Origin of the sequence: Burkholderia sp. TSV86, assembly GCF_001522865.1 — a bacterium.
In the GTDB taxonomy this organism is placed as follows: Bacteria; Pseudomonadota; Gammaproteobacteria; order Burkholderiales; family Burkholderiaceae; genus Burkholderia.
Map to the genome: position 1 here is coordinate 57672 of NZ_LOWB01000132.1, position 45880 is coordinate 103551.

27 protein-coding genes, 1 tRNA gene and 1 pseudogene (1 of these 29 running past the window's edge) are annotated in these 45880 nt (G+C 62.1%); 8 read left to right on the forward strand and 21 right to left on the reverse strand.

What is annotated here, in order from left to right:
• The 5 genes and pseudogenes from WS68_RS24560 to WS68_RS24580 form a co-directional block, all read right to left on the reverse strand.
• Positions 1 to 8365: pseudogene (locus tag WS68_RS24560) on the reverse strand (amino acid adenylation domain-containing protein) (it extends 4134 nt beyond the left edge of the window).
• Positions 8366 to 8414: 49 nt separating this feature from the next.
• Positions 8415 to 9218, reverse strand: a complete 804-nt coding sequence (locus tag WS68_RS24565; RefSeq protein ID WP_059573320.1) for a 2OG-Fe dioxygenase family protein — start codon at positions 9216 to 9218, stop codon at positions 8415 to 8417.
• A gap of 255 nt (positions 9219 to 9473) precedes the next feature.
• A complete protein-coding gene (locus tag WS68_RS24570; protein WP_059573321.1) occupies positions 9474 to 9764 on the reverse strand; it encodes an acyl carrier protein in 291 nt (96 codons plus the stop codon).
• A 7-nt stretch (positions 9765 to 9771) separates the two neighbouring features.
• On the reverse strand, positions 9772 to 12291 hold the full coding sequence (locus tag WS68_RS29440) for an acyl-CoA dehydrogenase family protein (RefSeq protein WP_082710291.1): 2520 nt from the start codon (positions 12289 to 12291) through the stop codon (positions 9772 to 9774).
• Complete coding sequence (locus WS68_RS24580; protein WP_197419677.1) at positions 12288 to 14042, reverse strand: fatty acyl-AMP ligase; 1755 nt, start codon at positions 14040 to 14042, stop codon at positions 12288 to 12290. Before WS68_RS24580 ends, WS68_RS29440 begins: the two co-directional genes overlap by 4 nt.
• Before the next feature lie 685 nt (positions 14043 to 14727).
• Between WS68_RS24580 and WS68_RS24585 the strand changes: the two genes are divergently transcribed.
• Positions 14728 to 15234, forward strand: coding sequence for a sigma-70 family RNA polymerase sigma factor (locus WS68_RS24585; RefSeq protein ID WP_059573351.1), 507 nt, complete (start codon positions 14728 to 14730; stop codon positions 15232 to 15234).
• A 915-nt stretch (positions 15235 to 16149) separates the two neighbouring features.
• Here the strand turns inward: WS68_RS24585 and WS68_RS24595 are convergent.
• The 5 genes from WS68_RS24595 to tig form a co-directional block, all read right to left on the reverse strand.
• A tRNA-Val gene (locus tag WS68_RS24595) sits at positions 16150 to 16225 on the reverse strand.
• 167 nt (positions 16226 to 16392) lie between these two features.
• Positions 16393 to 18816 carry an endopeptidase La gene (gene lon, locus WS68_RS24600; RefSeq protein ID WP_059573324.1) on the reverse strand — a complete coding sequence of 808 codons (2424 nt, stop codon included), beginning with the start codon at positions 18814 to 18816 and terminating at the stop codon, positions 16393 to 16395.
• Between the two features lie 201 nt (positions 18817 to 19017).
• Positions 19018 to 20289 carry an ATP-dependent Clp protease ATP-binding subunit ClpX gene (gene clpX, locus WS68_RS24605; RefSeq protein WP_059573325.1) on the reverse strand — a complete coding sequence of 424 codons (1272 nt, stop codon included), beginning with the start codon at positions 20287 to 20289 and terminating at the stop codon, positions 19018 to 19020.
• Positions 20290 to 20448: 159 nt separating this feature from the next.
• On the reverse strand, positions 20449 to 21102 hold the full coding sequence (gene clpP / locus WS68_RS24610) for an ATP-dependent Clp endopeptidase proteolytic subunit ClpP (RefSeq protein ID WP_059573326.1): 654 nt from the start codon (positions 21100 to 21102) through the stop codon (positions 20449 to 20451).
• Between the two features lie 133 nt (positions 21103 to 21235).
• Positions 21236 to 22582 (reverse strand): trigger factor, encoded by a 1347-nt coding sequence (tig, locus tag WS68_RS24615; RefSeq protein WP_059573327.1) that lies wholly within the window; start codon positions 22580 to 22582, stop codon positions 21236 to 21238.
• A 390-nt stretch (positions 22583 to 22972) separates the two neighbouring features.
• Between tig and WS68_RS24620 the strand changes: the two genes are divergently transcribed.
• A complete protein-coding gene (locus WS68_RS24620; protein WP_059573328.1) occupies positions 22973 to 24142 on the forward strand; it encodes a glycerate kinase in 1170 nt (389 codons plus the stop codon).
• A 118-nt stretch (positions 24143 to 24260) separates the two neighbouring features.
• Positions 24261 to 24710 carry a MarR family winged helix-turn-helix transcriptional regulator gene (locus WS68_RS24625; RefSeq protein ID WP_059573329.1) on the forward strand — a complete coding sequence of 150 codons (450 nt, stop codon included), beginning with the start codon at positions 24261 to 24263 and terminating at the stop codon, positions 24708 to 24710.
• A 257-nt stretch (positions 24711 to 24967) separates the two neighbouring features.
• Here the strand turns inward: WS68_RS24625 and WS68_RS24630 are convergent, their stop codons facing one another.
• On the reverse strand, positions 24968 to 26059 hold the full coding sequence (locus WS68_RS24630) for a response regulator transcription factor (RefSeq protein WP_442857187.1): 1092 nt from the start codon (positions 26057 to 26059) through the stop codon (positions 24968 to 24970).
• A 419-nt stretch (positions 26060 to 26478) separates the two neighbouring features.
• On the opposite strand from WS68_RS24630, the gene WS68_RS24635 reads away from it, so the two are divergent.
• From WS68_RS24635 to WS68_RS24650, 3 genes are all read left to right on the forward strand, one after another.
• Complete coding sequence (locus tag WS68_RS24635; RefSeq protein WP_059573330.1) at positions 26479 to 27666, forward strand: MFS transporter; 1188 nt, start codon at positions 26479 to 26481, stop codon at positions 27664 to 27666.
• Positions 27667 to 27714: 48 nt separating this feature from the next.
• Positions 27715 to 28824: a class II histone deacetylase gene (locus tag WS68_RS24640; protein ID WP_059573331.1), complete on the forward strand. Its 1110-nt coding sequence runs from the start codon at positions 27715 to 27717 to the stop codon at positions 28822 to 28824.
• 257 nt (positions 28825 to 29081) lie between these two features.
• Positions 29082 to 29723 (forward strand): phospholipase D family nuclease, encoded by a 642-nt coding sequence (locus WS68_RS24650; protein ID WP_059573333.1) that lies wholly within the window; start codon positions 29082 to 29084, stop codon positions 29721 to 29723.
• A gap of 372 nt (positions 29724 to 30095) precedes the next feature.
• Here the strand turns inward: WS68_RS24650 and WS68_RS24655 are convergent, their stop codons facing one another.
• From WS68_RS24655 to WS68_RS24680, 5 genes are all read right to left on the reverse strand, one after another.
• Complete coding sequence (locus WS68_RS24655; RefSeq protein WP_156429665.1) at positions 30096 to 30992, reverse strand: hypothetical protein; 897 nt, start codon at positions 30990 to 30992, stop codon at positions 30096 to 30098.
• Positions 30993 to 31912: 920 nt separating this feature from the next.
• Positions 31913 to 32404, reverse strand: a complete 492-nt coding sequence (locus tag WS68_RS24660; protein WP_059573335.1) for a DUF2514 family protein — start codon at positions 32402 to 32404, stop codon at positions 31913 to 31915.
• Entirely contained in the window at positions 32401 to 32820 is a 420-nt protein-coding gene (locus WS68_RS24665; RefSeq protein ID WP_059570527.1) for a glycoside hydrolase family protein, read from the reverse strand. Before WS68_RS24665 ends, WS68_RS24660 begins: the two co-directional genes overlap by 4 nt.
• A gap of 483 nt (positions 32821 to 33303) precedes the next feature.
• Positions 33304 to 33804, reverse strand: a complete 501-nt coding sequence (locus WS68_RS24675) for a lysozyme (protein ID WP_059573337.1) — start codon at positions 33802 to 33804, stop codon at positions 33304 to 33306.
• Positions 33797 to 33979 (reverse strand): hypothetical protein, encoded by a 183-nt coding sequence (locus tag WS68_RS24680; RefSeq protein ID WP_059573338.1) that lies wholly within the window; start codon positions 33977 to 33979, stop codon positions 33797 to 33799. Before WS68_RS24680 ends, WS68_RS24675 begins: the two co-directional genes overlap by 8 nt.
• A gap of 174 nt (positions 33980 to 34153) precedes the next feature.
• Here WS68_RS24680 and WS68_RS24685 point away from each other — a divergent pair, with 174 nt between their 5' ends.
• On the forward strand, positions 34154 to 34435 hold the full coding sequence (locus WS68_RS24685) for a hypothetical protein (protein WP_059573339.1): 282 nt from the start codon (positions 34154 to 34156) through the stop codon (positions 34433 to 34435).
• The gene (locus tag WS68_RS28140; RefSeq protein WP_156429666.1) at positions 34432 to 35553 is read left to right on the forward strand and encodes a hypothetical protein; all 1122 of its coding nucleotides are present in this window, start codon (positions 34432 to 34434) and stop codon (positions 35551 to 35553) included. Before WS68_RS24685 ends, WS68_RS28140 begins: the two co-directional genes overlap by 4 nt.
• 135 nt (positions 35554 to 35688) lie before the next feature.
• Here the strand turns inward: WS68_RS28140 and WS68_RS24690 are convergent, their stop codons facing one another.
• The 5 genes from WS68_RS24690 to WS68_RS24710 form a co-directional block, all read right to left on the reverse strand.
• Entirely contained in the window at positions 35689 to 39405 is a 3717-nt protein-coding gene (locus tag WS68_RS24690) for an LPD38 domain-containing protein (RefSeq protein ID WP_059573340.1), read from the reverse strand.
• Complete coding sequence (locus WS68_RS24695) at positions 39402 to 42542, reverse strand: hypothetical protein (RefSeq protein ID WP_059573341.1); 3141 nt, start codon at positions 42540 to 42542, stop codon at positions 39402 to 39404. Before WS68_RS24695 ends, WS68_RS24690 begins: the two co-directional genes overlap by 4 nt.
• Positions 42535 to 43239: a glycoside hydrolase family 73 protein gene (locus tag WS68_RS24700; protein ID WP_059573342.1), complete on the reverse strand. Its 705-nt coding sequence runs from the start codon at positions 43237 to 43239 to the stop codon at positions 42535 to 42537. Before WS68_RS24700 ends, WS68_RS24695 begins: the two co-directional genes overlap by 8 nt.
• The gene (locus WS68_RS24705; RefSeq protein WP_156429667.1) at positions 43239 to 44669 is read right to left on the reverse strand and encodes a hypothetical protein; all 1431 of its coding nucleotides are present in this window, start codon (positions 44667 to 44669) and stop codon (positions 43239 to 43241) included. The genes WS68_RS24700 and WS68_RS24705 overlap by 1 nt, the downstream gene beginning before the upstream one ends.
• A 117-nt stretch (positions 44670 to 44786) precedes the next feature.
• Complete coding sequence (locus WS68_RS24710) at positions 44787 to 45761, reverse strand: hypothetical protein (protein ID WP_059573344.1); 975 nt, start codon at positions 45759 to 45761, stop codon at positions 44787 to 44789.
• Positions 45762 to 45880 lie beyond the last annotated feature (119 nt).

Below are 45880 nucleotides of genomic sequence, written 5' to 3' on the forward strand. Positions count from 1 at the left end.
CGCATCCGGCAACGCGATCATGCCGCTCACCGCCGCCGCGACAAGCTCGCCGACGCTGTGGCCGATCATCGCCTGCGGCACGATTGCCCATTCATGCAATTGCAGCGCGAGTGCATATTCGATTGTGAAAAGCGCCGGTTGCGTGTAGCGCGTTTCCTTCAGCAACGACGCATCGCCGTCGAACATCAGCGACCGGATGTCCTGCCCGATAGATTCGCGCAGCATCGACGCACAGCGGTCCACTTCGGTCCGGAACACGCCGCCTTCTCGATACAGCGCCGCCCCCATGCCCGGATACTGACTGCCCTGGCCGGGAAACATGAAGACGACGGGCGGCGCATGCCGGCGCTCGAACGCTGCCAGCGCGTCGATACGATTCAACTGCTCGCTCACGTCGCCTGCTTCGTCGAGCACCGCGAAGCCGCGATGTTCGAAGGCGGTGCGGCCGAGCTGAAGCGTATAGGCCGCATCCCGGATGCGCGTACCGGGCAGCGCGCGGTGCAGCCGCCGCCATTGCTCGCGCAGTGCGTTTTGCGAGCGCGCCGAAACCGGCAGCAATTGCCAGCGCGGCGGCTCATGCGCCGGCACGCGACGCGCGCGCGGCGCTTCTTCGAGCACCACATGAACATTAGTGCCGCCGACGCCGAACGAGCTGACGCCGGCGCGCCGCGGCGCGCCGGCTCTCGGCCATGCGCGCGCATGCTGAACGACGCTGAACGGCGTCTTGTCGAAACCGATCTGCGCGTTCGGCGTGTGGCAGTTGATGCTGGGCGGAATGACTTCGTGGTGCAGCGCGAGGACCGTCTTGATCAATCCGGCAATGCCCGCCGCGGCGTCCAGATGCCCGATGTTGCCTTTGACCGAGCCGATTCCGCATTGCCCGTGCGGCAACGCGCCGGAGGCGGTTTCGTCGGCGAACGCCTGAGCGAGCGCGCGCACCTCGATCGGATCGCCAAGCGGCGTGCCCGTGCCGTGCGCCTCCACATAGCCGATGCTTTCGGCCGGGGCCTTGGCCGCCCGCAGCGCCTCGCGAATGACCGCCGCCTGACCGGCGACGCTCGGCGCGGTATAGCTCACTTTCGCCCCGCCGTCGTTGTTTGCCGCCGATCCCTTGATCACCGCATACACCGTGTCGCCGTCCCGCCATGCGGCGCTCAGCTTCTTCAACAGCACCACGCCGCCACCGCTGCCGGCCGCCGTGCCTGCCGCGGCGGCGTCGAACGGACGGCAGCGGCCGTCTGGCGACATGATGCCGCCTTCGGAATAGAGATAGCCGACTTGGTCCGGGTCCAGCGCGAGCGCGCCGGCCAACGCCATCTCGGCTTCGCCGTTGCGTAAGCTTGCGCAGGCGAGATGAACCGCCATCAGCCCCGACGAGCACGCGGTGCCGACGCTGAGCGCGGGCCCTTGCAGATTGAGCTTGTATGCGGTGCGGGTGGCAATGAAGTCCTTGTCGTTGCCGATCAGCCATTGGCCCGGTTCGAGCCGCAGCCGCTCGGCATTCGGCATCACGTTTTGCACCAGGTAGTAACTGAATGCCGCGCCCGCGAACACGCCCACCGAACGCACCCGGCCGGAATCGCCGTAGCCGGCCTCCTCCAATACCTGCCACGCGAGTTCGAGAAAGATCCGCTGCTGCGGGTCCATCACCTGCGCCTCGCGCGGCGAATAGCCGAAGAAACCGGCGTCGAAATCGGCCTTGCCTTCGAGTTCCTTGAAGCGGCGCACGAAATGCGCATGGCGATACAGTTCGGGCGGCACACCATGCGCGTCGAGTTCGGCATCGCTCAATGTGCGGCCTGCCTCATAGCCGGCGAGCAGGCGCTGCCAGAAGCTCGCGAGGTCCGGCGCTTCGGGAAAGCGGCCGGCGATGCCGATGATCGCGATCGCCTCGGCATCGTCGGCGGGCTCGATGCCCGCATGCGCGTGGTCCGGCTCGGCATCGCTGCGCTGTCTGCTCAATGCATCGAGACGCGACGCGAGCGCGGCGATCGTCGGATACTCGAAAACGTCGGTCAACGCCAAGCCGTCGCCGAACGCTTCCGTGACGCGTTGATGCAAAGCGACCGCGCGCAGCGAATGTCCGCCCGCATCGAAGAAATTTTCGTCATCGCCAATATCGTCGCGTTCGAGCAAGGTCCGCCAGATCTCGCGCACGCGTTGCAGCGTCCGCACGGGCGCAACGTCGGGCGGTGCGCTGGGCACCGTCGCAACCGCAAGCGGCACGCCATTGGCCGCCAGCGCTTTCAGCGCTTTCAAATCGGTCTTGCCGGTGCTGCCGGTCGGCAACGCATCCAAGAACACCAGGTTCGACGGCACCATCGCGTCAGGCACCTTGCGCCGGAGCGCATCGAGCAGCGCCGTCTTCGTGCAGCGCGCGACCACGTATCCGACCAGCAACAGCTGCCCTTGCCCGTCCGGCTGCGCGAGCGCCTCGGCCGCCTGCACACCGGGCACTTCCATCAGCGCCGCGCGCACCGCGTCAAGCTCGATGCGAAAGCCGCGGATCTTCACCTGACGGTCCACCCGGCCGATGAACTGGATCGCGCCGCCGTCGAGCCGGCGCACCACGTCGCCCGTGCGATACATGCGTCCGCCCGGTCCGGCATCGAACGGATTCGCGACAAACGAACCCGCGGTGCGCGCCGTCTGCCCCAGGTAGCCCTGCGCGACGCATTCTCCGCCGATGAAAAGCTCGCCCGCCACGCCGACGTCGACCGGCTGCAACTCATCGTCGAGCACATGGAGTTGCGCGACACCCATCGGGCGCAAGATCAGCCGTTCCTGCTCGGCATGATAGTCGGTCAACGACACGACGATCGCGGCCTCCGTCGGCCCGTAGCCATTGAGCAGGCGGCGGCCCCTCGCCCAGCGTTGCGCGACTTCCGGCGGGCACGCTTCCCCCGCCACGATGATCATGCCGAGCGCCGGCAGCTCGGCCTCGGGCACCATCGCCAATGCAGACGGCACGATCCACCAATGCGAAATGCGCTGCTGCGCCAGCCAATCGATCAACGCCGGTCCGGGCAGAAGCCTGCGGCGCTCGCCGAATACGATCGCGGCTCCGGCGGCGAGCGCCGGAAAGATCTCGCCCAGCACCACATCGAAGACAGGCGACACATACTGCGCGATTCGCGAGCGCGGCGTGACGCCCATGATTTCCGTCATCGCCAGCACGTTGCGGCACACACTTCGGTGCGAAACCGCCACGCCTTTCGGTAAGCCGGTCGAGCCGGACGTGTAGATGACGTATGCGCAATCGTCCGGATCCGCATCACGAGACGGCGGCGCCCATTGCGCGCTCTGGCCGGGATCGGACAACGCATTGAGATCGACCACCGGCAGACCGAATTCGCGCGCCGCGTCGGCCGTGCCGGCATGGCTCACGAGTGCCGCGAGCGCGGCATCGTTCGCGATGTGGCGATTCCACTGCGGCTTGTGCTCGGGGTCCATCGGCACGAATGCCGCGCCCACGCACGCGATCGCCAGCATCGCCGTCACGTTGTGCGGATGATGACCGGCGAAAATGCCGACGCGATCGCCGCGGCGCACGCCCTGCGCCGTCAGCGCCTCGGCGGCGGCCGCCACCCGCGCCGCCAATTGCCGATAGCTCACGCTCAGCGCCGGAGCGTCGAGCGCGACGTGGTCCGCGAATGGCCCGACGCTGCGTGCGAAGAGCGTGTAGAGATCGTGCGCCGGCCCCGATGGAATCGCCGCGTTGCCGGCTGGCAGCGGCGGCGCATCGAGCGGCGAAGAAAAGGCGTTCGGCCGCAACGCCGCGCGCGCCGCATTCAAAAAATGGCGCTGCATCGAATTCAATGCATCCGCGTCGAACGATCCGGGGCGCGCCATTAAATGACACAGCACGCGGCCGCCATTTGCATGAACCGCCATTTCCAGATCCAGCTTCGCCGAATAAATGTCGATCGGCAGCGGGCTCGCATCGATATTCGCCAGTTGCAGACCGGCATCGTCGAATTCGCAGGAGAAGAGGGTCTGAAACACCGCGTTGCGCCCCGGCGCGCGCGGCGGGTTCAGCTCCTGCACCAGCCACTCGAACGGAATGCCGCTATTTTCGTAGAGATCCAGACAGTGTTCGCGCACATACCGCAGCACCTGATCGAACGTGGTAAGCCCGTCGAAACGCATGCGCAGCGGCATGGTATTCGCGAAAAAACCAAGCACGTCGTCGAAGCCGTGTTGCGGACGCAACGACACCGGCGTGCCGATCGCAAAATCGGCATCGCCCGTCTGCTCACGCAATGCCGCCGCGAAAAGTGCGAAGTACACGATGAACGGCGAGCAGCTCGTGCGCTGGGCAAGCGCCGCGATGCCGGCCGCGAGAGCCGCGGGCACTTCGAATGTGAGCGACTGCGGGCTGCCAGCGTGCGCCGCCTGCACATCGACGGAATGCGCAAGCGTAATGGCGGCGGGCAAATCGCGCAGCCGCTCACGCCAATAACGCAATTGCCGCTGCGCCGCTTCGCCGTGCAGCTGTCGCCGCTGCAAATTCACAAACTCCGCATAGCGCCGCACGGGCCGCCCCCACGCGGGCGCGTGACCGGCGGCTCTCGCGTTGTAAGCGGTTTGCAGATCACGCCAGAATAAACCGAACGACGGGCCGTCGATAACGATATGGTGAATCGTTACACTGAACACATGCTGGTTAGGTCCGGTCTCGAACAGCGCCGCGCGCACCAGCGGTCCTGCATGCAGATCGAATGCGCGAGCATGCTCGTCTTGCAGCAAGCCCGGCAAATTCGCCGCCTCGGGTGCCGCGACGGCGATTCGCCGCAATCGAATCGGCAATGTCTCGCATAGCGTTTGAGTCGGCTCCTGCAGCGATTTTCCGTCGGAGCCGACCAGGCTTTCAACATGCGTCGAGAACACCGTGCGCAACGCATCGTGCCGAGCGGCGACATCATTGACGGCCTGTTCCAATGCGGGTGAATCCAATGGCCCGTCGAAGCGCCACACCATTGGAATGTTGTAGCTGAAATCGTCGGGCTGTCTTTTCGCCGCCAGCCACAGGCTCTGCTGCGAATACGACAGCAGGCGGACATCTTCCGTGACTTCCTCCGACGGCATCGCCAACGGCACATGCCGCGCGTCGCCCGGCGTAATCGAAGACGCTCGCTGCTCGACTAGCCGCGCCTGCTCGGCTACCGTGGGATGATTGAAAATGCTTGAAATGCTCAGATCGAGACCAAACGCTTGGTTGATCCTCGACGCCAAACGCGCCGCCGCCAGCGAATGTCCGCCGCAAAGAAAGAAGTTCTCGTGTACGCCACGCACGCGTACTGCCAGCAGTTCCTGCCACAGCGCCAGCAAGCGGCGCTCGACGTCGGTCGCCGCTTGCTGCTCGGGCGCGTCCGGCGCGCTCAGCGCCCACGTCTTGAGCCGGTTGCGGTCGATCTTGCCGCTCGGCGTGAGCGGCATGACATCGAGCGGCTCGATCACGGCGGGCAACATGTGCGCAGGCAGATGGCCCCGCAAATATCCGCGCAACTCGTCGACGCTAAGGCTGCTCACCACGAATGCCGCCAGCCTCGGATCGCCCGACGCTTCGTCGCGCACGACGACCGCACACTGGCGCACCTGCGGATGCGCGGCAAGCACGCCTTCGATCTCGCCCAGCTCCACGCGAAAACCGCGTATTTTGATCTGGTTGTCTCGACGGCCGAGAAAATCGATCGTGCCGTCGTCGAGAAACCGGCATATATCGCCGGTGCGCTAGAACCGCGTATCGCCTTCGCCGACGATCACGCGTCCGTCCTCACCGATACGGCCGCGCAAGAATTTTTGCGCCGTCAGCGCTTCGTTGCCGAGATAGCCCGTCGCTACCGCCGGGCCCGCCACCAGCAGCTCACCCGGCACGCCGATCGGCGTCAATTGCAGCAGCGGATCGACGATCAGCAGATCGCAGCTAGGCAGCGGCCGCCCCAGCGGCACGACGCTGCCTGGCGCCAACTCGTGTAAATCAGGATCGAAGTACGAACTGTCGATGGCCGCCTCGGTCACGCCATACGAGCCGAGCACTCGCGCATGCGGGCCGCACAATGCGCGGGCCGCGTGCAGTTCGTGGCCGAACCAGACGTCGGCGCCGCAGACGAGCGTATCGAGCATGTCGAGACGCACACCGTTTTCCTGGCAATGACGAATCAGCTCGCGCAATATCACCGGAGGAAAATCGCCGAACGACACGCGTTCGGCAAGCATCAGCGCGTGCAGCCGCGCAGCGTCGAGCAGCCATTCGCGCGGCGGCATGACGAGCTTGCCGCCGCATGCAAGTGTCCGGCTCACATCGCCGATGAACAAATCGAACGTCATGCCGGCGAGCTGCAGCGTGACAGGATGCCCTGGCTTGCCGAAGCGATACGCGCGATGCCAGCCGTGATACGACGCATTCAGGCTGCCGTGCGAAACCTCCACGCCCTTGGGTTTGCCGGTCGATCCCGACGTATAGATCACATAGGCGGGATCGTTCTCGGTAAGCGCGGGAATATCCATGCGCGGAGCATCGGCGGACGTCGCGCCTTCGAGCACGTCGTCGAGCAGCACGGTAATGGCGGCGGCCTGCGCGCCGAGGCTCGCATGATCCCGTTTCGTCGAGACGAGCGCGACGGGTGCGGCATCCTCGATTTTTTCCAAGCGCCGCGGATCGGCGGGATCGAGCGGCAGATATACCGCGCCGGCCTTCAAGATGCCTAAGTACGAAACGATGAGCTTGTCGGAATAGGTCAGCAGCGACGCGACACGGCTGCCTTTCGTCACACCACACAAGCGCAGCGCATTCGCAAGTGCATCGGAGCGGCGGTCGAGCATATCGTAGGTCAGACGGACTTCGTCATGCACCACGGCTTGTGCGTGTGGCGTGCGCTCGACCGCGTCGCGAAATCGTTGAGGAATGGGCAAGAACGGAATGCGCTCGAACGGCTCGTCCGGCCGGGTAAACCGGCGCACTCGCGCCAATTCCGCCGCCGGAAGCAACGCACCCTCGGCGATCGCGGCGCTCGGTGAAGCAAGCAGGCTCTCGAGCAGCTTTTCGAAATGCGTCATCATGCGCGTGATGGTGGACGCATCGAAAAGATCGGTGTCATATTCGACGATCGCCGCCAGTTCGCCGGGCATTTCCTCCATCGATACCGTGAGATCGTATTTCGACGTTCCGGTATGAACGAGCGTGCCTTGCACCTCGACATCATCAAGCGCGAGCGTCCCGCCACTGCCCTTCAGGTAGTCGAACATGATCTGAAACACGGGAGCGTGACTTGCCGAGCGCACCGGCCGCACCACTTCGACGATCTGATCGAACGGCAACGCCGCGTTCTCGAATGCATCCAGCAACGACTCCCGCACCTGAGCCAGCAAGTCGATAAAGTTGACGCGATCGTCGAATCGCACGCGCAGCGGAAGCAGGTTGATGAAGAAGCCGATCAGATTTTGCTGCGCTTCGGTCGAGCGATTGGCGAACGGGCTGCCGATCACGATTTGATCTTCGCCGCAATAGCGATGCAGCAACGCGGAAAAAGCCGCCACGCCGAGCATGTATGGCGTCACGCCGGCGCTGCGGCAAAGCTTGCGCATGCCGTCGGCAAGCACGGGGCTGAACACGTGCTTGGATACCGCCCCGCGCATGCGCTGCTCGGACGGACGCGGCCGATCGGTCAGCAGCTTGTGGAGCGTCGGCGCATCCGACATCGCCGCTTTCCAGTATTGCCGCGCGCGCGCACCGGGCATCGTCGGACACTGTTGCCGCCACGGCCGCCGCATAATCGACAGTCGGCAATTCAGGATCGTCGCCCGACAACAGCGCGTTGTACACGGCGCCGAGTTCGCGGAAGAAAATCCTGATCGACCAATCGTCGAACACGATGTGATGCACGTTGACGAACAAAACGTGCTCGTTTTCGCCGAGCTTGATCAGAAGGCTGCGAAGCGGGGCCTCATGCGCCAAATCGAAGACGTGGCTTACCTCGTTCGCGCACAACCGATCGGCCGCCGCTTGCCGAGCATCGGGATCGAGTGCGCTGATATCCTGCCGAGCGAACGCGGCAAGCGTCGACGCAAGCGTGATCCGCAATTCGCCGTCGTGCGTATGGAATCGCGAACGCAAGGCCGGATGCCGTTGCTGCATGAATTCCAGTGCCTGTTCGAGCACTGCGTCGTCGAGGCGGCCGGTCAGCTTGAATGCCGCGGGCACGTTATAGGTCGCGGCACGCACATCGCCGTTTTCGACGAACCAGAGCCTGCGTTGAGCGGCGGTCGCGGGCAACACTGGCGACTTAAAGGAGCCGTCGGCGTTCGCGTCGAACAGCGGCGTCGGCGCATCGCCGGCCTGAAAATGGGGTAAGCGGTGATTCATGATGTGATTTCCCGATTCGATCAGCAATGAGAATGACGCTTGGAACTGCTCACGACGCAAGAGGAATCGGCGAAAAATCGATCAGCATGACCGTGCGCGCACCTGACCTTGCACCGGGCGCGCAGGCGACCGCGCTGACGTGATGGCACACGGCGGCGTCATCGATGATGTAGCTGTCTAGCGGCTCGGTCAGCATGAAAGTGGTGAGCGCATCGGCGGGCACCTCGGTAATGCGCTCGCCGGCATACCGAGGCGCGGCGATATAGTTGAGCCCGCCCGACACGCCGCTGCGATTGACCAGATGAACGGCGGTATACGGCTGGCCATCGCGGTGCAGGCAGTCTGGCGTGCTGCGCGACGGCTTGCCAGGAACCGCATTGAGCCGAACCAGATGAAAGCCACATTGCAGCGGCTCATCGCGGCCCGTCCAGCCCGTTAGATCGAAGTCGAACCAGATCAGCCTGTGAATCAACGACAACTGCAACACGTGATCATTCGCGCGCAGGAATCGGCGGCGCACGCCGCCATATTCCGGTTGAAATTCGGTCGCCTGCTGATATTCGATTTCGACCTTGCCGCCCTCGCCAACGATTCCGGGCTTCCAGCACAAGGTTCGAGTCGACGGCGTCAATACAGCTTCGGCATAACAGCGATGCCGGCCGTCGCCACCGAAGCCGTCGAGCGGCAAGGTCTGCGCATAACGCGCCAACTGATCCAGTTCCCGCTGCTCAACCTCGCCGAGCATCAGATCTGCCCGGTCAAACGTCGCCCAACCCATCGTGCGCAAAGCATTGCCAATCTCCGAATCCATACGCGGGTCGGCTGGAAAACTTCCCTCTTCGATCCTTTGCATGCTTTCATCCCGAACTTGGAATTGGAGAAAAACGACTCACGCACTGAATCGCCCACTCCAATTACTATGCATTTCTAACTAAATAGGCGAGATTCCGCAGTCAAAATTGAACCAACTGATTTTGGATTTCCGACTAGGCCCACCCGGATTCCATTCGCATCCGGCATCCGATAATCGTCTAGACCGATAGCGTTCGGCCGCAAAGCTCGCCAAGACAGGCAGGACCTTTACCCATCCTGCGTTTCGCCGGACTCGTCATTTCTCGCTCGCCATGACGTCTGCGCCGTCCGCCATCAGCCGGTTGCAGAGTTCCTGCGCGATTTCGGCAACTGTCGGAAAATCCCACGCGATCGTGGGCTCCACGACACAATGCAGCGTTTCCTCGATCTCACCGCATAGCGCGAGCGCATAGACCGAGTCCAGTCCGATTGTGTCCAGCGGAGTGCTAGCTCCGATGTCCTCCGGAGAAATTTGCAGATAACGCGCAATCCGCTCCGTCAGCCATTGCTGGATCGACGAGCTGTCGATATTCGCGAGATCGGGCATTTGAGGTTCAATCGTTTTCAGGGACATCGGCACCTCCGTTAAGTACGGCATGATGTAGGCATAACGAACGATTTGCATCGACGCGCGCGACGATTTCCGACATGACCGCGTCGTAAATATCCGGTGACAAAAGCGACTTCGGCCGGCCAAGCCGCGTCTGCAGACGAGACAACGCCGCGACAATCCAAGCAGATCCACCGACAAACGATTGCTCTGCCCTCGCCCTCTGCGCCTGCCACACACCAACGCAAGCAGCCGCGGCCGCGAGCCACGCATAGCGCTGCGCGAGCGCGAAGCTATCGGGGTGAGCACCCGGGCCTGTTTCACTGGGTGCCAATGACGCCGACGCAATACGAAGCTCGTCGCGAGCCGTCGCGAGATCGCGAACAAGGCGTTCGATAGACGTATTCCATTCACCGGTTGACGAAAATGTATCGCATGCATTGGCAAGCGTATCGAGCAACCGGTCCTCACCATGAGCCGCGATAGTCAGCGCATCGAAATCGAACAGCGGCAACGGCACATGCTCGTCGAACAATTCAAGCGCTGCTCCCGCGCGACGCGCGGCACGACGTCCAAGCGCCGGCAATTGTGAAAGCAGCGTGAGCAAGCACGCCGTGCCGCCAGCATGCGCGACGCTCACGATCGGCAAATCGCGCATCATCTTGCCGAAAATGGCATACGGCCCGTCACGCAAATACGCGCGCGCGCCGAGTATGATTGACAGCGTGTTCATGCTTTCGCGCAACAACAGCGGCACGAGATATTTGACGGTGGCGGCATAAACAGATGCATGCGCGGGGGCGAGATGCAAACTGCGAGCGGCAGCTCGCACCAAACAATCGGCGCTCAGGAGATCCACCATGACGTCGCTCAGCGCGCTGCGCACATAGGGCAGCTCGATGACCCGCGCACCATACAGCCTGCGCTCGCGTGCAAAGCCGACCACTGCCCGCAGCGCCGTATCCAGCATGCCGATCGCCATGCCCGGCAACACAATTCGCGTGACCTGGAACGAACGCAACGAGATCTCGGCTCCCGAACCGCGTGATGCGACGATTCTCCCGACCGGCACACGCACGCGCATCGGCGCGCTGTCGAGCATCTGCTGATGCACGTCATCTGCGGCTGCCACGAGCCATCGAGTCAAGGCAGTCAGAGAATTCAGTTCCGGCTCGCGCTTGGCGCGCTCATCCATGCTTTCGAGCAATGCGGGCAAAGCGTTGACGACGCCGCATCCATCACGCGCAATCAGACTCAGCGCATTGCGATCAAAGTCAGGCAGCGCCGCAGTCAAATCGAACACGATGGCCGTGCGTGCCGCCTCTGCGCCCCGCCGATACCGTTTCGCGATTGTCTGGAATTCGTTGACGATCGCATTGAGATTGACGAGCGTGTTTCCGTCGAACAACGAAACGATTCGATTATCGCGATAAACCTTTTGAAACATCCCGTCGGCATAGACGCCCACGAGAAATGCACGCGCGCCCATCAAGTCAGCGAGCGTATCGAGCATCGCTTCGGTGCGCGTCGGCACTAGGTATTTGACAACGGCCGAAGTCACGCTCATATCGCCAGGTAACGCCTGAATGCTGCGCGTGCCGACGAGCGCGACTGCTTCGGCGAGCAATTGATCGGCATAAGCGTCGATCAGCGTGCGTCGCGCAAGCGGCAATTCGGCGAGTGTGCGGCCGTACAGGCTGCGCTCACGCGCAAAGCGCACTGCGAGCCGCAGTGCATGATCGGCGGCGCCGAGCGAGAGCGACGCGCACAACGTTCGCGTGAGCTGCAAACCCTTTAGCACGATTTCGAGGCCGGCGCCGCGCGATCCGATTCGCGCGTCGTTCGAAACCCGCGCATGATCGAATGCGATGCCGCTAATGTCCGCGCCGCGGATTCCGTGCGTGTGTTCTTTAGGTAAATAGCGCAAGCTGCCATCTTCCAGTTCAGCCTTGTCGATCAGCAGCATGTCGAAACCGCGTGGGCCGCCCTCCGGCAACGTGCGCGCGAGCACACTGATCAACTCGCCTCGCGTGGCGTTGTTGATGAGCCATTTCTCACCCGAGATCCGATAGCCACTGCCGGCTTCGGCATGGGCTTCGGCACATGTGTCGTTATGCAGCAGATCGCTGCCATGGTCGCGCTCGGTCAACCCCCATGACACGATTGCGCCGCCGCACACGCGTTCGGCGACTTGCAATGCCTGCTCAGCCGTCGCCCCCACCCAGACGCATACCGCACCGAGAAACGTTTTGCCGTGGCCGATTGCGACGGTCAGATCGCGGCGTGCCAACATCCGGATCAACTGCAGCGGCTGCTCGAAATCGCGCAGCATGCCGCCAAACGCCTCAGGCACGTAATAGCGGGGCAGCCCCCATTGGTCCAGGCTTGCGCAGATGGCGTCGGGAAAGCGTTCCTGTGCGTCCAATGTTGCGCACCGCGCGTAGGAAAAAGCGTTCTGCGGATTGAACGGATCGCCGAGATATTGATCGAATGCGCTTGCCAGCGCGAACGGAGCATAATTCATGCGAGCGCCGTGGATTGAGGCGATGCATGTGCGACCTCGCCGCCTTCGCTCGAAAGCCGTTGCCGAACCTGCACCTGAATATCCTCCTGCAACGCAGGCAGCCGTCTCGTCAGAAAACGCTCACGCATCAAGCCCCGCTGCACCTTGCCGCTCGTCGTCCGCGTCACAGCACCACGCGGCACGAGCACGACGCTCGGAGCCGCAATGTCGAACTCGCGGGCAACAGCCGCCTTGATATGAACAGACAGATCCGCCGTCGATAAGCCCTCCGCTACAAGTGTCTCTTTGATCTCGTGCACAATGACAACGCGCTCGCCGTCCGCCTCGACAGCAAACACGGCGCCCATCCCCGCCCCCAACGCGGGATGCAGCTCGCGGATGAAATGTTCGATATCCTGCGGATACAGATTTCGGCCGTTGACGATCAACAGATCCTTGAGGCGGCCGGTTACGAAAAGTTCGCCATCGAGCACGAAGCCAAGATCGCCGGTGCGCAGGTACGGCCCTTCTCCAGTAGCAGTCTCGGCCCGGAACGTCGCGTCGTTGATATCAGTGTGTCCCCAGTAGCCGTGCGCAACGCTGTCGCCGCGCAACCAAATTTCACCGATTCGGCCGCCCATCAGCACTTCACGCGTTTGCGGATCGACGATACGCAGATCGAGATCGACGACGCGGCCGCTGCTGACCACGCGCCGCGCCGGATCGTCGGCCCTTGCGGGTGTGGCCTCGTTACGTTCGAGCGAGCCGGCGTCGATATCGAGCAGCACTGGCGGTGTCGCGACATGATTGACGGTGGCAAGCAACGTGATTTCAGCCATCCCGTAGCAAGGCGCAAACGCGCTCGATGCAAAGCCGACCGCTGCGAAGCGCGCGGAGAATGCTTCGATCGTTCGCGCACGAACAGGCTCGGCACCATTCAGCGCCACTTTCAGCGTCGACAGATCGAGTCCGGCGAGTTGCTCGTCCCGGATGGCTCGCGTGCATAGGTCGTATGCAAAGTTGGGCGCAACCGTGATCGTGGCGGCGTAATGCGTCACGGCCTCCAGCCATCGAACAGGCCGCCTGAGAAACGTGGACGGCGCCATGAACGCGCAATCGCAACCCACATACAAGGGATGCAGCAGCATGCCGATCAGCCCCATGTCATGAAAATGGGGCAGCCATCCGGTCACGACGCTGTCGGTACTACTCGCGACGGCGCGCTGAATCTGTGCTTCGTTATGCAGCAAGTTGCGATGCGTGACGGCGACGCCCTTCGGTTCTCCAGTCGAGCCGGACGTGTACTGCAAAAACGCGATCGACGACAGGCCGATATCCGGCATTTGCCACGCACTTGCACCGGCGTCCTCGACGGTGTCGGTCGCTGCGCAGTGAAACGAAACCTCGATATTCGGATCGTCGAGGCAGCGCGCCAGCCTATTCGCCTGCTCAGCCGATGCGCTCAGCACAAGCCGAATGCCGGCATCACGCATGATGCGTTTCGTTCGTTCGACGCTGCGCGCATCGCCCGGAAACGGAACCGGCACGGCGATCACGCCGGCGTAAAGACACGCGACGAACGCTTGCAGGAACGCCAGCCCTTCCGGATAAGCCAACAATACGGGGCGCGAATTTGCACCGCACGCCGACAGCCATGCCGCGATCGACCGAGCGCGGCGATCCAACTCGTGATAACCGAGCCTTTCCTCTCCAACGGGATCGCCGGGCTTGCCATGCATGAAGACATAGTGCTTTCCGCTTCCACACCTAATCACTTGATTACTAATGTGTTCGGCAAAATTAGACGGCACGCTTTACTCCATCGGTCATTTATACAAACACGGACAAGCAATATCAATATTTGCTGTGACCCTGAATACAAATCAAGCAATTAACCAGCGAACCGGATTGATATATAAGGCAGTGGTAAATGAAGCATTCTGTTTGCAAAAAACACAGAGGTCTCGCGATAAAATTCCAATGCTTGGTTAACGCTCGGCTCACTAGGTTTATTCGCCGAAATCAAAAAAAATTTTTCTGATTTTGTTGCAGCAAAGTTCACGAATAGAGCATATGATCGACTTCGTGTCACTGGTAACACACGCATTGGTTTACATGTAAACAAAACTTGACGAATGCATAAACAAGGTCAATTCGCTCGAATCCAACGCTGTAAATAATCGCTGCGTCAGCTTTCCGAATTCTGCATTCGGGCAGCCGGTGTATCACCTCATTAATGTGAATCGATCAGTTTTATTGGTCGCCATTAAGCCGCAATTTTCATTCGCCTTTCGATATTTGGGTGACCGATAACACGTCGAAAATAGATGCGTCCGTTGTCATACCACCACTCAGATTGCGTGAAAACGGAAAGCTCGATCGACTTGCAAAAGTGAAATGAATCGCATGCTGGGAGATATGTGCGCAGCACCTTCGCCGATGGAGAAAGCCGTATTTATGACCCGTGCAGATCTCGCCTCTACGCTTCCGCGGTTGCTGCCGCGCTTGTTGGCATTTGCGCGCCGCCTTTGCGGCGACACGCACGATGCCGACGATCTGGTGCAGCGCGCCTGTTTGAGAGCCCTCGAACGCTCTCATCAATTACAGCGAGACACCTCGCCGCTGAACTGGATGATGTCGATCGTACATTCGAGTTGGATGAGCGAACTACGCGCGCGGCGCGTGCGCACCCGATCGCAGATCGATTGGAACGACGATTTCATGGACACATTGGAAAGTCCCGCCGCCGTCGATCCTCAAGTACAGGCGATGAATGCTCAAGTCCTCAGGGCAGTCGAATTGCTGCCCGAAACCCTGCGCGGAACCATGATGCTGATTGCAATCGAGGGGTTGAGCTATCAGGAAGCGGCCGGTGAGCTCGACGTTCCGATAGGCACGGTGATGAGCCGGTTATGGCGCGCACGTCGCTCAATCGGCGCGCAATTCGAGATGAGCGACTGCTGATCCAACCGACTCGGCATTCGGTTCGATTTAGCTCGGTTTAGCATGGAAATTCCGACGCCGTACCTTTCGGTCGATTTACGTTGACCATTTTCATTTCTTGCATACGTCGCTGCGGGACAAGAGCGAGTGAATTTCCCTGCCCCATGCTTCGGGACTTCGCCGACCTGAAACATCTACGGTGTCGCGTAAATTTTAGCTTTGGTATTCCACAAATTGATCGATGCTTATGAGCTAGATGAAGCAGGATCATTGCCGGTCTGCATAAGCCCTTGATTTCGCCTAGCATGGTTCGGTCATATGTCCCTTCCGTTCTTCATCTCCACTCATCGACGAAACAGCTGCGATCTGCCTGAACGCAAACGGCGCGATCAATTCGCGTCGAGTGCGGCCATTCGTCACGATACTTCGGATTACTGATTCGTGCGGCCGTATCAGCATGCACGCGGACCGAATCGATTCGTTGCCGGTATGTCAGCATGCCGTCGATTTGCGCATCGCCGAAGTAATAGCGATCGGTCGAACCAATTTCAACGAACGTGTTGTTGCGGCGCCACCGCAAAATTTCGGTGTCCTCGATGAAGTGCCAGCCGAAGCGGCGTGTACGCCTGACGCATCATCGGACGGCAATCACGCTGGAAGCGATACATGTCGTGGAGGCGCGCGCAAAAGCGTTCGTTTATGCGCATAACCGGCCTTCGTGAATATCACCAAGGCAGCTATTTCACGGCGAACATGTTCGTTGAGCGTGTCTATGGTGGCAGCATCGAATACAAGGAGGCCGACCAAAGGTCCATCGCGCGGTCAGCCGTGCTCGAGCCCCATCGGCAAAAACAAAAAACCCGCAAAGCCAGTGACTATGCGGGTTTCAGCATGCTGCAGCAAACATCTTCTTCGGAACGGATCACCAGAAACTGGTGGTGGGTGCTGAGAGGCTCGAACTCCCGACCTACGCCTTGTAAGGGCGCCGCTCTACCAACTGAGCTAAGCACCCGCTCCAAACCGCCACTTTTTTCGATCAGCGCATAGCGCCCTCAAGCAGCGAGCCTGAAATTCTAACCGATCTTTTTATAGATTACCAGCACGAAACAAGAAAAAACCCACGGCCTCGCAACCGTGGGCTGATTACAACTCACAACGGACATCGAGTCCATCGAACGCTCAATGCTTGACGAACTCCGCCGATGCTGCATCCTGCGCTGCGGGTTCCGCAGCGACGGGCGCCGTCTTCGGCTCTTCATCCTGCAACGGATCAGGCAAACGCTCGAGCGCCAGTTCGAGCACCTTGTCGATCCAACGGACCGGCACGATCTCGATCGCGTTTTTCACGTTGTCCGGAATCTCCGCGAGATCCTTGACGTTCTCTTCCGGAATCAGCACGAGCTTGATGCCGCCGCGATGCGCGGCAAGCAATTTCTCCTTCAACCCGCCGATCGGCAGCACCTCGCCGCGCAACGTGATCTCGCCCGTCATCGCGACATCGGCGCGCACCGGGATGCCCGTCAGCACGGACACGAGCGCGGTCGTCATCGCACCACCGGCGGACGGACCGTCCTTCGGCGTCGCACCTTCCGGCACGTGGATATGGATATCCTGCTTTTCGAACGCCTCGTCCTTGATGCCGAGCCGGCGCGAGCGCGAGCGCACGACCGAACGAGCCGCTTCGACCGATTCCTTCATCACGTCGCCGAGCGAACCGGTACGAATCACGTTGCCCTTGCCGGGCATCACGGCCGCTTCGATCGTCAGCAGATCGCCACCGACCTCGGTCCACGCGAGCCCCGTCACCTGGCCTACCTGATTCTCCTTCGCGGCCAGGCCGAAGTCGTACTTGCGCACGCCGAGGAAGGTGTCGAGGTTCTCGCCATCGACCTTGATCGCGCCCTGCGCCTTCTTCAGCAGCAGCATCTTCACGACCTTGCGGCAGATCTTCGACACCTCGCGCTCGAGCGAACGCACCCCCGCCTCCCGCGTGTAATAGCGGATGATGTCGCGAATCGCCTGCTCGGTGACCTCGATCTCGCCGTCCTTCAGGCCGTTGTTCTTCTTCTGCTTCGGCAGCAAATAACGTTGCGCGATGCTGACCTTCTCGTCCTCCGTATAGCCGGACAGCCGAATCACTTCCATCCGGTCAAGAAGCGGAGGCGGGATGTTCAGCGAGTTCGACGTCGCGACGAACATCACGTCCGACAGATCGAAGTCGACTTCGACGTAGTGATCGGCAAACGTGTGGTTCTGTTCCGGGTCGAGCACTTCGAGCAGCGCCGACGACGGATCGCCGCGGAAATCCATCCCCATCTTGTCGACTTCGTCGAGCAGGAAGAGCGGATTGCGCACGCCGACCTTTGACAGACTCTGCAGGATCTTGCCCGGCATCGAGCCGATATAAGTCCGGCGGTGGCCGCGGATCTCGGCCTCGTCACGCACGCCGCCGAGCGCCATTCGGACGAACTTGCGGTTCGTCGCGCGCGCGATCGACTGGCCGAGCGAGGTCTTGCCGACGCCCGGGGGGCCGACGAGGCACAGGATCGGCGCCTTCACCTTATCGACGCGCTGCTGCACCGCGAGATATTCGAGAATGCGCTCCTTGACCTTCTCAAGGCCGTAATGATCTTCATCGAGCACCTTCTCGGCATTCGCGAGATCGTTGTTGACCTTGCTCTTCTTGCGCCACGGCAGCCCGATCAGCGTGTCGATGTAGTTGCGCACGACGGTCGCCTCGGCCGACATTGGCGACATCAGCTTGAGCTTCTTGAGTTCGGCGTCAGCCTTCTTCTTCGCTTCCTTCGGCATCCGCGCGGCGTTGATGCGCTTCTCGAGCTCCTCGAGATCCGCGCCTTCCTCGCCTTCGCCGAGTTCCTTCTGAATCGCCTTGACCTGCTCGTTCAGGTAGTACTCGCGCTGGCTCTTTTCCATCTGACGCTTCACGCGCCCGCGAATGCGCTTTTCGACCTGCAGGATGTCGATCTCAGCCTCGAGTTGCGCGAGCAGATGTTCGAGCCGCTCGACGACTGGGAACATCTCGAGAATGTGCTGCTTCTGGTCGAGCTTGAGCGGCAGATGCGCGGCGATCGTGTCCGCGAGCCGGCCCGCCTCGTCGATGCCCGACAGGGAGGTCAGGATTTCCGGCGGAATCTTCTTGTTCAGTTTGACGTACTGATCGAACTGCGACACGATCGCGCGGCGCAATGCTTCCGTCTCGGCGCTATCGGCGTGATCGGGCTCGAGCGGCAGGACTTCGCACGAGAATTGCGTTTCCTGCTCCTCGATCGACAGCGCCTGCGCGCGCTGCAGCCCCTCGACCAGCACCTTCACGGTGCCGTCGGGCAGCTTCAGCATCTGCAAGATATTCGCGATACAGCCGACGTCGTACATGTCCTTTTCGGTCGGCTCATCTTTCGCGGCGGTCTTCTGGGCGACGAGCATGATATGCTTGCCGCCCTCCATGGCCACCTCGAGCGCCTTGATCGACTTCGGCCGGCCGACGAAAAGCGGGATCACCATATGCGGAAAAACGACGACGTCCCGCAGCGGCAGCAGCGGGAGCGTGGTGCGTTCCGACGGGAGAAGTTGGGTGCCTGACATTTCATTCCCCATGAATGGAATCGATTGTTCGGTAAGTAAGGCCGGCATTACGGAATGCAAGCCTTCGGCGCGTGGGAAATTTCAGTTAAAAAAAGTCACCGTCCGGTGCTGCGTCAGAGTTGCCCACAAGATAAACGAAAAAAAGCCGTTCACTACACGATGAACGGCTTTTTTGCTCATATTTAAAAGAATTACAGCCGATCAGTTCGAACCCGCCACTTTCGGCGTGTCCTCATAGATCAATAACGGTTTGCCATCGCCGTCGATGACATTGTCGTCGATGATCACCTTGCTGACCCCTTTGAGAGTCGGCAACTCGTACATCACGTCGAGCAGCGCCTGTTCGATGATTGAGCGCAACCCGCGCGCGCCCGTCTTGCGGCGAATCGCCTTGCGGGCGACCGCTTGCAACGCGTCCGGGCGAATTTCGAGTTCGACCCGCTCCATCGCGAACAGCTTTTGATACTGCTTGACGAGCGCATTCTTCGGCTCGACCAGAATCTTCATCAGCGCGACTTCATCGAGCTTGCCGAGCGTCGCGACGACGGGCAGACGGCCGATCAACTCGGGGATCAACCCGAATTTGATCAAGTCTTCCGGCTCGACCTCGCGCAGCACCTCGCCCGCGTCCCGCTCCTGCTTGCTCTTCACGGTCGCGCCGAAACCAATGCCGGTTTTCTCGGTGCGATCGGTGATCACCTTCTCGAGGCCGTCGAACGCGCCGCCGCAAATGAACAGAATGTTCGTCGTGTCAACCTGGATGAAATCCTGATTCGGGTGCTTGCGGCCGCCTTGCGGGGGCACCGACGCCATCGTACCCTCGACGAGCTTGAGCAGCGCCTGCTGGACGCCCTCGCCCGACACGTCGCGCGTGATCGACGGGTTATCGGACTTGCGGCTGATCTTGTCGATTTCGTCGATGTAGACGATGCCGCGCTGCGCCTTGTCGACCTCGTAATTGCAGTTCTGCAGCAGCTTCTGGATGATGTTCTCGACATCCTCGCCGACATAGCCGGCTTCCGTCAGCGTCGTCGCATCTGCGATCACGAACGGCACGTTGAGCAACCGCGCGAGCGTTTGCGCGAGCAGCGTCTTGCCGGAGCCCGTCGGACCGATCAGCAGGATGTTGCTCTTCGACAGCTCGACGTCGTCCTTCTTGTCGAGATGCTTGAGCCGCTTGTAGTGGTTATAGACAGCGACGGCCAGAATCTTCTTCGCGCGCTCCTGCCCGATCACGTATTGATCGAGGATATCGCGAATCTCCTGCGGGCTCGGCAAGTCGGACTTGGACAGGCTGGCTTCGACACCCGCCGCGGCCGCTTCGTCGCGGATGATTTCGTTGCACAGGTCGATGCATTCATCACAGATGAATACCGACGGGCCCGCGATGAGTTTCTTCACCTCATGCTGGCTTTTTCCGCAAAACGAGCAATACAACAGCTTTTCGCTGTTCGAACCTTTTTTGTCCGCCATGAATGTAGAGCCTCCGGACACGTGAATTACATAATACGCCGTTTGCCCCGACAGCCACGCGTGGCTGCCCCCGGGAAACGGCCGCGATGTTCTTTTGCCGCGGACGCTCGGGGCACATAACGGGCACCGCCTATTAGGGCGGCACCCTACTAATATCGCTTACGGACGCTTCGTCGACACGTGGTCGATCAGGCCGTATGCCTTCGCATCTTCGCTCGACATGAAGTTATCACGATCCGTATCGCGCGCGATGCGCTCGACATCCTGGCCGGTATGCTGCGCCAGCAGATGATTCAGGCGCTCCTTCAGGTACAGGATCTCGCGCGCCTGAATTTCGATGTCCGACGCCTGGCCGCGCGCGCCGCCGAGCGGCTGGTGAATCATCACGCGCGCATTCGGCAGCGCATAGCGCTTGCCCTTCGCGCCCGATGCCAGCAGGAACGCGCCCATGCTGGCCGCGAGGCCCATGCAGAGCGTTGATACATCCGGCTTGATGAACTGCATCGTGTCGTAGATCGCCATTCCCGCCGACACCGAACCGCCCGGACTATTGATATAGAGACTGATGTCTTTGTCGGGGTTCTCGCTTTCGAGGAACAACAGCTGTGCGACGACCAGATTCGCCGTTTGATCGTTGACCTCGCCGACCATGAACACGATGCGCTCCTTCAGGAGCCGCGAATAGATGTCATACGAGCGCTCGCCGCGGCCGCTCGTCTCGACGACGATCGGCACGAGCCCGAGCGCCTGCGCGTCGAGATCCCGCGAGGCCTGCGAAGCCAACGTGTCCACCAATTGAGCGCGATTAATCATTCGATGAGCCTTGTCCGAGAATGAATGTTTATGCAGCGGAAACAAGCCGGGAAACGCCGCGCGCTGACCGCGCCAATACAAAAACGGCGTGCGGGCCGTCGCTCCGACAGCCCGCACGCCGCTAGCGCGACACTTAAGCCTGTGCCGTTGCGCTTGCCAGTGCTTCGAAGCTTACTTCCTTGTCCGTCACCTTCGCCTTGCCGAGCACGAAATCGACGACGTTGCTTTCAACGACGAACGCTTCCATTTCGGCAAGACGCTGCTGATTCGAATAATACCAGCGGACCACTTCCTTCGGGTCTTCGTAGCTCTTCGCGAATTCGTCCACTTCCGCACGGATCTGCTCGGGCTTCGCCTCGAGGTTGTTGGCCTTCACGAGTTCGGCGAGCACGAGGCCCAGCTTCACGCGGCGCTCGGCCTGCTCGGCGAACATCTCGGCCGGAATCGGCGCGTCCTTCGCGTTCGGCACGCCGCGCTGCACGAGATCCTGGCGCGCCATCTCGACGAGGCGTTGCTGATCCTGCTCGACGAGCGCCTTCGGCACGTCCAGCTCGGAAATCTTCAACAGCGCGTCCATCACCTGGTTCTTCACGATCGACTGCGTGCGGCGCTTCGCCTCGCGCTCGAGGTTTTCCTTGATCTCGTTGCGCATCTTCGTCAGATCGCCATCCTCGATGCCGAGCGACTTCGCGAAATCGGCGTCGATCTCGGGCAAGTGCGGCCATTCGATCTTCTTCATCGTGACCGTGAACTGCGCGGTCTTACCGGCCACATCCTTGCCGTGATAATCGTCCGGGAACTTCAGATCGAATGCGCGCGACTCGCCTACCTTCAGGCCGAGCGCCGCGGTTTCGAATTCGGGCAGCATCCGGCCTTCGCCGAGCACGAACACGAAATCCTCGGCCGTGCCGCCCTGGAACGCGACGTCATCGATCTTGCCGACGAAATCGACCGTCACGCGGTCGCCGTTCTGCGCGGCCGTGTCCGCGCCGCCGTCGCCGTGCTCGCCGCTTTCGCCGCGCGCGTGGAAATGCACGCGCTGCTTGCGCAAGATGTCGAGCGTGCGGTCGATCTCGGCGTCGCCGATCGTCGTCGTCGAGCGCTCGACTTCAGCCGTCGCCAGATCGCCGATCTTCACCTCCGGGTAAACCTCGAACGTCGCGTCGAACGCGTAAGCGTCGGCGGCTTCGCCCTCTTTCGGTGCAAAACTCGGCTGGCCGGCCACCCGCAGGTTCTCCGAGCGGCTGATCGTGAAGAATTCCTGACCGATCTTGTCGCTCAGCACTTCCGCCTCGACTTGGCCCGCATATTGCTGCGCGACCATCTTGAGCGGCACCTTGCCCGGGCGGAAGCCCGGCATGCGCACGTTCTTCGCGAGTTTCTGGATGCGGGCGTCGATCTCCTTCTGCACGACTTCCTTCGGCAGGGAAATCGTCACGCGGCGTTCGAGCTTGCCGAGGTTTTCAACAACGTTAGCCATGGCTTCAATCGTCCTAAAATTATTCGAGCGAATCTGTTTTCCTTGCCGTGCCAGCCTGGCGGCGCAAGCGCTCACACCCCGCTTGCACAACTCGTTGAACGCACTCGTTGCGCCACGATCGGCGGCTTGTTGCACGGCTTTGGCCGGAAGAATCGATCATTCTAGCAAACTATTTCCTCCGCACCGCGAGTTCCGGCCATGGCGCGCCGCAACATCGCGCCCCGGCACGCTACGACGATCTGTGACATACGCCGGGCGGTATCCGGTAAGCTCCCGTTTCGGTTCCGTCGCGGGCCGCACCCGGCGCTGCCTTGCGGCCGCCGCCCCGCCGCCGACTATCCGGCGGGCGCGCTCGGCGACATTCCCTCATCAAAACGATCCGGAGACACCATGCCGCAGCACTCGTTCGCGCCCGTTGTCGTCATTGCGCCCGACTCGTTCAAGGGGTCGTTATCCGCCGAGCAGGTCGCGAACGCGATCGCCGCGGGCATCGCGCGCGCCAGGCCGGATGCCGTCTTGCGCACGCGGCCGATGGCCGACGGCGGCGAAGGCACGCTCGACGCGCTGCTCGCGCACGGCGGCACGCGCCGGATGCTGCGCGTGCCGGGCGCGGCGCTCACGCCGCGCGACGCGGCACTCGGACTGATCGACGCACGCACGGCGATCATCGAGACCGCGGAAATCGTCGGCATCACCGACCCCGACGGGATGCGCGTACCGGTGGCCGCGCGCAGCACGCGCGGCCTGGGCGATGCGATCCGCGCGCTCGTCGACGAAGGCGTGCGCACCATCTACGTCGCGCTCGGCGGCAGCAGCACCAACGATGCGGGCGCGGGTCTGCTCGCCGGCCTGGGGCTGCGCGCGTTCGATGCGCAAGGCCGTGAACTCGAGCCGACGCCCGAGCGGCTCGCACAGATCGCGCGCGTCGACGTATCGGGGCTTGATGCGCGGCTCGGCGACATATCGCTCGTCGCAATGTCCGACGTCGACAATCCGTTGACGGGCGAACACGGCGCGACGGCCGTGTTCGGTCCGCAAAAGGGCGTGACGTCCGATCAAGTCGCCCCGCTCGATGCGGCGCTCGGCCATTTCGCGTCGCTCATCGAGGCGGCGTTCGGCGAGCGGCGCGCCGGTGCTGCCGGCAGCCGCGTGCGTGATCTGCCCGGCACCGGCGCTGCGGGCGGGCTGGGCTTCTCGCTCGCGATGCTCGGCGCGCGCTTTGAGCCAGGCGCGGAAGTCGTCGCGCGACAAATCGGATTCGATGCGGCACTCGAGGGCGCAAACTGGCTGATCACCGGCGAAGGACGCTCCGATGCACAGACGTTACGCGGCAAAGCGCCGTTCGTCGCGTGCGGCCATGCGCGCGCCGCAGGCGTGCCGGCCACGCTGCTGTCAGGCGCGGTCGATCCGGACGCGCTTGCCGCGCTGTCCGAGCATTTCGACGGCTGCTTTTCGCCCGCGCCGGGCCCGATCACGCTCGACGTTGCACTACACGATGCCGCGCGCCTGCTCGAGCAGGCTGCCGAGCAGCTCACGCGGCTGCGCTACGGGCGCGCGTGAGGCCACGCGCAAGCTGCGCCAAGCCGAAAAAAACCAACGGAGATGCGAAAGCCGCACCGTTGACCGCGCACCGCGATGCAGCAACAATCGACCCTGCCCACTCATTCAGGACTCCAATATGGCAGGCGGCAAAACCGGGCTTGACCAGTTCGTGACCGACCGGATGCACGTGCTAAATAAGCTGTCCGATCGCGGCATCGGCGCGATATATCAAACGAGGCTCGGCGTATCGCTGCCTGAGGCGCGCGCGGTTGCATCGGTCGGCGCGTTCGGGCCGTGCTCGGTCATGGAACTCGCGCGGCGCGCGAGCCTCGACAAGAGTCAGGCGAGCCGCACGGCCGAGACGTTGATCGGGCGCGGGCTCGTCAAGCGCGGTGCAAGCGACGCCGACGCCCGCGTGGTGCTGATCGCGCTGACGCCGGCTGGCGTCGCGCTGAACCGCAAGATCATGACGCTCGCGCGCAAATGGAACGACGGGCTGCTCGATTGCCTAAACGACAGCGAAAGACTTGCGTTCAGCCGCGCGCTCGACAAGATCATCGCCAGCGCGCGAGATCGGGCGCAGTGAGCCGCCGGCGGGTGCAGCGGGTAATTCGCGCAACCGGCACGCGATAAGCGCAATAAGCAATCAGCGATTGCGATAAGCGACCTGACAAGCGGCAAACGACGAACGCCAAGTGACGATGTAAACGGCGGCTTGCCGCTCGCCGCCCGAAGTGGGTTGTGTCCGTCACCAGCCATGCAATGCACTCAAGTCGAATCTGCATATCGAACGCGCGTATCGAACGTTACCCAATCAACACCATACCGCACGCCCGACACGCATCACCCGCCCCCGTCGCGCTTCGCACCGCCCTCTTCCCGGTCGAACACACCCAGCGCGCCGGAGATCTGGCTCTTGTCGTGCATCCCGAGCTTGCGATACGCGCAGCGCAAATAGTGGCGCACGGTGGCAGGCGCGATCTCCATCTGCTGCGCCACTTCCTTATGCGAGCGCCCTTGGCCGTAATAGCGGATCGCCGCAAGCTCGCGCGGACTGAGCCGATCGAGCAGCGAACGCGGCCGCGCCTCCAATTGAAACAGGCCGGCGACGGGCACGCACCGTACCGTCAATGCATCCGCCGAATACGGCTGCGACGTGCGGCGGCGTAAATGATCGACGAGCGCGGGCGGCAGACGCGCGCCGCCCCAGTCCCGCCAGTGGGCCTTCAGCAACGCGTCAAAACCCGCGTCCGCATGATGCAGCACGCCGAAGTTGTCGCAGATCGCGCGCACCGTCGACGCGGCTGCCTCGTTGCGCAGGCGGCTCAATTGCGCGGCGCGGTTGATCGTCAATGCGGCGGCCAGATGTGGAATCACGTTTTCGTAGCGGCGCATGTCGTCGGCCGTAAATGGACGATTCAATGCGTGACGGTAAATCGACAGAAATGTCGTGAGTCCGAAGCGACGATCGAGCGTGCACACGCACATGAGCTGCGCGAGCCCATATTTGACACACCAGCCGCGAAACTGGCCATCGAGCCCCGGCTCGACGACCGACAGCGCGACTGCTCGGCCATATGCGCCATGCAGCGTGCGCCGCGCGAGCGGATCGCAATCGCGCACGCGCTTCCAATCGATGAAGAATTCGTGGGGCAGCCGGTATAGATAGCTGTTGTGCAACACCGGACCGCTTGGCATGTGATTCGCCACGCCCGTCCAACCGGCGTCGAACGGCAGATAACGCGACAACAGCTGAAAGAAACCGCATTCGAACTCGCCGATCGCCGCGCTGCCCGCCATCGCATATAGATCGAGTAAAAGCAGGCTCAGTTCGCGCGACGGCGCGCCGTCGTCTTCGAAATCGCGCCGGCGCGGCGCGCGCGGCGGCCACACGGTTTCGTCGAGCACGATCGCCGCGGGCACGTCATGCAGCACGTCGAGGCTCCGCTTGATCCCGGCCCCGCTGTTAGCGTCGCCGGCCTTGCCAGTTCCATTCCCAGCCCTGATCGCCGCCACTGACCGCCCCCTCGCCCGCTCATGCAGCCGGCTTCGCGCACTCCGTCGATAAGCGGCCCATTATAGCCGCCGTCTTTTTTTGACAATCGCCGGCGCGCGAATGCGCGCCGGCCCAGTTCATTTGAACGGGGCCCAGACTCCGCGCCGCCGCGCGAGACAGCAGCCATGTGTTCATGCCCGTGCCCGGCGGCGTTCGAAACGCGCCAGCGCACAACCAAGGGTTTTCCACAACGTTCATCTGGACGGCTTTGCAATGGCATGCGCACTGCCGACACTGCGGATGAACGCGCTGCATGCGCCGGCGGTTTCGCGTCGAATCGTGTCATCGAATTCCGATCATGAAAACATTTCCGCAAGACCCTTCGTTATCCTCTTCCCCGCCGCCCATCGGCACACAAGCGTTCACGCACGGCACGCTCGCCGCGCTCGTCGTGTTCGCGGCGATCACGCCGCTGCAACTGCTCGTCGCACCCGCCGTCGCCGACCAGCTCGGCACGCAGCTCGGGCTCGCGGCGTCGCAAATCGGTATGTATTTCTTCGTCGAGCTTGGCGCGTTCAGCGCCGCGACGCTGCCGTCGTACCTGTGGCTAGGCAGGATCGACGCGCGCCGTGTCGCATGGTGCGCGTGCGCGATTTTCTGCGCAGGCAATCTCGCCACCGCCGTGCTGATGCCCGGCTTTGCGCCGCTGCTCGCGCTGCGCGCGGCAACGGCGCTTGGCGGCGGCACACTGATGGTGCTGTGCATGACGAGCGCCGCGATGAGCAACCACAGCGAATGCGTCTACGGATTATGGGTCGTCGGTCAATTGATTGCGGGGGCGGCCGGGCTCTTTGTGCTGCCGCATCTGTTCAACGCAGTCGGGCTGCGCGCGCTATATGGGGTGCTCGCCGCGCTGACGCTATGCGCCGCGCCGCTTGCCGGCCACTTTCCCGCCTCGCCCCGCGCGCGCCGGCCGCGTGCCCAAACCGCGAACCCGCATGCGGCACGCGCGCTGGCCTCACTCGCTGTCGCCGGGATTCTGACGTTCTATCTCGCGATCGGCGGCGTTTGGACATTCGCAAGCCGGGCCGCGGCCGAGGCCGGCTTTGATACGCGGGCAACCGGCAACGTGCTTGCGATTGCGAGCCTGACCGGTATTGCGGGCGCCGCGCTCGCGTCCTGTCTCGGCGGCCGCGCGTCACGGCGTGCAATGCTGCACGCAGGCTACGGAATACTCGCGGCGTCGCTCGCGCTGCTCGCCGCGGCGCCCGGCCCGGCCGGCTACGTCGCGGCGATCTTCGGCTTCAAATTCTCGTGGACATTCGTTCTGCCGTTCATGCTCGCGAGCGTCGCCGCTGTCGACGCGTCGGGACGCCTGATCGCCACGCTCAATCTCGTGATCGGCTGCGGGCTCGCTGCCGGGCCGCTGATCGCGGGCCTGATGCTCGATGGCGGCGGCACACTGCGCGCGCTGTTCGCGCTCGCCGCCGGCGTGTCGATCGTATCGCTCGCGACGCTGCTGCGCGTCGAGCGCAATGCGCGCTGACGCCGCACGCCCCGTTCCGTCCATTCATCGTCGCTCGAACTGACCGCTATGAAAAAAACCGCCTTCTTCACCGATGAACGTACCTTCTGGCACACGGGCGGCGCACATGCGCTGTTCTTTCCGGTCGGCGGCTGGGTGCAGCCGCCGTCGAGCGCCGGCTATGCCGAATCGCCCGACTCGAAGCGCCGTTTGTTGTCGCTCGTGCATGCATGCGGCCTTGCTGCGCAAATCGACATGCTGAGTGCGCCTGCCGCGACCGAAGCCGATCTGCGGCGCATCCACCCTGCGCACTATCTGGACGCTTTCAAGCGCGCGAGCGACGCGAGCGGCGGCGATCTCGGCGAACTGGCGCCATTCGGCAAAGGCAGCTACGAGATTGCGGCCCTCTCGGCAGGCCTCGCGCTCGCCGCCGTCGATGCCGTGCTTACCGGGCGCGCGGCGAACGCATTCTCGCTGTCGCGTCCGCCCGGCCATCATTGTCTGCCCGACAAGCCGATGGGCTTTTGCCTGCTCGCGAACATCCCGATTGCGCTCGAGGCCGCGCGCGCGAAACACCGGATCGAGCGCGTGGCCGTGATCGACTGGGATGTGCACCACGGCAACGGCACTCAGACGATCTACTACGGCGATCCGCACACGCTGACGATCTCATTGCATCAGGACCGCTGCTTTCCGCCCGGCTACAGCGGCGCTGACGAGCGCGGCACAGGCGCGGGCATCGGCGCGAACCTGAACGTCCCGCTTCTCGCGGGAGCCGGCGACGACGCCTACCGCTACGCGTTCGAGCGGATCGTCATGCCGGCGCTCGATGCGTTTCGGCCTGAACTCATCGTCGTCGCAAGCGGGCTCGACGCAAACGCGGTCGACCCGCTCGCGCGGATGCAATTGCACAGCGACAGCTATCGGTTCATGACGCGTTCACTGTTGGATGCGGCCGGCCGGCATTGCGACGGGCGGCTCGCGCTCGTTCATGAAGGCGGTTATTCGGAAGCTTACGTTCCGTTTTGCGCACTGGCGATAGTCGAAACGTTGTCGGGCATTCGCACTGAAGTCATCGACCCGATGCTCGACCTCGCGATCGCCCAGCAGCCGGGCGATCGCTTCAACGCGTTCCAGCGGCAGCTCATCGACGAACTAGCACAGAGCTTCGGCTATTGAATCGATGCGCGCCCACGGCACGGCCCAACCTGCCGACGCGCCAGTGCCCGGCTTGGTTTCCCGCTGCGCACGTCGTCGCCGCAGGCCGAGCCGCGCGAAGCGCGGCAGGCCCAACGGCAACGCACGCGCCGGGCCGGGCCGGCGGCATTCGCGAGCCGCACGCAGGCATCGCCAGAAAAAATGAAACGATGCGCGCGCATCGTTCGCCACTCGCGTTACACTCACGGCCTCGTTTGTTTCGACTCACCCGGAATCACATGCAGTTGCCCAAGCGGCTCAAACCGAAGCGGCTCATTGCCGCGTGCCTTTGCGCCACGCTCGTCGCCGCCGCGCCGCCCGCCTTCAGCAAGACCGGCCCGGCCGAATCGCTGATCTCCCGCATCGTCGACTATATCGCGAGCGTACTGCCGTTCGCCGCGCGTGAAGCGCCCGCCGGACAAGTCGTCGAAGCGGCGTTCTCGCCCGACGGCGGCGCCGAAGCGCTGATCCTCAAGGTGATAGGCACGGCACGCGTATCGCTCAGGCTCGCCGGCTACTCGTTCACGTCGCCGAAAATTGTACGCGCACTGCTCGATGCGCATCGGCGCGGCGTCGATATCGCGGTCGTCGTCGATAACGACGGCAACCGGTCGAAAGCGTCGAAGCAAGCGCTCAACCTGCTCGTCAACGCGAAGGTGCGCACGCGCACGATCGACCGCTACGCGATCCATCACGACAAATACATCGTCGTCGACGCCCGGCACGTCGAGACCGGATCGTTCAACTACAGCGCCGCGGCCGCGGCGCGCAATTCGGAGAACGTGCTGGTGGTCTGGAACAATCCGGCGCTGGCGTCCCAATACCTGGCGCATTGGCAGAACCGGTTCGATCAGGGCATCGATTACCGGTCGAGCTATTGAGCTATTGAGCGATCAAGTCGGCCGATTCGAATTGGCCCATGCGTGGCACGCGGCCTCGAGCGGCGCGATGGCCTGCCGCAGCCGGCCATCGCGCTCGCGTCAGACATCGGCCGAACGACGAAAGGTCGCGCGCCGTCGGCATAAACCAGTTTTCAGAGCGTCCCGCCCTCGATCCAGAAACACTGCCTGGACAAACCCCGTCCGCGCGAGGCTGGTATGCTTTTTCGCCCAAATGACGACCGCCCTCGAACGACTCCTTCGAAGGCTGCCGCCAGCCAAGCACGCCCGCCCCTTGAATCCAATCGCAACCCTTTGACACGCTGACTTTGCGACGCGGGCGGCAGGCCGCCCCAAACGACTCGCTATGACTCGCTATTTGAGGGGAGAGAGATCATGCCCTGGGAGAATACGCGGGCGCTTCGCGTCCGGAGGCTGAGCCCCCTGCAGACGCTCATCCAGACGCGCCTGGATATTATTCAGTTCGTTTCTGGCCAGCGGAAAATTCCATTGATTTCCTTGCTCTCTATCCAGGCGGGCCATTCTATCCCGGATGACCTCCATAAGCCTTCGCATTTGATTTGCCACTTCATTATTGGCATCGGGCTGAGCCTGCAGAACATCGTCCGCGGCCACCAATGTCTGGCGTAGATTGTGCTCCACCTGCGCTGCTCTAGCCGGTAGATTGCCCTCGAACGCATCCACCGCATCCCTGACCCACTGTACCCTTTCTTGAGCCCGCCGCATCGCCCCCTGATCATCCCGCTGCATTGCCTGATCACCTTCGCGCATGGCCCGGGCAACCATGATCCCAATGTTATTGCGATCATTTCTCAATTGATCGTCTGCCGTCCCTGCCTGCTGAGCGAGCTCTGCGGTTCGCCGGAGCATGGCTTCCCGCTCTTGAGGGGAAACTTGGAGACGACGGGAAATCTGGTAAGTGGCGTCGCGCTTATTCCTCGGACTCGGGCTCGGGGGCTGCTGGGCCGATTGAAGCTCGCCCGGCTCCGTCGTTTGCACGGATCGAACTGCCACGAGACTCACCAGCAACGGGTTTCGTTGAGACGCGGCAGCATCCGTCTGAGCCTTGCCTGAAGGTATCTCCGATGAAACCGCTTGCCTCAATTGCGGCGCCATTTCCCGGACCATGCCGCGGGCCGCCTGATTCAACTCATCGTCGAACTCGGCCGGTCGAGATTGAAGTTGACTCGCTGGATTCACCCGTCCCATGGCGGCGTTGGGCTGATTGTTCAAATTCGCTACTATCGACACTTCCTTTCCTTGTATTTTTACATTCGATAAAATTAATTGAGAGAATATCCACCAATATCCGGGCGAATATTCGCTCGCAATGCGGAACGCTCAATTTGATGAAATCCGGATTCCACATCGCCTCATTATTATGAGGCTTCACTTTTCAGCAGAAGGCAGCGAACGCGCAATATTTCTCGACAATCCGAAAGCGGCTCTTACGTTTTGCACCGCAAAATAATAGATTCGCCAGATTTTTTGAAAACAATTCAATACCGATTGAACTTATCGAGCGAAAATTAAATTTATAATTTATTATTCATTTCCATGAAAAATTGCCACCTCGAAAAATCAATACTCAGCCGATTCGAAAATATCGATTCGAATGAATGAAAAATCGACGGAGCATTTCATGCTCTCACGCCACTTGAGTATGCGCGGTCGGGCGCAGTTGCTGAGCCGTTTTCTCGGATTCAGCGAACTGAGATGCGGCACCATTACCCTTGGTTCCATGGCAAGACGAATCGAAATGGCGATTGGCCGCAATTCAGTCTGGCGTTTGAGCGCTCAAGCGAGTACTTCGGCTTTCGTATCGCGGACGGCCAAGTTGTAAACGCCGTTGATCGAGCTTTCGCGCGTCAGCTGCCGATGGGGGCTTTCCGAATGGAGGGGGTTCTGAACAACGCCATGCGTAACCCCTGCGTAATTTCTGCGTAGCGAGGCGTAGTTCAGCGTGTTTTAGTATGGTGATTCGGGGGAAGCGGCGACCCAAAAAATCAACGCAAATCATTGAAAACAAATGCGTTTGGTGCCTTGTGGTGTCATGCGATGATGCTTGATGGTGCGTGAGGCCGGACTCGTCGCCCCATATATGTAGAGGACTTCAACATTTCGTGGGGAATGAATGGGGATTCGCGACCGTATCTCGCTATCGGACCTATTTACGGTTGGTCAGTTTGTGTACCGCGCGTCAGCGCGCCGTAATCCCGCTCGCACTGCTGGCCGGCAATACGGGCACGATCAGCGTATTCCGCCAATTCGCTCGCACGGTCGTCAATGCTGCCGAGCACGTCGGCAAGCACACCGATGGGGTCGCCGGTTGGCGCGCTTCCGGCGGCAACGGCGGAATGGCGGGCGCGCTCGACCAGCACGGCGACTTGCTTGCGCAGGCCGTCAGCAGCATCAGCGGCACGAGCAGCATCAGCGCGCGCCCGGTCACGTTGTTTCGCAGCATCTTCAGCAATCTCCTGTTGGGCCGCAGTGCGGCGTTGTTCCTCCGCGCGCGCAGCGGTAACGGCGTCGAGTTGCGCTTTCTGCGTAGCAGCCGTCGTCGTGCGCACGCCGTCGGCGTGCCCCTTGAAATAGCCGGTTGCCGAGCCCACTACGGCGGCGGCAATCACGGCGAGCCAGACACGGGGATCGATCCAAGTCATGCGCCGCTCCGCATCATCGCAGCGAGGCGCGTCGCACGCGCGCCGACCTGCTGCGCCCACTTCGACGCAAGCATGCCGTCGGCCGCCGCCGCGTAGTCGCCGCGCTTCATCGCCGCGAGCGTATTCGTGAACGTGAGCAGCGCACCGCCCATATTGAATGCCATGTTGATCACCACGCGCTGACGTACACCATCAAGTTGACGCCACCACGATAAATTCCGATCGAGCCAGGCCACCGTCCGATCAATGTCGCTCGACAGCATCGCGTCGCACTCGGGATCGCTGATGCCCACATCGGTTAGATTGCGGCCGACACCGATCGTCGTTTTGCCGACGGTATCAACGTAGGGTTTCAGCCGACGCCCTTCGTCGCGGCTCAGTTCGGCAATGAGTTGCCGACGATCAAAGGTGCCCATGTCACTTTTCTCCGAAAATCATGAATATCATCTTCGTTGCCGCCCGCGGATTAAGTGTTGAAGAAACCAAGTGCATGATTCATGAAATCTCCCTATGTAGAGCGCTCCACCTCAGGCAATAGATGTGCCATAGGTATTAAATCGCTGTTTTAAAAAAATAATCTTTGAAATCCCCTCATGAGGTAGTGACTAAATGGACGGATCAGCCCACGACCAGGACCGGCTTGCAGGACGATATCGTCCATTGATCAAGCCATCCACGAGGGCAGGATTGTTGCGAGGCTTGAGCGAAGCTTGGAAGAGCCAATCTTCAGCAACGAAACGCAAATGCACACATTCGGAGACGTCGATCGGCGCCTACAGAACCTCGCCCGACAGATGGACCTCAAGTTGAGGCACGTAAAGGCAACGCCGCGCCCCTATTGCTCCGGCCCTGAAGACGTGCCGCCTGACACGACGAAGCGAACGATCCCCAAAAAATAATCAGTCGAGCCCCTTTTCGCACAGCGCGCGCTCATCAGCACGACGTTTCACCAGCCCCGGCAGCACACGGCCGCCGGCCGTCACCCACTGCGGCCGGCCGTTGTCCGCCTCGTTCAGCGCGCGGCACGCGCCCTTCCAGTCGCCAGCGTTGAACCGCTTCGCCGTCGTGCTGCCGCAGTACGCGGCCGCGCCAATGTTGTAGGCAAAGCTCACCGCGGCCGCGAGCTGGTACGTGTGCCCCTTCAGACCGGGCGTGCACTTCAGCACCGACTCGGCGTGCGTGATCAGTTGCCGCTCGAGCGACTCGCGGCACTCGGCCTCGCTGTAGCGCTGGCCGACGACGACGCTGGTCGTGTCGCCCATGCACTTCGTCGGGATGCCGACAGGATCCCGATAGCCGATCAGCTTCACGCCCTCGAATTTCGGGACCATAGAAACAAGAAGGGCTGCCGCAGCAGCCCCCACAACACCCGCCAGTGTCTTCTTCGGTACGTTAGCCATCGAGCAAAGCCCTCTTCCCCTTGTTCTTGATCAGGTAGTACGCCTGCAGCCCGATGTACGCGATCGTCGCGACGGCCACCCACCAGTTGATGTCGTGGCTCGTCAGCCACAACCAAAAATTGCTGCCCACTGCCGGCGCCACCTTCGCGGCGCTCGTCGCGAGTTCGCTCTTCATCTGATCCCCGAATGAAAAAGCCGCCCAAGGGGCGGCGATAAAAAGTTCTTGATAACCAGACCCATTGGGTCTAAGCTAACGGGTAGCGGTGGCGCATTCGGCGCGGCCCGACATCCCGAAAGGAAACGATCATGAAACTCGCTTTTCGTGTGCGCGTGGCGCACACATACGTCCATGCCTATCAAGTACACACCGCCCGCAACACGCGACCTCGCGACGCTCAAGCACGAGCTGAACATGACCGGCAAGCAGATGGCCGATCTGTTCTGGCTGGCTGGCGATCACCAGTGGCGCAAGTACACCGGGGGACAGTCGCCGAGGGAACTGAGCCCACACATGGCATTCGTTGCAGCCGCGAAGCTTTCTCTCACAACGGACGAATTTGCGCGTGTGCTGTCCAAGATGGCGGAATTCGGCGCGCGCATCGAACAAGTAACCGATGGAGAGTTCTCGTGAAAGGCGCGCTCTCATCTCTCCTAGGCGCGTTTGTTGTCGCATGCAGTGGATGCGGCGGCGGCGGAAACACCAGCACTGGGAATACATCGGAAATTCAACCAGCGACTCAAGCTGGATCGCAGATCGTCGCGGCGTCTCTTCAACCATATTCGGACGGACGTCCGCAAGCCTCTCTCCGTCTGCCGATTCAGGATTACGGAATCGTGTTGCGTCACGGATCGGCGCCCGGCGGAGTGGATGCCAACGGCGCGCGAGACGTCAATGTCTTTTACGCGAATGGAATCTATTACATGCATTACGACGGGGCGCAAACAGAGCTTCCATGGAATAAGGTGCAGGCGATTAGCAAAGATCTAATCAATTGGCAACCGGTCGGCAATATCCTTCCTCTGGGGAACCTTGGCGACCTCGACTCGAACTGCGTGTGCTATGGCTATACTGCTTTCGATGGCAAGCAATACCAGCTGTACTACACTACATCTACAGATCAGCTTCCCGCGCCAACGATTGTTCCAGAGCCCCCTTATATGACAATGCGGGCACACGCCGACTCACCAAACGGTCCCTGGACAAAAGACGGGGTAGCGTTACGAACAAAATCTGGAACCTATTACTCTGACACGGCAAGTCCTGGGCATATCATCAAGTATCGCGGACAATTCTTGCAATACTTCAGTGCGGCCCAAAAAAATCCTGGTGGATTCAAGCGAACCATCGGTATTGCTCGCTCCTCATCCATGAGTGGGCCCTGGGTGATTGATGATTCGCCGATTCTTCCGCTTGACGAGCAACTCGAAAATGCTTCGATCCACTATCAAGAAAACACCGGGACATACTTCTTATTCGTTAATCATGTCGGCACCGGCGGTACCGATGCTGTATGGGTCTACTGGACCCAAGACCCTTTAAAATGGGATACCTCACATAAGGCGGTAGTCGTTGATTCGACATCTTCGTCGTGGGCAAAATGGACCGTCGGAATACCTTCCGTTCTGCCGACTGGTAATCGGTTGGCGATTTTTTATGATGGCAACGCTCGAGAAATATCGGGAGCAGAGGCTAATCTGCATCGGGATATCGGATTAGCCTGGATTCAACTCCCGATCAAAACACCATAATTTAATGCGCGAGCCGATTTGCAAATGGCGCCCCCGTGGAGCGGCAAAACTGCCATCGTCTAATCGGTACTGCGGCCCGGTCCGAAACCTCCTTGACAATACGGTCATCGAGCTGGGGTTCGGGCCGCACACAAATCAACCGGCGCCCTCCATCGCTTCCTTGTAGGCACGATTCGCGTGCATCTGGGCGGCGCGGATTCTCCGATTGACTTCCAGCGCACGCTGTTGGCGCTGCGCCGGGTCCTCATCGGCCAACGCCTCTTGACGCTCCTTGTAAAGTGTCTTGATCTCGCCGTTCGCTGCCTTCATCAGAGCGGCGCGCTGCTCGACGCCCGGATTGGCGGCGTCGAACTGGTCGAGCTTGCCCTCCTGTTCGGCATACTTCCGCTCGTTCACCAGTCGGTCGATGTCCGTCGAGTTTTGGCGGAACAACGTCATGTCCTGCGGCACCGGGCCCGAGCCAAACGAACGCACCATCGGCATATCGGTGAGGTACTTATCAACGTCGGCCTTTTCGCCCACCGCGTCAATAGCCTTGATCGCATCGAGCGCGCCACCGCCACCGTAGCTACGCATCAGGAATTGCAGCGTTTCTGGATACACGTCGATTCCCGTGTTGTCATAGAGCTGCTTGGCGAGCCCGCGGAACAGTCCCGACGTCTGCGGCCAAGCCTGCTGGAAATGCAGCTTGTTGCCGGTCCACTCGTCGGGTTTATGGATCGGATTGCCCTGCCCGGTCTGATTCAGTGCCAGTTGCAACAGCGGCTTCGCAACGCTCGGTGCGAACTGCTGCATCGCCCATTGCGACAAGTCTTTCGACGGGTCGATGTCGGTCGGCTCGACCGGACTGAAATTGGACAGCAGCCCATCCTTCAAAACGTTGCTGAGAAACGTCCCCGTGTCGTCGATGCCATCGGCATAGCGATGGAGCGACGCCGCGAGCGTCAGCGCGATACGCTGAAACCCGAACCCCACTGGGAATTTGAAGCCGCGCCCGTCCGGATCGGACGGATCGATCATCGTCAGGAAGCGGCCAGATTGCGACAGCGGTACCTTGTTCAGTCGATCCACACCGTCATCATCCTGGCCGCCCATCGCCTTCAGTGCCCCGTACATGCCGTACATCAATGCGAATTGCGCGAGCATCATCGCGGCGCCGCGCGGCGTCCGTAGCGCCTGCGACATGCGACGTGCGTCGAACAACGCCGGGCCGGCAAAGGTGTAGAGCGCGCCGAGCTGCTGACCCAGCTTTCCCTTAGTTTCGAAGTTCATCGTGTTCTTGGCATACAGCACCGCGTCGCGCTCAGGAACACCCGATTCCACCAACGCCTTGAACAACGAGACGCGCGACGTCATCTCCATGTGCTCATTGACGCGATCGACAAAATCGCCGACCTTCTGTGCTGCGGCCTTCGCTTTGTACTGCGCGTTCACGCCGGCCAGCTTTCCGAACTCGTTCTCGATGTTCTTCATGATGTCGTCGTTGAACAGGTCGGTGTACTGCGTCGCACCACCCAATTCTTCGAACCGCTCGAGCCAGTGGTGATACTCGCTGCCCGGCTTCACGCGCCACTGCGACATGAAGGTCGCATTGTTCGCCAGCATCCGCCGCACCGCGCCCAGCTTGTCAGCAGTCGGTGCGTCGGCCATCACAAGTGACGCCATCGACTGAACATCGCGCAGCTTGTTCATCAACGGAAACATCGGGTTCCAGCTCGTGTAGACACGAGACAGTACGCGCGTTGCCTTCATCGGCAACCCCAGCAACCCGTCAATCTGTGCGCGGTTCACCCCCTTCAGCGCATCCATAACGCTCCGATTGCCGACGTGCACGATGGTCGTCTTATCGCCTTCGCGCAACACGATCGCGTCCGGAGACATTGCGGCGTTCGGCTTCACACGCTGTTTCACGATCCCGTCTTTGTCGACGTACTTCTCGAAGATCTCGAAATTGGGCGCCTCGTTCACCTTCGCCGACATCATCGCTTTCGCGCCGGGGGCATCCTTCACGAAGCGCACGAAGTCTTTCTTGAACTGCTGCATACCAGCATTGCGAATCGCCGAGTCGGCAGCTACCAGCACGTTTTGCAGCGGGTTGTCGGCGAGCGTGCCGCTACGACCCATCGCCTGCTTGTCTTTCGGCGACTTGAGGCTGGCACCGCCGCCGACCGGCAGCGAACCGCCATCGTCAACCTCGCCCGGATCGCCATACAGCGGCAAGTACCAGTCGTATTTCGGGCGTCCTGATTCCATGTCCAGGGTCAGCAAGCCAGCATCGCGCAGGGTCTGGTCGCGATAGTCGAGCATCGGCTTGAGGTGATCGCGATACAGACCCTCGTAGAACTCGATCAGGCCCGGGGTCGACTTCCGAAAGTGCTGTTCGAACGCCGCGATTTCCTCGTTCGTCGCACCCGACCCAGCCAGGTCTTTGCCCTCTGTCTTACGGGCAATCTCCGCGTTCCGCTCGCGACCATGCTTGACCAAATTCCCGATCGTGCCAACGTCCTGCAGGAACTGCCGGTACCCGTGTTCCTTGTACCAAGGCAGCTTTTCGAAGTCGTTCTTCCATGCGTCCCGCAGCACCCCGAGCATCGGATCGACACGCGACGATTCGAAGTCGTGCAACGTCTTCTGCGTCGCCGCCTCGAACGTGCGCATCGTATTGCGGAAATCGCGGCCTGCCGCCGTGTTCCCGGTTCGCCGAATCACCTGCTCGATCGGATTGCGGTAGTCGAACAGCGCGGTTGTCGCATCCTCAAGCCATTTCGGCTGCGGTGCGGCCGCGCCTTCCGAAAGCAGCGTGCGGGCCGCATCCTTCGTCGACTCCGGGTTGCGCCACATGTCACGAATGCGCTCGGTGACCGTCGGCTCATGTTCCACCATCGGAACTGGACCGCGTGCGGCGCCGGCCCTCGAAAACTTCACATTGTTGTCGTTGCCCTGCATATCAACTACAATTGGTCCCGCCTCCCGAAGTCGGGCTGTAGGACGTATGTGACGAAGGTTCTCGATAATCGAGTCAACATGAGTCGTCGGGGGGTACTTCCGCATACTTTGGGTCGCCAACTCCCCCCGGCCGGTCCGTACCTCCTCCAAATACATCGTCGTGCCGTCAGGCAAGCGCTTCAGGTAGATCACCAGATCCCGACCGATTTTATTTTTCTCCCCGAGAACAATCTTGTCCGGGGAAGAAACGACGTCAGGAATATGTTCCAGATCGTCTCTCGTAATCGGTAGATTCCCGCGCGCCGTCTCCTTCGCTTCGTTCGAATGTTGCTTCCAGATGTGTCGAATGGCCGAAGCGTCAATCGCATGCTTCATGCTCCCAAGGTCGAGGCCGTGCTCGGCTGCCGCCGTCGCGACTTCCGGGGAAACAGCGGCAAAAGGATGCGTCGACGTCAAGCGGTTGTCGGACATCGCCTGGTCGATAAACCGGCTCAGCCCATCGGCTGTTGCATCTCCCTCCGCTCCTCGCCTCGAGAATGCTGATGCGGGCCGTTCGGCGATCGACGGACGTCCCTGTTCGCGCATGTAAGCCTGCGCGTCGCGCAGCATCCCGGCGATCTCCGCGTCGGCCGTGTCGCCACGCAGCACGCCAAGGCGATTCAGGAACTTGCGCACGCCATCGATAACCCGACGCACGATGCTGTTGTGCATATTCCGCTCGGCCATCATGGCGATCATTTCGCGCGCCCGACGGTCAGCCGACAATCCCGGTTGTGTGCGATCCACCTCTGCGCCGATCTCGCGAAACACTCTGTTGCCGAGCCGTTCCGCTGTCGCTACCTTCGTCGCAAGGTCACGCATTTCGGCCCGACCGACCATGTTCTCGATGCCGTAGTGGCCGATCAACTCGTGACGCGCGACCGCGCGCGCTCCGGACTCGCGATGTTCTCGGCGATCAGCGCGACGCGGTTCGTCTTCGGGTCAAAGAAACCTTCAACGTCGGCTGCGCCCTCCCGCCGCGCCTGCTCACGCACGTAATCCGGCGCATCGTTGATCGTGTCGTACACGTCCACGTTATGGTTAAGCATGTCGTCGGCGATCGCGCGGCGCACGTCGTCGCCCGTCATGCGCCCAGATGTGCGAAGCCCCTCGCGCGGAGGGGCTTCGTTTCGGGACAGATCGGATTCGTGAGGCGGTGGTTCCTCGGGTGGGCGACCCTCCGCCGCGCCATGTCGCGCCGACGTTTGCGCTACGCCTTCGGGCGCCTCGCCCTCGGTCCGCGCCGTGTCGTCTGCTCGGCCGCTCCCGACTTCTTCAGCAGATCGATCGTGCGCGCGTCGCCCGGCGTCAGCGGCTTGTTGTAAAGCACTCGATTCAGCAGGTTCACGCCCGACGGCGACTCCCATATCTTTCGACCTTCCGGCGTCATTTGATCCTCCCTTCGATTGTTCATAGGCAAAATCGGCAATTCTGCGCAGCGCCTCGCCGATCTGCCGGTCGGACGCGCCACCACTGAACAGGCGCGCAAACACACGCGTCGCCAGCGAGTCCGGCGTACCGGATTCCGGCATCACGACGCGTCGTGCGGCCTGCGTCACGAACGGCCTGATGTCCAGATCGCCCGCTCCATCGAGACGCGCCATGGCGTTCGATGCGTGCGCCATCCCGTCAAGCACGACACGCGCTCGCGGATCTGTCGTCCGGGCGTATTGCACTGCCAGGTCATCGTCACCATACGTCTGCCGAAAATCCTGCTCGGCCGGACGATTTGCCGGTTGCGCGTCACGACCTTCGCGCGCGGTAGCCGCCTCGTGCGCAACGGGCGCTGGTGTGGCTGCAACCGCCGATTCATCAGCGGGGGCGCGAGCCGTGGCGGTCGCTCGCGCCGTATCGCTGGAAGCACTCGTGGGCGCGGTCGGCTGCGCTTCCAGCCGATCGACCAGCGCCCGCGCTGCGCGACCGAGAGCAGTAGGTTGCTGCGCAGCAGCCTCGAGCGTCCCAGAGCGTAATGCCGACGTAAGATAGTCGCTTGCCGCTTGCCGATTGTAGATTTTCGGCAAGGTGTCGATCACGGCCTTCACATCGTCCGCCGTCGCGGTATAGGGCGAGCCTTCAATCGTGGTGCCGGCATCGCTCTGCGACGCGTCGGCGCGGTCTGCCGCCGCCTCCGGAGCCGGGCTGGATTCCGTCGCGCCCGTATCGACACGATCTACACCTGTCGTCGTCTCCGGCGCGGCAATCGACGGTTCCGACGACGCGCCGAGTTCGGTAGACGGCGACGTAGGGTCAGCAGCCGGCAGTGCCGCATCTTCGGATGCCGCCGCATCGGCGCTGCGCAAACGAGCCTCCTGCGCAGCTCGCACATCGGTCGACAACCCCGTATCAAGCGCGGACTGCCGAGCCGCACGCGCGTCGGCCGATTCCTGATAGGTCGGCTGACGCACTCCGCCAGACGAATCGACAAGCGTGTCCCCACTCGCGTCCGGCATGTCCGGCGACGGCAGCACGGCCGGCATCTCCGGTGCGTCAAGCTGACGAGGCTTCGCTCGCTCCTGCACGCGTGCGAGCAGCGCCTGCGCCGCCCGCCCGATCGAGTTCTGTTGGCGCGCAGCGTCCTCGAGCGTGCCGTTACGCAGCGCGGACGTCAGGTAATCGGTCGCCCATTGCCGGTTGTACACCTTCGGCAACGTGCCAAGCGCCGCCGCTACGTCGTCCGGAACCGCGTTGTACGCAGAACCTTCGATCGTAAAACCTTGTGCGGCGGGCGGCTCGTCTGGGCCGTTGAGCCGGTACGTCGGCGCTGGAAGCGCGAGAACCGGCGCCGACGCGTCTTGTGTCGCGACATCGGCGGGCGCAGCCTCCGGGTGCGGTGCACGGCGGCCACCGAACGCGCCACCCAGCAGGCCACCCGCGAGCGCCCCCGTCACGCCTTCGCGAGCAACCCCCTCCGAGAGCGGCTGGTCGGGCAAGACGCCACGCACCGCTGCGTTCGTGGCAAGCTGCGTCCCTGCGCTCTGCGCCGCATTCGTCGCCGCCTCAAGCGCCGCAGCCGCCGGGCGCTGCAATCCCGTCGTGAGCCCAGCCAGCCCTCGCTCGACCGGCGCAATGCGCGCAGTCACCGCGCCCAGCAAAGCAGCACTACCGATTTCAGGCCAATTCTTGGCAAGGCTGGCGAGCTCGGATTTCGCGTCGCCTTCGCTCATGCCAGACTGACGAAGCTGCGCATATGCCGGGCTACTCGACATCAAGGTGGCGTCGGGCATTGCCTGCAACTTGTCGTACAGCGCACCGCGCACCTGGCCGCCGCCCTGCGCAGCCAGCATTGCGGGTACAGCAACTTCTCCTGCGCCCGGAATCAGTCCGGCCGCAACCGCAGGGGCAAGACCACCAGCAAATTTCGCTGCGGTCTGCACTGGACTGCGAACCATTCCTCGCACCGTAGGCATCACGCCCGAGCCGCCCATCGCCTCGTCTTCGGCGATTTCACGAGCAACGCGCTGCTCGCTGTCCTTGACCACGGGCGACGCATTGTCAGCGTAATACTTCTGCTCGGCCGCCAGCCAATTCGATGCCGTCGAACCGGGCGCAAAGAGATCAACCACCGATTTGGCCGCGCCTGCCGCACTGCCTGCTGCCGCTCCCAGCCAATCTGCGGGAGCCCGCAACATCGAGCGCGTCGGCGCTTTCGGCTTGTCCGCCCCATACTGCTGGTCGAAGAACGAACGCAGCGTGTTCGCATCCTCGCCGTGCGCCGCCGCGATGTCCGGAATGACGTTGTTCCGGTACGTGTCCCAGAGCTGCTGTCTGTTCACGAAATCGGTGCCGTCATAGCCGTTCGCCGACTTGTAAGCATCCCAGCTCGGCGCTGCGGGCCCGACCTGCTGCGAGCCGGCCGGCGCTGGCGTCTGAACCGGCGCGCTCTGATCGGACAAGCCGTAAGCCGCAACCGGCGGCGGATCGTAGGGCGTCAGCACGCCGAGCGCGCGCAGCCGCCCGGCAGTGTCTTCGGTCGCGACGTTGTAAGGATTCTGGATATCAGGCATTTTTCACGATGCTCTTAACGTAACTGTCCACCCACGATCCCCAATCAGGAACCGAGGTCTGTTGTGCGGTAGCGCCCTGCGAGGCGGCGGTATGGTCGAGCGCGGCCTGCTGGTCGAGCAACGGCTTCGAGATCGCTCCCGGCGCCATCGACACTCGCGCCGCCGCACCGCCGCCCATCATGTTCGGATCAATGCCGTAGACCGATCCCATGTCGTCGTCAGCAAAATCCAGAGCGTTCGCGCCGCGCGGCGATTCGTCCGGCAAGCCGTAAGCGGCGACAGGCGCGCCGGTGAGCGCACCATAGGTGGTCGCCATCTTCGAGACGTAGCGCGGATCTTCGGCGTAGCCGCCGCGCTTGAGCACCGATGCGAAGCGCCCGACGTCACTACCCGCACCGACTGCATCCGGGTAGCGGCGCCGGATCAGCGCCGCGTAGTCGTCGGCAAACGCATTCGGCGTCGCGTAGGCGCGATATGCGTCGTTGGAGCCAGTCGCGTTATCACGTGCGCGCACACCACCGCCGTTGAAATCCTTGATGTTGCCGAGGTTGTTCGTGCCTGGAATAACAGACTTGCCCCACCCGGTCTCGAGACCCCACTGCGTGAGTAGAACATCAGGTGAGATGCCGAGCTGCGCGCCGGCGCGTTGCGCGATCGGGCCATATGCCTGCACGAATTGATCTTTCGGGCTTGGCATCAGTGCCCCCGCGCGTAACGATCGAGCAGCTTCTGCACCGCTGCGTCCTTAGCAGCTGCAGACGCCGCTTGCTCTGCCCGCGCCCGCTGATCTTCAGCCTGCCACCTCGTCGCCGTGAGCGCCTGTTTCGACCGGTCGAGTTCGTTCTGTGCCTGTCCGAGCAGCCCGACCAGTCGCTCCCGCGCCTCCCCATACCCGAGCGGCGGATTGATCGGACCGTACACGGTACGCGGGCCTGCGTCCGCGTCCATTTGCCGAAGCGCCGCCGCCAGGCTGTTGACTCGCGCGTTCGCAGTATCGAATGCGCTTTGCGGGTCAACGGCCGGCGCCAGTGCCGCAGGTTGCGCCGTCGGTGCCGCCGGGTGCGCCACGGTCAGCGGTGTGGCTGGAACTGAACCGCCGACCGGCAACGTCGCGGGAGCTGCCGGCCCGGCAGGCATCGGAGACGGTTGGTACGGAGCCGGAATGGTAGGCGCTTGCGTACCGATAGGCGACGAGTCAAACGGATTCGCCACGACGCCCGGAGGTGCCGAAGCAGCGGGCGACGTCGCATACGGCGCGGTGCCCGGCGTCGGGGCACCCGATATCGCGTTCATGCCGGGCGTACCGCCGCCCCCCGCTGGCGCGCCACCCTGCCCTTGCATCTGCCCCAACAACTGATTGATGCGCTGCAGCGTCTTGGCCTGCTCGACCGGATTGCCTTTCTGCGACGTATAGAGACGCTGAAGCGATGTCAACTGCGCCTGCAACACACGGGTATTGCCGGGCGCTCCGGACGCGTTGCCCCATCGCATCTGATCGTACCGATCGCGCTGCGTGAGTTGAGCATTCGTGCGCGCGCTCTGCGCGGCCATGTCCTCGAGCCGCAATCCATACTGCGCGGCCGAATCGACATTGCCGCCGAACGCAGCGGCCGACGGCACTGCGCCGCCGCGCGAGAACGGCAGCGAACGATTGCCGTCCGCATCGGTGTACACGATGTTTCCCGCATCGTCGGTCGTTGCGTTGATGCCGTAACCAGCCGCGTCGAGGCCGCCCGTGGCGAGGTTCGTGCCGAGGTTGCCGCCCAGCGCCGCACCGAGATTCGTCTGCTGCAAGCCCGCGATGCGTCGATAGTCGGTGGCCGCATTCTGCAAATACGGGTTCGCCGCGACCTGCTCGGGCGCGAGGTTGCTCGAAACGTAGTTCGCAACGTCGACCGGGTTCGTGATTCCCTGCTGCGCGGCCTGCGCGCGCAACGTCTGGATCGACTGGTCGGCAGCCAGCTTGTGAAGGTTCACGCCGGTCTGCTGCGCGTTCGCCTCCGCCGTGTTGGTGCCTGCCTGCACCATGTCGTCGTAGCCCTGATTGAGCGTATCGAACTTGATCGAATTGCCAAGCGCGTTGGAGTCGGACGCGAGCATTTGCTCTGGGACGCGGTAGCCCTTCATGAAGGCGTCCGTCATCTTGTCGTAGGCATCCAGCCCCGACGTCAGATCGCTATTCCGATCCCGGCTAAACCCGCCGGCAAAATCAGAGATTCCGTAGTACCCCATAGCCGTCTACCTTTATGCGTAAGTGGCCGTCGGGCCGAGCGAGTTCGCATCCCATGACGTCGGCATGCCACCGCCGGCACCCATGCCGTAGCCAAGACCACCCGGTCCCATCAAACCGGCACCACCGAGACCGCTGCCGAAATTCGTCACGCTCGAGAACCCGCCAAAACCGCCGATACTCGATCCGCTGCGACCGCCCTGCGTCGAGCTGACCGGCGACGGGCCCATGTACCACGACAGCCCCGCGCCCATCACACCGCCGAGCCCGGAAAGAATCGCGCCGTAGAACTGGTTTCGCGCTGCGAGCTCCATATCCGAGCCGCGTTGCAACGCCGCAGCGGCCGAGCCGATACCCTGGATCGCTTCGGCCGGCATCCCGCGGCCGATGTTGAACAGTTGCAGCTTGCGATTGAAATAGGTCTGCTGCCGGTCGAATTGACGGTTCTCGAGGAATCGCCGCGTGCGTTCCTTCGCCTCGCCCGCCGCACGCGCCTGCTCGATCTGAAGCTGCCGATCGGTTGCGATGGTCGCGCCAACGCAGTAGCGGTTGCGGCGGCGCTGCGCCTGCTGCTGTGCATTCGAAAACTGCACGCGGATCTCGACGACCGCTCGGTTCGCCTCATCCTCAATGGGTTCGGTGTATTCCGGGCGCGCACACTCGGCATCGATCGTCGCGTCCTCGCACGGCGCGAAGTGCGCCTTGAAGCGCGCGTATTCTTCTTCGGCGATCGTGAGCTGTCGGTTCGCGAGATCGTATTGCTTATCGGCCGCATCCTTCGCGGCTTCGAGTGCGTTGTTCGCGAGCAGCACCTGTGCCGCAGCGTAAGCGGCTTGAGCAATAGCCCACGCAGCAAGCCACTTGTCCTGCTGCTCTTTCCAAGCGTCAAGATCCTTTTGATGTTGCTCTCGGTTCTTTTGATCTGCATCGAGCGTCGCCTGATACCACTGCCCGTAGTTCAATTCGCGCTGCGTGTACCACGAGTTCATGGCATTGAGCCACCCACTCTCTACCGGAGCCTGAAGCTCGCCCTGAATCGCCCCGGGTTCATCGGAGACCGATTTGTTTGAGTCAGGCCGCCTTGGCGACGTCCTCAAACTGCCGATAG

Excerpts from the sequence above, each read along its gene's own strand:
- WS68_RS24685 (WP_059573339.1), top strand. The coding sequence starts at position 34,154 with ATGCCTATCAAGTACACACCGCCCGCAACACGCGACCTCGCGACGCTC.
- WS68_RS24695 (WP_059573341.1), bottom strand. The coding sequence starts at position 42,542 with ATGCCTGATATCCAGAATCCTTACAACGTCGCGACCGAAGACACTGCC.
- WS68_RS24620 (WP_059573328.1), top strand. The coding sequence starts at position 22,973 with ATGCCGCAGCACTCGTTCGCGCCCGTTGTCGTCATTGCGCCCGACTCG.
- WS68_RS24565 (WP_059573320.1), bottom strand. The coding sequence starts at position 9,218 with ATGCAAAGGATCGAAGAGGGAAGTTTTCCAGCCGACCCGCGTATGGAT.
- WS68_RS24570 (WP_059573321.1), bottom strand. The coding sequence starts at position 9,764 with ATGCCCGATCTCGCGAATATCGACAGCTCGTCGATCCAGCAATGGCTG.
- WS68_RS29440 (WP_082710291.1), bottom strand. The coding sequence starts at position 12,291 with ATGAATTATGCTCCGTTCGCGCTGGCAAGCGCATTCGATCAATATCTC.
- WS68_RS24650 (WP_059573333.1), top strand. The coding sequence starts at position 29,082 with ATGCAGTTGCCCAAGCGGCTCAAACCGAAGCGGCTCATTGCCGCGTGC.
- WS68_RS24700 (WP_059573342.1), bottom strand. The coding sequence starts at position 43,239 with ATGCCAAGCCCGAAAGATCAATTCGTGCAGGCATATGGCCCGATCGCG.
- WS68_RS24680 (WP_059573338.1), bottom strand. The coding sequence starts at position 33,979 with ATGAAGAGCGAACTCGCGACGAGCGCCGCGAAGGTGGCGCCGGCAGTG.
- WS68_RS24705 (WP_156429667.1), bottom strand. The coding sequence starts at position 44,669 with ATGAAGGGCTACCGCGTCCCAGAGCAAATGCTCGCGTCCGACTCCAAC.
- WS68_RS24710 (WP_059573344.1), bottom strand. The coding sequence starts at position 45,761 with ATGAACTCGTGGTACACGCAGCGCGAATTGAACTACGGGCAGTGGTAT.
- WS68_RS24635 (WP_059573330.1), top strand. The coding sequence starts at position 26,479 with ATGAAAACATTTCCGCAAGACCCTTCGTTATCCTCTTCCCCGCCGCCC.
- clpX (WP_059573325.1), bottom strand. The coding sequence starts at position 20,289 with ATGGCGGACAAAAAAGGTTCGAACAGCGAAAAGCTGTTGTATTGCTCG.
- lon (WP_059573324.1), bottom strand. The coding sequence starts at position 18,816 with ATGTCAGGCACCCAACTTCTCCCGTCGGAACGCACCACGCTCCCGCTG.
- WS68_RS24675 (WP_059573337.1), bottom strand. The coding sequence starts at position 33,804 with ATGGCTAACGTACCGAAGAAGACACTGGCGGGTGTTGTGGGGGCTGCT.
- WS68_RS24640 (WP_059573331.1), top strand. The coding sequence starts at position 27,715 with ATGAAAAAAACCGCCTTCTTCACCGATGAACGTACCTTCTGGCACACG.
- clpP (WP_059573326.1), bottom strand. The coding sequence starts at position 21,102 with ATGATTAATCGCGCTCAATTGGTGGACACGTTGGCTTCGCAGGCCTCG.
- tig (WP_059573327.1), bottom strand. The coding sequence starts at position 22,582 with ATGGCTAACGTTGTTGAAAACCTCGGCAAGCTCGAACGCCGCGTGACG.
- WS68_RS24585 (WP_059573351.1), top strand. The coding sequence starts at position 14,728 with ATGACCCGTGCAGATCTCGCCTCTACGCTTCCGCGGTTGCTGCCGCGC.
- WS68_RS24660 (WP_059573335.1), bottom strand. The coding sequence starts at position 32,404 with ATGACTTGGATCGATCCCCGTGTCTGGCTCGCCGTGATTGCCGCCGCC.
- WS68_RS24665 (WP_059570527.1), bottom strand. The coding sequence starts at position 32,820 with ATGGGCACCTTTGATCGTCGGCAACTCATTGCCGAACTGAGCCGCGAC.
- WS68_RS24625 (WP_059573329.1), top strand. The coding sequence starts at position 24,261 with ATGGCAGGCGGCAAAACCGGGCTTGACCAGTTCGTGACCGACCGGATG.